Below are 56,232 nucleotides of genomic sequence, written 5' to 3'. Positions count from 1 at the left end.
GCTCGATCGACCGGCCCACCATGAGCCGTACCAGCTCCTCCTCGGGCGTGGACGCCGGGACCTGCCCGACACTCTTCCCGTCCCGGATCACCGTCACCCGGTCGCCCAGCGCGGCGATCTCCTCCAGGTGGTGCGTGATGAAGACGATCCCGACCCCGTCCTCGCGCAGCCTGCGCACGATCGCGAAGAGCTTCTCGACCTCCTCGGTCGTCAGCACGGCCGTCGGCTCGTCCATGATCAGCACGCGCGCGTCCAGGCTCAGCGCCTTCGCGATCTCCACCATCTGGAGCCGCGCGATACCGAGTTCACGGACCCGCGCGCGGGGCGACACGTCCACACCCACCCGCTCCAGCAGGACGGCGGCGTCCGCCTCCATCCGCTTGCGGTCGATCATCCCGAAGCGGCGCGGCTGCCGCCCCAGGAAGATGTTCTCGGCGACCGTCAGATCGGGTACGAGGTTGAACTCCTGGTAGATGGTGGCGATGCCCAGCCGCTCGGCGTCCTGCGCCCCGCGGATGTGCACCTCCTCGCCGTCCACCAGGACCCGGCCCCCGTCGGGGTGGTAGGCGCCCGACAGCATCTTGATCAGCGTGCTCTTGCCGGCGCCGTTCTCGCCGAGCAGCACGTGCACCTCGCCCCGGCGCAGGTCGAAGTCGACGCCGTCGAGCGCGACCACGCCGGGAAAGGTCTTGCGGATGCCCTCGATGCGCAGCAACTCGTCCTCGTTGCTCACGACGTGCTCCTTTGCACAGGGTTGGGGTTCTCGCCGCACGAGCGGCGCACGACGAGACGGGCGGGGAGGGTGACGGACTGCGGGGGCCGTCCCTCGATGCGGTCGACCAGCGCGCGCACGGCGGCGCGCCCCAGCTCGCCCGTGGGCTGGGCGATCGCCGTGATCGGCGGATCGGTGTGCACGAACCAGGGGATGTCGTCGAAGGCGGCCAGCGCGATGTCGTCGGGAACCCGCATCCCCCGCGCGCGCACCGCGTCCAGCGCGCCGAGCGCCATCAGGTTGTCGGCCGCGAACACGACCTCGGGCGGCGCGGCCAGGTCGAGGAAGCCCTCGGTGACCCGGCGCCCGCTCTCGGCCTGGAAGTCGCCCTGCCCTATGTACTCCTCGGGCAGGTCGAGCCCGTACGCGTGCAGCGCCGCACGGAAGGCCGCCACCCGCTCCTGGCCGGTCGTGGTCGCCGCCGGGCCCGCGATGATGGCCAGCCGCCGGTGCCCGAGCCCGTGCAGATGCGCCACCAGATCCCGCACGGCGCCCTGCCCGTCGGCCCGCACCACCGGCACGTCGACACCCGGGATCCACCGGTCGACGAACACCATCGGAGTCCCCGCCCGCACGGCGTCCAGCATCAGCGGGGAGCCGCCGTCGGTGGGGGAGACGAGCAGGCCGTCGATGCGCCGGTCGAGCAGGTTCCGTACGTGGTGGTCCTGGAGGTCCGGCCGCTCGTCGGCGTTCCCGATGATCACGCTGTAGCCGAGCGCGCGGGCCTCCTCCTCCACGGAGCGGGCCAGCTCCGTGAAGTACGGGTTCATCACGTCGCTGATGACCAGGCCGAGGGTGTGGGTCTGGTCGGTGCGCAGGGAGCGGGCGACGGCGTTCGGGCGGTAGCCCAGCGTCCCGACGGCGGCCAGCACCCGCGCGCGGGCGTCGGCACTGACCGACGGATGGTCGTTCAGGACCCGCGACACCGTGGCGACGGAGACCCCCGCCTCGGCAGCGACGTCCTTGATGCTCGCCATCGCCGCTCCACCTCCTCGTGGAATCGATTACACGACTTCGTGTACGGAGGATTGGAATCGATTACACGGACGGAATCAAGGGGGTGGGGGTGGCCGAAATTCAATCGTGACCGAGGGGTGGGCCGGGATGAGTGCGGCGCTAGGGGCCGGCCCGGCGGCGGCCCCTAGCGCCCGCTCGGAACCAGGCCCGCTTCGACTACGCGGCCTCACGCGTGAACATCGTCACGCCCACCGAATCGATCGCCCGCCACGCCGGCAAGCTGCTCGCCGCCGCCGGACTTCACGGCCACCAGTACGCCCTGGGCGCCATCGTCGCCGCCACCGCGCTGGCCTCGCCCGCCCCCGTGACCGTCCTGACCTCGGACCCGGAGGACCTCGGCGTGTTGTGCGGCCCGGGTGTCCGCGTGATCAGGGTCTGACGCCGCGGAGGGAATTGAGTTGCCCCGCTCGCGCCGCGGGCCGAACGATGGCGCCTGTGACGACTACGGAGGAGCAGCCGCCAGGTGATGCCGTCAGGCCGGTCGCGTTGGTGACCGGGGTCGGCCGGACCGCCGGCATCGGCGCGGCCATCGCCCACCGGCTGGCCGAGGCGGGTTGGAACGTCGCCTTCACGTACTGGACGCCGTACGACGCCCGCATGGCCTGGGGCGCCGAGGCCGCTGCCGCGGACACCGTCGCCAAGGCGCTGGCCGAACGAGGCGCCGACTCGGTGGCGGTGGAGGCGGACCTCGCCGACCCGGAGGCGGCGGAGCGGGTCTTCGATGCGGCCGAGCGCCGCCTCGGCGGCATCACCGCCTTGGTGATGTGCCACTGCGAGTCGGTCGACTCCGGTCTGCTCGACACCACGCTGGAGAGCTTCGACCGTCACTTCGCGGTCAACGCCCGTGCCACCTGGCTGCTGATCCGCGCGTACGGCCGTCGCTTCCACGGAACCCCGGGAACCGGGCGCGTCATCAGCCTCACCAGCGACCACACCGTCGGCAACCTGCCCTACGGGGCGAGCAAGGGCGCCCTCGACCGCATCACCCTGGCAGCCGCCCACGAACTCTCCCACCTCGGGATCACCGCCAACGTGATCAACCCGGGGCCGGTGGACACGGGTTGGATGTCCGAGGACGTCCGGGAACACGTACTGTGGGCGACACCGCTGGGGCGTCTGGGCAGCCCGCAGGACACCGCCCACCTCGTGGAGTTCCTGTGCTCACCGCAGGGTCAGTGGGTCAACGGACAGCTCCTGAAGAGCAACGGCGGTCTCGCCGGCTGACCGGCCGGCCGACCGGTCGACCGGTCGACGATGCGGCGTCGTCGCGTTCGACCAGGAAGCCGTTGCTGATCAAGCGGACCGGGAGAGCTGTTCGCGCACCCAGCCAGGGTCGGGGTTGGTGTGCGGCCGACCCGCCACGACGACGGTCGGCACGGTCTCGTTGCCGCCGTTGGCCGCCCGCACCGCCGCGGCTCCGTCCGGGTCACGCCGGATGTTGACCCAGTACGCCTGGCGGGCGCCGCGGCCCAGTCGTAGCCGCAGGCGCATGCAGTACGTGCAGCCCGGCCGCCAGAAGACGACGGGCCGACCGTCGACGGCGCTGCGGCGTTGAGCCTCTTCCGCACCGACGGACCTCGGGAAGATCAACGGCGAGTTCATGCCCGCGAGGGCCAGGAACGCAAACAGGAGTGCCGCTGCTGTGCCGGGGTTCCCGTTGACGACCTGCGCGGTCGCGACGGCTGAGCCGCAGAGCACGAGCAGTACCGGCAGGATCCAGGCGCGCATCATGAAGCCGCAGCCTATCGATGAGCCGAACAGCTTCTCGCTTCCCGGAACGCCCTACGCCGCCACCGGCTCGCACCACACGTACTTGCCCGGGCTGCCGAACCTGGCGGACGCCATCCATCCCCGCCCGTGCGGTCTTCTCCTCCCGCGTGCCTGAACTCACGCAGGAGGAGCTCGACCTGCGCGTACGCCATCGAATGGCCCGGCAGGGGAAGGTCGCCTTGCCGCACGAGATCGTGATCCACGAGGCCGCGCTCCGCATCAGGGTCGGCGACCGCGCAGCTGCCAGGGCCCAACTCGCCCGGCTCGTCGAGCTTTCCGGAGTGGACCGGATCACCGTGCGTGTCATCCCCTTCGACCTCGACGGCTTCGCCGGGGCGTCAAGCGTGATGACGTACGTCGGTGGCCCTGTCCCCAAGCTGGACACCGTGGTCCGCGACGCCCCTCACGGCTCGCTGCTCATCGACTCAGAGGCCCAACTCCCCAGCTATCGAACGCGTTTCCGTAAGGTGGAGGCGGTGTCACTCGCACCGGACAGGTCGCGTGACTTCATCAACCGGCTGGCGAGAGAGGTGTGAGGACCCGATGAGCGACTGGCGCAAGTCGTCCCACTCCGGCGAAGGCGACGGCAACAACAGCGTGGAGATGGCCACCACCCCCACCCACATATCCGTCCGCGACTCCAAGACCCCCAACACCCGTCCCCTCACCTTCCCCGTCGCCGCCTTCGCCCCCTTCCTCGAAGCCCTGAAGGCGCCCCCCGCCGCTGACCCTGGCCGCCGCCCCCGCTCCTGTCGGACCCTCGCTGTACCGTCGGATCATGTCCAATCAGACGGCCGCCCAGCAGGGGACCGGGGAGCGTCGGCTCGCCGTGCTCGAAGGCGTGCTGGAGCGCATCACGTACGCCAACGAGGAGAACGGCTACACGGTCGCCCGCGTGGACACCGGCCGCGGCGCCGGTGACCTGCTCACCGTCGTCGGCGCGCTCCTCGGCGCCCAGGTCGGCGAGTCGCTGCGGATGGAGGGCCGCTGGGGCTCCCACCCGCAGTACGGCAAGCAGTTCACCGTGGAGAACTACACCACCGTGCTGCCGGCCACTGTCCAGGGCATCCGCAGATACCTCGGGTCCGGCCTGGTCAAGGGCATCGGACCCGTCTTCGCCGACCGCATCACCCAGCACTTCGGCCTGGACACGCTCCAGATCATCGAGGAGGAGCCCAAGCGCCTCATCGAGGTCCCCGGTCTCGGGCCCAAGCGCACGAAGAAGATCGCCGACGCCTGGGAGGAGCAGAAGGCGATCAAGGAGGTCATGCTGTTCCTCCAGACCGTCGAGGTGTCCACGTCCATCGCCGTGCGGATCTACAAGAAGTACGGCGACGCCTCGATCGGAGTCGTGAAGAACCAGCCCTACCGCCTCGCCGCCGACGTCTGGGGCATCGGTTTCCTCACCGCCGACAAGATCGCCCAGTCCGTCGGCATACCGCACGACAGCCCCGAGCGCGTCAAGGCGGGCCTCCAGTACGCCCTGTCGCAGTCCACCGACCAGGGCCACTGCTTCCTCCCCGAGGAGCGGCTGATCGCGGACGCGGTCAAGCTGCTCCAGGTCGACACGGGCCTGGTCATCGAGTGCCTCGCCGAACTCGCCGCTCCCGACGAGGAGTCGGGCGAGCCCGGCGTCGTACGGGAGAAGGTGCCCGGCCCCGACCCCGGCGCGGACCCGCTCACCGCCATCTACCTGGTGCCCTTCCACCGCGCCGAACTCTCCCTGTCCGCCCAGCTGTCGCGGCTGCTGCGCACGGACGAGGACCGCATGCCCGGCTTCCGCGACGTGGCCTGGGACAAGGCGCTGTCCTGGCTCAAGGGCCGTACGGGCGCGGAGCTGGCCCCGGAGCAGGAGGCCGCCGTACGGCTCGCGCTCACCGAGAAGGTGGCCGTGCTGACCGGCGGCCCCGGCTGCGGCAAGTCCTTCACGGTCCGCTCGATCGTGGAGCTGGCCCGCGCCAAGAAGGCCAAGGTCGTCCTCGCCGCGCCCACCGGCCGCGCCGCCAAGCGCCTCGCCGAGCTGACGGGTGCCGAGGCGTCCACGGTCCACCGGCTGCTGGAGCTGAAGCCCGGCGGCGACGCGGCGTACGACAAGGACCGTCCCCTCGACGCCGACCTGGTCGTGGTCGACGAGGCGTCCATGCTGGACCTGCTCCTCGCCAACAAGCTCGTCAAGGCCGTGCCCCCGGGCGCCCATCTGCTGTTCGTCGGGGACGTCGACCAGCTGCCCAGTGTCGGCGCCGGCGAGGTTCTGCGGGACCTGCTGGCCGACGGCAGCCCGGTGCCCGCCGTCCGTCTCACCAAGGTGTTCCGGCAGGCCCAGCAGTCCGGTGTGGTGACCAACGCGCACCGCATCAACTCCGGGCACCACCCGGTCACCGACGGCATGAAGGACTTCTTCCTCTTCGTCGAGGAGGACACGGAGGCCGCCGGACGGCTCACCGTGGACGTGGCGGCCCGTCGGATTCCGGCCAAGTTCGGTCTGGACCCCCGGCGGGACGTCCAGGTGCTCGCGCCGATGCACCGGGGTCCGGCCGGCGCCGGCACCCTCAACGGCCTGTTGCAGCAGGCCGTCACACCGGCCCGCCCCGACCTGCCCGAGAAGCGGTTCGGCGGCCGGGTCTTCCGCGTCGGCGACAAGGTCACCCAGATCCGCAACAACTACGACAAGGGCGCCAACGGCGTGTTCAACGGCACCGTCGGCGTGGTCACCGCGCTCGACCCGGTCGACCAGCGCCTGACGGTCCTCACCGACGAGGACGAGGAGGTGCCGTACGAGTTCGACGAGCTGGACGAACTGGCGCACGCCTACGCGGTGACCATCCACCGCTCCCAGGGCAGCGAGTACCCGGCGGTGGTCGTCCCGGTCACCACCGGCGCCTGGATGATGCTCCAGCGCAATCTGCTCTACACGGCGGTGACCCGGGCGAAGAAACTGGTCGTCCTCGTCGGCTCCCGCAAGGCCCTCGGTCAGGCGGTGCGCACGGTGTCCGCGGGCCGGCGGTATACGGCCCTCGACTTCCGGCTCGCGCCCCGGGCCCTGTAGCCCCCAGGATCTAAGGAGGGGACCGGTCGAGGGCCCCTCTCGCGACTCCCCGGCGACACGTGAGTGAAATTTGATCGATCAAATGAGTCGCAAAGGTCACACAGCCCTTCCAGATGCCGGACGGAGCGGGCAGGATGAGCAAGTTGGCGGCACTCAGTGCCGCCGATAGGCCCGATGGTCGACCCCGAGTGCACTCTCCTGAGCCAATTGGGGGATGGTAGAGACAGTCAGGGCACCTCGAAGATGAGGCACTACGTCGGTGAGGGAAGACGTGAGCGACAACTCTGTAGTACTGCGGTACGGCGACGGCGAGTACACCTACCCGGTGATCGACAGCACCGTCGGCGACAAGGGCTTCGACATCGGGAAGCTCCGGGCCCATACCGGTCTGGTCACCCTGGACAGCGGTTACGGGAACACCGCCGCCTATAAATCCGCCATCACGTATCTGGACGGCGAGGCGGGCATCCTCCGCTACCGCGGCTACCCGATCGAGCAGCTGGCCGAGCGCTCCACCTTCCTGGAGGTCGCCTACCTGCTGATCAACGGCGAGCTGCCGACGGTCGACGAGCTCTCCACCTTCAAGAACGAGATCACCCAGCACACGCTGCTGCACGAGGACGTCAAGAACTTCTACCGGGGCTTCCCCCGGGACGCCCACCCGATGGCGATGCTGTCCTCCGTGGTCAGCGCCCTGTCGACGTTCTACCAGGACAGCCACAACCCGTTCGACGAGCGGCAGCGCAACCTCTCCACGATCCGTCTGCTCGCCAAGCTCCCGACGATCGCGGCCTACGCGTACAAGAAGTCGATCGGTCACCCGTTCGTCTACCCGCGCAACGACCTGGGCTACGTCGAGAACTTCCTGCGCATGACCTTCTCGGTCCCCGCCCAGGAGTACGAGCTCGACCCGGTCGTGGTCTCGGCCCTCGACAAGTTGCTCATCCTCCACGCGGACCACGAGCAGAACTGTTCGACCTCCACGGTCCGCCTCGTCGGCTCCTCGCAGGCGAACATGTTCGCCTCGATCTCCGCCGGCATCTCCGCGCTCTGGGGCCCGCTGCACGGCGGCGCCAACCAGTCCGTGCTGGAGATGCTGGAGGGCATCCGCGACGCCGGCGGCGACGTCGACTCCTTCATCCGCAAGGTGAAGAACAAGGAGGACGGCGTCCGTCTGATGGGCTTCGGCCACCGGGTCTACAAGAACTTCGACCCCCGCGCCAAGATCATCAAGGCTGCCGCGCACGACGTCCTCTCCGCGCTCGGCAAGTCCGACGAGCTGCTGGACATCGCGCTGAAGCTGGAGGAGCACGCGCTCTCCGACGACTACTTCGTCTCGCGCAGCCTCTACCCGAACGTGGACTTCTACACGGGTCTGATCTACCGCGCGATGGGCTTCCCGACCGAGATGTTCACGGTCCTGTTCGCCCTCGGCCGGCTGCCGGGCTGGATCGCCCAGTGGCACGAGATGATCAAGGAGCCGGGCTCCCGGATCGGTCGTCCGCGCCAGATCTACACGGGCGTCGTCGAGCGCGATTTCGTCCCGGTCGAGGCCCGCTAGGGCTTCTCCGGAGGCCGTTCTCCGTCGTGGGGTGTGTGGGAGCCGTTCACCCGGTTCCCCGCGCCCCATTCGGCTTTCCGGGCGCGCACGGGCACAGAACGCCGTGCGGGCAGGAAACGATGGGAACGGTGGGACGCACCTGCGTGACCGATCCGCGCGGCGGAGCCGCGCGACGGACGGGAAAGCGCCTTCCGGGCGCAGAAAGAAGGCGCCCTGCGCCGCTGGTCCCCCCACGGGCCGGCGAGCAGGGCGCCTTCCCATGTCCCGGTGCGGATTCCCCCCACGGGATCCGGCCGGGCGTCTGGTGGACCAGCGCCTGAATCGCTGAGCAGGACGGTGCCGTCCTGCGTATATGAAGTTGTCGTGCGGTGAGGTGCGGTCTGCCGGGACGCGTACGTACGGGAGGGCCGCTCAAAGCTCCCCGGGTACGTGCCCCGGCAACGCAATTCCGGGAACGTCCCCCAAGACATCCCCAGATGCCAGTCGCGCCCCCCAAGACGCTTCTGACATCGCCAACTTAGACTCACGAACCCCTTCGTTGGTTACGTTCACATCACTGTGATCTGCGTCTCTTGCCTTATGTCCTGAAGATGCGCAAGAGACCCGAAACGGTGACCGCGGTCCCAGCGTAAGGAAGATGCGCGAGCCTTGTGAAGAGCTTATGTGAGGCTGCTTCCGGACTCTAGGGGGACTTTTGCCCGGTCGTCACGTGAATGCCCGCAGTCGCAAGCTGTTCGTGACCACGAAAACGGACGAAAAGGCCATGGCCGCCCCCGCGATCATCGGGTTCAGCAGTCCGGCGGCGGCCAGCGGCAGCGCGGCCACGTTGTAGCCGAACGCCCAGACCAGGTTTCCCTTGATGGTGGACAGGGTGCGGCGGGACAGCCGGATGGCGTCGGCGGCCACCCGCAGGTCGCCGCGGACCAGCGTCAGGTCGCTCGCCTCGATCGCCGCGTCGGTGCCTGTGCCCATGGCGAGCCCGAGGTCGGCGGTGGCGAGCGCGGCGGCGTCGTTGACCCCGTCCCCGACCATCGCGACCGTGCGGCCCTCGCCCTGGAGCCGCCGGACGACGTCGACCTTGTCCTGCGGCAGGACCTCCGCGATCACCTGGTCGGGGGAGATCCCTACGGCGGCGGCCACGGACCGGGCCACCCGCGTGTGGTCCCCGGTCAGCAGCACCGGGGTGAGGCCGAGCGCCCGCAGCCGCCGGACGGCCTCGGCGCTGGTGTCCTTGACGGCGTCGGCGACGGTGAGGACACCGATCGCCGCTCCGTCGCGGGCCACCACGACCGCCGTGTGCCCCTCGCTCTCCGCGGCCTCCTTCGCGGCCCTGAGCGCCTCGGGGAGGGGGCCGTCGTGGATCCGGCCCACCTGCACGTCGTGGCCCGCCACACGGCCGTGTACGCCCTTCCCGGGCTCGTTCCGGAAGTCCTCGGCGGGCGGCAGCGGACCGAGGCGCTCCTCGGCGCCCGCGGCGACGGCCCGCGCGACGGGGTGTTCGGAGGCGTGCTCGACGGCGCCCGCGAGGCGCAGGACGTCCTCGTCGGCGACGCCCTCGGCCGCGTACACCCCGCGCAGGGTCATCCGGCCGGTGGTGACCGTGCCGGTCTTGTCCAGGACGACCGTGTCGACACGGCGGGTGGACTCCAGCACCTCGGGGCCCCGGATGAGGATGCCGAGCTGGGCGCCGCGGCCCGTGCCGACCATGAGGGCGGTCGGGGTGGCCAGGCCCAGCGCGCAGGGGCAGGCGATGATCAGCACCGCGACGGCCGCCGTGAAGCCCGCGGTCGGGTCGGCGGTCACGCCGAGCCAGGCACCGAACGTGGCCACCGCGATCAGCAGGACGACGGGCACGAACACGGCGGAGATCCGGTCGGCCAGCCGCTGCACCTCCGCCTTGCCGTTCTGCGCGTCCTCCACCAGCCGCGCCATCCGCGCCAGCTGCGTGTCCGCCCCCACGCGGGTCGCCTCCACGACGAGCCGGCCGCCGGCGTTCACCGTCGCGCCCGTGACGGCGTCGCCGACGGTCACGTCCACCGGCACGGACTCCCCGGTCAGCATGGACGCGTCGACGGCGGAGGCACCCTCGACGACGGTGCCGTCGGTGGCGAACTTCTCGCCGGGCCGTACGACGAACCGGTCGCCGACCACGAGCCGCCCGACCGGTATCCGGGTCTCCCGGCCCTCGCGCAGTACCGCGACGTCCTTGGCGCCCAGACGCAGCAGCGCCCTGAGGGCGGCGCCCGCCCGGCGCTTGGAGCGGGCCTCCAGATAGCGGCCCAGCAGGATGAACGCCACGACCCCGGCCGCGACCTCCAGGTAGATGGCCGAGGAGGCCGCCGTGCGGGACACGCCGAACTCGAAGCCGTGCCGCATGCCCGGCATGCCCGCGTCCCCCAGGAACAGCGCCCACAGCGACCAGCCGAAGGCCGCGAGCGTGCCGAGCGAGACCAGGGTGTCCATGGTGGCCGCCCCGTGCCGGAGGTTGGTGAACGCGGCCCGGTGGAAGGGCAGCCCGCCCCACACCACGACCGGCGCGGCCAGCGTCAGCGACAGCCACTGCCAGTTGTCGAACTGCAGGGCCGGGATCATGGACATGAGGATCACGGGGACGGCCAGCAGCACCGAGACGGTGAGCCGCTGCCGCAGGGCGGCCGACTCGGGATCCTCCGCCGCGACGTCCGTGTCCGGCTCCCGGTCCGCGCCGGGGACCGCCGCCGAGGGCGCCGGCTCCTCGGCCGTGTAGCCCGTCTTCACCACGGTGGCGATCAGATCGGTGACCTCGACCCCCGGGGGGTAGGCGATCTTCGCCTTCTCCGTCGCGTAGTTCACCGTGGCGGTCACGCCGTCCATGCGGTTGAGCTTCTTCTCGACGCGGGCCGCGCAGGAGGCGCAGGTCATCCCGCCGATCATCAGTTCGACCTCGTGGGCCGGCTCGCCCGCGGGGGTGACTTCGGTGGTGCTGGTCATGTCCGTGTCCGTGCTCCGGGGAACGTGCGCGGGTGCGGCCCGGGGCGGGGCGGGGCCCCGCCTGGGCGGGCGGTTCTCAGACGGTGCCGACCAGCTCGAAGCCGGCCTCGTCGACGGCGGCGCGCACGGCCTCCTCGTCGAGCGGGGCGGCCGAGACCACGGTCACCTCGCCGCTGGAGGCGACGGCCTTCACCGAGGAGACGCCGGCGATCTCGGAGATCTCGCCGGAGACGGCGCCTTCGCAGTGGCCGCAGCTCATGCCGCTCACCTTGTAGACGGTGGTGACGGAACCGGGAGTGTCGGTCTGGGCGGTCATGTCGTTGCTCCTCATCGGGGTGTGTGGGGTACGTGTAACCCTTCAGGCCTCCTACTCTATACCCCTGGGGGGTATGAATCAAAGACAGAGATCGCTCGGGGCGGGGCGGGCGGACTCAGGGGGCCGGCGTGGACGCCGCGGTCGGGCCCGCGGTGCCGGTGCCCGAAGCTGCGGGGTCCGGGGTGCCGGTGTCCGGGGCGGCGGCCGCCTGGGCCTCGCGGAGGCGGTCGCCGACCAGGGGGTCGAGGTAGCGGAACAGTACGTCCTTCAGCTCCTGGACGTACGCCTCGCGGTCGTCGCCCTCGCTGGCCAGGACCAGTTCGAGGCCCGCCATGTAGAGCGCCATGCAGACGTGCGCGACGCGCGTGACGGCGGCGGCCGGCCGGTCGGGAAGGAGCGGGGAGAGCAGGTCCTCGACCCGGGTGATCAGGGTGGTGTGGAGCGCGTCGTGCTCCTCCGCCATCCGGCCGGGGACGTCCGGACCGTGCATGAGGGTGAAGAACACCGGGTTGTGGCAGTTGAAGTCGATGAACCGGTCGACGGCGGCGGCCACGGCCTGCTCCAGCGGGGTCGCGGGGTCGATCGGCGCGAGCGCCTGGCCGTACGCCGCCCGCATGTCGGCCATCAGGCGCTGACCCAGCTCGATCGCGATCGCTTCCTTGTTCGGGAAGAACTGGTACAGCGTGCCCGGCGAGACACCGGCCTCGCGGGCGATCGCGTTGGTGCTCGCGGCCGCGTACCCGGTCGAGGCGAACACCGAGGCCGCGGCTTCGAGGAGTTGGGTGATGCGGCGCTCGCCGCGGGCCTGGCGGCGGCGCGGCTGCTCCTGCTCCCGGTGGGTGGGCATGCGGTTGTCCCCAGCTTCTCGGACCTGATTGACAAACACGAGTCGCCGCTCGCATTCTGATGAAACGCGAGCGAGTTCTCGTGTTTGCCAGTTTATGGCGTGGCGTATCCGTCCGCCCGGCTGCGCACGGCACGGATCAGACTGAAGGGGACACCGCACCATGACCGAAGTCAACAGGCCACCCCGGGCAGGGGGCTGGACCCGACTGGTGACCGCCCGTCCCCGGCTCTCCCTGCTCGTGGCCCTGCTGATCACCGCCCTCGCGGTCGTCGCGGGCAGCGATGTCGCCGACCGTCTGACCAGCGGCGGCTGGGAGGACCCCAAGGCCGAGTCCACCTATGCGACCAAGGCGCTGCAGCGCGAGTTCCCGAACTCCCAGCCGAACCTGCTGCTGATGGTCGACGCGGGCGACGCCTCGGTCGACGATCCGGAGGTCGCCGCCGAGGCGAAGCGGCTGACCGAGCGGCTGGCCGCCGAGAAGGGCGTCACGGGCGTCGGCTCCTACTGGCAGACCGGCGCCCCCGGCCTCCGTGCCGAGGACGGCGGTCAGGCGCTGATAGCGGCCCGCCTGACCGGCGACGAGACCACGATGAACGCGACGCTGGACCGCATCACTCCCGAGTTCCGCGGCCAGCACGGCCCGGTCGAGGTGAAGGTCGGCGGCGTCGTCGCCGTGCGCCACGAGATGCAGACGATCATCCAGGAGGACCTCCTGCGGGCCGAGCTGATCGCCCTGCCGGTGACCCTGGTCCTGCTGGTGATGGCCTTCGGCAGCGCGGTCGCCGCCCTGCTGCCGCTCGTCGTGGGCGTCGTCGCCATCCTCGGCACCAACGCGATCCTGCGCGGCCTCACGGAACTGACCGACGTCTCGATCTTCGCGCTGAACCTCACCACGGCCATGGGCCTCGGCCTCGCGATCGACTACGCGCTGTTCATCGTGCGCCGCTTCCGCGAGGAACTGGCCGCCGGCGCCGATCCCCGGACCGCGGTGGCCACCACCCTGCGCACCGCCGGACGCACGGTCCTGTTCTCGGCGCTCACGGTCGCCGTCTCGCTGGCCGCGATGGCGGTCTTCCCCCAGTCCTTCCTGAAGTCCATCGCCTACGCCGGAATCGCGGTCGTCCTGCTCGCCGCGGCGGCGGCCCTGATCGTGCTCCCGGCGGCCCTGGTGCTGCTGGGCGAGCGGGTCAACTCCCTCGACCTGCGCAAGCTGTTCAGGCGCCGCAGGGCCGAGGGGGCTCCCGCGCGGGAGGAGGGCGCCGCCTGGGGCCGCACGGCCGACGTCGTCATGCGCCGCGCCCCCGTCTTCGCCCTCGCCACCACCGCCGGCCTGGTCCTCCTCGGCCTGCCCTTCCTCGGCGTGAAGTTCGGCGCGGCCGACGACCGTCAGCTCCCCGCGTCCGCCGAGTCCCGTGTCGTCCAGCAGCACATCCGGGAGGACTTCCCGGGCACCCCCGGCGGCGGTCTGGAGATCCTCGCCGAGGGTGGGGCGAGCCAGGCCGAGTACGCCGCGTACAAGGACGAGATCGCCGCCCTGCCCGACGTGCTCCGGGTGGACGGCCCCGTGGTGAACGGCGACGCGGCCTACTTCGCCGTGCAGCCCGAGGGCGACGTGGTCGACGAGGCCGTGCAGGACCTGGTCCATGACATACGGGACCGGGCGGCGGACGCCCCGTTCAAGACGTCGGTGACGGGTGCGGGCGCGGTCCTGGTCGACACCAAGGAGGCGATAGGCGGCGGCCTGCCGCTGGCCCTCTCCTTCATCGCCGTGGTGACCCTCCTGCTGGTCTTCCTGCTCACCGGCAGCGTGCTGGTCCCCCTCCAGGCGGTCCTGCTCAACGCGCTCAGCCTCACCGCGATGTTCGGCGCGATGATCTGGGTCTTCCAGGACGGCCACCTCTCCGGCCTGCTGGGCTTCACCAGCTCCGGCTCCATCGAGACGACCCTGCCGGTGCTGATGTTCTGCGTGGCCTTCGGCCTCTCCATGGACTACGGCGTCTTCCTGCTCTCCCGCATCAAGGAGGAGTACGACCACAGCGGCGACCACACCGCCGCCGTCCGCCACGGTCTCCAGCGCACCGGCGGCCTGATCACCGCCGCCGCCGTCATCCTGGCCGTCGTGATGATCGCCATAGGCACCTCACGGGTGACGAACACCAAGATGCTCGGCCTGGGCCTCGCCCTCGCCGTGCTCATGGACGCGATGATCGTGCGCAGCCTGCTGGTCCCGGCCTTCATGCGGCTCACGGGCCGCGCCACCTGGTGGGCCCCGGCCCCGCTGCGCAGGTTCCACGAGCGGTTCGGCCTGAGCGAGGGGGAGTCGGCCCCGCGCGCCACCGGGACCCCGGCCGCCACCGCGACGGAGACGGCGACCGCGAGCACCTCGCCCACCCCGGCGACCGCGTCCGGTAAGCCCGAGGAGGACGAGCGCGACGAGGAGAGCGGCGCCGACAGGCGGAGCGACCACGACAAGGTGGATGTCTCTGGTTAGCGTTCACCGCAAAGGATCTCCGACAGGCCGGTGGGCCGGCGGGTCGGTGGGCCGGCGGACATACGGGCCCCCGGCCTGCCGGCCCGCCGACCCGCCGGGCGGTGAGGGCGAGGGTGAGGGCGTATGCGCGCGGTGGTGTTCGAGCGGTTCGGTGAACCGGCCGAGGTACGGGACGTCCCGGACCCTGCCCCGGCGGTCCACGGCGTGGTCGTCCGCGTCGAGGCCACGGGCCTGTGCCGCAGCGACTGGCACGCCTGGATGGGCCACGACCCGGACATCACCCCGCCGCACGTCCCCGGCCACGAGCTCGCCGGGGTGGTGGAGGAGGCCGGCGCCGGGGTGACCCGCTGGCAGCCCGGCGACCGGGTCACCGTCCCGTTCGTGTGCGCCTGCGGCAGCTGCGCCGCCTGCGCGGCCGGGGACCAGCAGGTGTGCGAGCGGCAGACCCAGCCGGGGTTCACGCACTGGGGCTCGTTCGCCCAGTACGTCGCCCTGGACCACGCCGACGTGAACCTGGTGGCGCTGCCGGAGGGCCTGTCGTACGGCACGGCGGCCTCCCTGGGCTGCCGGTTCGCCACGGCGTTCCGGGCGGTGGTGGCGCAGGGCAGGGTCGCGGCGGGCGAGTGGGTGGCCGTGCACGGCTGCGGGGGAGTGGGCCTGTCGGCGGTGATGATCGCGGCGGCCTCCGGCGCCCGGGTCGTCGCCGTCGACGTCTCGCCCCGGGCCCTGGACCTGGCGCGTACGTTCGGCGCGGCGGCCTGCGTGGACGCCTCGGCGGTCCAGGACACGGCCGAGGCCGTGCGGGAACTCACCGGCGGCGGCGCCCATCTCTCGCTGGACGCGCTCGGCTCCCCGGTGACCTGCGCCGCCTCGGTCGGCAGCCTCCGCCGCCGGGGCCGCCACGTCCAGGTGGGCCTGCTCCCGTCACCGACCGGCACGACCCCCGTCCCCATGGCCCGCGCGATCGCCCTGGAGCTGGAACTCCTCGGCAGCCACGGCATGGCGGCCCACGCCTACCCGCCCATGCTGGAACTGGTCGGCTCGGGAGTTCTGCGCCCCGACCTCCTGGTGACGTCCACGATCGGGCTGGACGCCGTCCCCGAGGCACTCGCCGCGCTGGGCACGGCACCGGGCAGCGGCGTGACGGTCATCGAGCCCTGGACGAACCGCCCATGACGGCCTACGGACACCGAGAGCGGACCGCCTGCCGCCGCCCCTGACGTCGCCCGAGCCCGGGCGGCGTCAGGGGCGCCCTCGAAGCCGGACGGACCCCGACGGCCGGCCGACCCCTGAGCCCCGACGATCATCGGGGCCCCGACATGGAGCGGGGCCATGGCGGTGTGGGCGGCCTTGGCTCCGGACGGGCCGCGACGCGGGCCGGGCCGTGCGGCCGGAGGGCCTGTGCCGATCAGCCGTGCGCTCACGGTCTGCCGGGCCGTGACGTCCTGCTGGCCCCCGGGCCCCGACGGTCTGCCGGGCCGTGACGGCGAGCCGACCCCCGGGCCCCGACGGTCTGCCGGGCCGTGACGGCCAGCCGACCCCCGAGCCCCGACGATCAGCAACGCCCCGACGGTCTGCCGGGCCCCGACGGTCAGTGGCCCCCGATATTCAGCGGCCCTCGACCGTCACCGGCCCCCGAGCGTCACCGTGCCCCGGGACCGGCGTGGCCCCGCTCCGGGCGGCCGCGGTGCGTGGCCCACTCGGGGGCGAGGATCGACATCCGTACCGCGTCGATCCACTCCCCGTCCTGCCACAGCGTCTGCCGCTCCACGCCCTCGGCCACGAACCCCGCCTTCTCGTAGGCGCGCCGGGCCCGCGGGTTGTGGGTGAAGACGTACAGCGAGACGCGGTGCATACCGAGCCGCTCGAAGGCGTGGCCCACCGTCAGCCGCACGGCCTCCGTGCCCAGCCCGCGGTCCCGCCCGGCTGGGCCGATCAGGATCCGGAGGCAGCAACTGCGGTTGGGTTCGTCCCACTCGTTGAGGACGACCTCGCCGACCAGTTCACCGCTCGCCCGGTCCACGATGCCGAGATCGAGGCGGTCGGTCTGCTCGCCGCGGTTGCCGTACCAGGTGCGCAGCCTCTCCCTGTCGTACGGCCCGTCCTGGCTCCCGGTGAGCCGGACAACCTCCGGGTCGGCCAGGATGCGGGCCATCACGGGGGTGTCGTCCGCGGTGAAGGGCCGCAGGACGGCCCGCTCACCGGTGAGTACGGGTTTCTCGGAGAAGCTCATCCCGGAATCCTCGGCAGTGCGAGGATTCCGGGGCAAACGAATAAGCGCTGTCGTCAGTCGCCCGCCCTGCGCCCCCGGTTGCCCGGTCTGGAGGCGACCCAGGCGCGGACCGTGTCCGCGTACCAGTACGGTTTGCCGCCCTCCACGTGGTCGGGCGGCGGCAGCAACCCGTGTTTGCGGTACGAGCGGACGGTGTCGGGCTGCACACGGATGTGCGCCGCGATGTCCTTGTACGACCAGAGGCGTCGGTCGGTCATCTGTGGCACCTCCCCGCGCGCGCCGCGGCGGCGGCCGGGACGACCGTCGGGGGAGCCGGGCGCTGCGCTGGCGATCACAAGACTCTGCTCGCTCAACGACGCACAGTGATCACCGGGGGCCCCTCGTGGACCACCCGTGACCAAAGGCCCGCGTACACGTGACACGTGTGACAGAAAGGTGACTTTTGTGACGCGAGTGATGAATGGGGTGCCTCGTGGTCGGGGGGGGGGGCGCCGCGCCCCAAGGGGCGCGGGGAGCCGCGCGACCGGCCGCGGAGCAACCGCGGCCCCGAACGTCCCGCAGCTCCCGCGCCCTCCCCCCGGCTCGGGAGACCTACGCGCCGCAGGACCGCAGGAACGCCCGCGTCCGCTTGGCGATCGGCAGCGGAGCGTCCGGCTCGCACGGGTACATGTCCTGCTCGACGATCGCGAACAGGTCCACGTCCAGCTTCTGCGCGGCCTCCAGCACGGGCCCCAGCTCGGGCACGCCCTTCGGCGGCTCGCACATCACGCCCTGCGCCACGGCGGGCCCGAACGGCGTGCCCTTGGCCCGGACGTCGGCCAGGATCTCGGGGTCGACCTGCTTGAGGTGCAGATAGCCGATGCGCTCGCCGTACGTCTCGATCAGCTTGACGCTGTCGCCGCCGCAGTACGCGTAGTGCCCGGTGTCGAGGCACAGGGAGACCACCGAGGAGTCGGTGCCGTCCAGGAAGCGGACGACGTTCTCCTCGCTGTCGATGTGGGTGTCGGCGTGCGGATGGACGACGATCTGCAGGCCGTACCGTTCCCGCACCTCCCGCCCGAGCCGCTCGGTGAGGTGGGTGAGGTGCCGCCACTGCTCGACGGTCAGCTCGCTGGGCTCCAGCACCTGGCCCGTCTTGTCGTCCCGCCAGAAGGAGGGGATGACGACGAGGTGCTTGGCGCCCATGGCCTGGGCGAGGACCGCGTTGTCGGCGACGTGCGCCCAGGTCTTCTCCCACACGTCGGGGCCGTGGTGCAGCCCGGTGAAGACCGTGCCGGCCGACACTTTCAGGCCACGTTTTGCCGTCTCCTCGGCGAGAACGGCGGGGTCCTTCGGCAGGTAGCCGTAGGGGCCCAGCTCGATCCACTCGTAGCCGGCGGCGGCCACCTCGTCGAGGAAGCGCTGCCAGGGGACCTGCTGGGGGTCGTCGGGGAACCACACGCCCCAGGAGTCGGGCGCCGAGCCGATCCGGATGCGCGAGAGTGAGGACTGAGGTGACAACGACGTCATGGCGGCCAGCTTCAGGCCGGAACCGAAGGGTGTCAATAGGTAGTCCGAATGTCTGGACAAAACATTGACAGGGTCGCTCCCGCGGAGCTAGACCTTGACGGAACCGGAGCACGAAGGGAACTCGATGGCGTACGACCTGATCACCATGGGGCGGATCGGTGTGGACCTGTATCCGCTGCAGACGGGGGTCCCACTGCCGCAGGTGACGTCCTTCGGGAAGTTCCTCGGCGGATCGGCGACGAACGTCGCGGTGGCCGCCGCCCGGCTCGGCCGGGACACCGCCGTCATCACCCGCACGGGCGAGGACCCCTTCGGCGAGTACCTCCACCAGGCGCTGCGGGACTTCGGCGTCGACGACCGCTGGGTGACGGCGGTCCCCGGCCTCGCCACTCCCGTCACGTTCTGCGAGGTCTTCCCGCCGGACGACTTCCCGCTGTACTTCTACCGCCGCCCCAAGGCGCCGGACCTGGAGATCGACGCCCATGAGCTGGACCTGGAGGCCATCCGCGAGGCCCGCGTCTTCTGGGTCACCGGCACCGGTCTGAGCGAGGAGCCCAGCCGCACGGCGACGCTCGCGGCCCTCGCCCACCGGGCCAAGGCGGGCACGACCGTCTTCGACCTCGACTGGCGGCCCATGTTCTGGACCGATCCCGACGCGGCCCGCCCGTTCTACGCGGAGGCCCTGCGGCACACCACCGTCGCCGTCGGCAACCTGGACGAGGTCGAGGTCGCCACCGGCGTCCGCGAGCCGCACGCCGCCGCCGAGGCACTGCTGGCCGCCGGGGTCGAACTCGCGGTGGTGAAGCAGGGCCCCAAGGGCGTGCTCGCGGTGCACCGCGACGGCACGACCGCGGAGGTGCCGCCGCTGCCGGTGAACGTCCTCAACGGACTGGGCGCCGGCGACGCCTTCGGCGGGTCCCTCTGCCACGGCCTGCTCGCAGGCTGGGACCTGGAGCGGATCATGCGGCACGCCAACGCCGCCGGCGCCATCGTCGCCTCCCGTCTGGAGTGCTCCTCCGCGATGCCCACCGCGCAGGAGATCGAGGCCGCGGTCACGGCGGGGGAAGTGCGGTGAGCATCGACGTCTCCGCCCTGGTCCGCACCCGGGTCCACCACCCCGAGGCGATCGCCGAGGCCGCCGCCCGCCGGGTCCGCCGCCCCCTGATCGGTGACTCCGGACGGCTGATGATCGTCGCCGCCGACCACCCCGCCCGCGGCGCCCTCTCCGTCGGCGACCGCAGGCTCGCCATGGCGAACCGCGCCGACCTCCTCGAACGGCTGTGCCTGGCGCTCGGCCGGCCCGGCGTCGACGGGGTGCTCGCGACCGCCGACATCCTCGACGACCTGCTCCTCCTCGGTGCCCTCGACGGCAAGGTCGTCATGGGCTCGATGAACCGCGGCGGACTCGCGGGCGCCTCCTTCGAACTGGACGACCGTTTCACCGGCCACCGCCCCGAGGACATCGAGCGCCTCCGCTTCGACGCCGGCAAACTGCTGCTGCGCGTCGACTACGACGACCCCGGCTCCCTCGACACCCTGGAGTCCACCGCGCACGCCGTGGACGCCATGGCCGAGCGGCGGCTCCCCGTCTTCGTCGAGCCGTTCATCAGCCGCCGCGACCCCGTCACCGGCAAGGTCAGGAACGACCTCTCCGCCGACGCGGTCACCCGGTCGATCGCCATAGCCGCCGGTCTCGGCGGCACCTCCGCGTACACCTGGCTGAAGGTGCCCGTCACCGAGAACCCCGACGACATGGCCCGCGTCATGGAGACCTCGACCCTGCCCGCCGTCCTCCTCGGCGGCGACGTCGGCGAGGACCAGGAGGGCGCGTACGAGAAGTGGCGGGGCGCCCTGCAACTGCCCACCGTCCAGGGCCTGGTGGTCGGCCGTTCGTTGCTCTACCCGGCGGACGACGACGTGACCGCCGCCGTGGACACCGCCGTAGGACTGCTGTGAGGGCCGCATGACACACAAGACCGAGCTGTACGTCCCCAAGGGGACGACCGCCCACGGGGGGTACACCCTCGACATCGGCCCCGAGCGGGCCGGCTGGACCCACAGCAGCCTGCGCGTCGTGGAGTTGGAGCCGGGCGGCGAGCACACCTTCACCACCGGGGACAGCGAATGGATCGTGCTGTCCCTCAACGGCGCCTGTACGGTTCGCGTGTCGGAGGAACCGGGTGAACCGGACGAACCGACCGGCGACGGCACCGCAGAGTTCGACATCCTGGGCCGCGAGGACGTGTTCGCCGGAGTCTCCGACTTCGTCTACGCGCCCCGCGACGCCCGGGTACAGATCGCCTCCGGCGCGGGAGGCCGCTTCGCTTTGGCAGGAGCGAGGTGCGAGCGACGACTCCCCGCCCGCTACGGCCCCGCGCCGGAGGTTCCCGTCGAAGACCGCGGCAGCGGCACCTGCGCCCGCCAGGTGCGCAACTTCGCCTCCGCCGACGCCTTCGAGTGCGACAAGCTCATCACCGTCGAGGTCATCACCCCGGGCGGCAACTGGTCCTCGTACCCGCCGCACAAGCACGACGAGAACCGGCCCGGGGAGGAGACCGAGCTGGAGGAGATCTACTACTTCGAGATCGACGGCCCGAACGGCTTCGGCTACCAGCGGGTGTTCCCCTCCCGCGAGGGCGGCGCCGACGTCCTCGCCGAGGTCCGCTCGGGTGACGCCGTCCTCGTCCCCGACGGCTGGCACGGCCCGTCCATCGCGCAGCCCGGCCACAGCATGTACTACCTGAACGTGATGGCCGGTCCGGGCACCGAGCGGCAGTGGCGGATCTGCTTCCATCCCGACCACACGGAGGGGTACCGATGACCACCGGGACCACGCGGCTCACCGTGGCGCAGGCGCTGGTGCGGTTCCTCGCCGCCCAGTACACCGAGCGCGACGGCGAGCGGCAGCGGCTGATCGGCGCCACCTGGGGCATCTTCGGCCACGGCAACGTCGCGGGCCTCGGCCAGGCCCTCGTCGAGTACGCGGACGTGATGCCGTACCACCAGGGCCGCAACGAACAGGCCATGGTGCACGCCGCCGTCGGCTACGCCCGCCAGTCGGGCCGGCTGTCCACGCACGCGGTGACGACGTCGATCGGCCCCGGCGCCACCAACCTCGTCACCGGCGCCGCCCTCGCCACCATCAACCACCTGCCGGTGCTGCTCCTGCCCGGCGACATCTTCGCGACCCGGCCCGCGGACCCGGTCCTCCAGCAGCTCGAAGTGCCGTACGCCGGCGACATCAGCGTCAACGACACGCTGCGCCCGGTGTCGCGGTACTTCGACCGGGTCAACCGTCCCGAGGCGCTGATCCCGGCCGCCCTCCAGGCGATGCGGGTGCTCACGGACCCCGTGGAGACGGGCGCCGTGACCCTCGCCCTGCCGCAGGACGTGCAGGCGGAGGCGTACGACTGGCCGGAGGAGTTCTTCGCCGAACGGACCTGGCACGTACGGCGGCCCGCCCCGGACCAGGCCGAACTGGCCGACGCGGTACGGGTGATCCGCGAGGCCCGCCGTCCGCTCATCGTGGCCGGCGGCGGTGTCCACCACGCCCGCGCCGAGGAGGCGCTCGCCGAACTCGCCGACGCCACCGGCATCCCCGTCGCCTCCACCCAGGCCGGCAAGGGCTCCCTGCGGTACGACCACCCGCAGGACGTCGGCGCGATCGGCCACACCGGCACCGCGACCGCCAACGAACTCGCCCGCACCGCCGACCTGGTGATCGGCGTCGGCACCCGGTACACGGACTTCACCACCGCCTCCGGCACCCTCTTCGCCGCCGACGGCGTCCGCTTCCTCAACCTCAACATCGCGCCCTACGACGGCCACAAGCTCTCCGGGATGCCGCTGATCGCGGACGCGCGGGCCGGTCTGGAGGAGTTGACGGAGGCGCTGGAACTGCACGGGCACCGGGTCGCGGACGCGTACGTCGCCGAGTACGGCGAGGACAAGCAGCGCTGGGAGCACCGCGTCGACGCCTGCTACGAGGCGGAGGAGCCGGACACCCGGCCCACCCAGGCACAGGTCCTCGGCCTCCTCGACGAGATCGTCGACGAGTCCGACATCCTCATCAACGCCGCCGGCTCCCTCCCCGGCGACCTGCACAAACTGTGGCGGACGCGGTCGCGTGACCAGTACCACCTGGAGTATGGCTACTCCTGCATGGGCTACGAGATCCCGGCCGCGATCGGTGTCCGCATGGCCGCTCCCGGGCGCCCGGTGTGGGCGCTGGTCGGCGACGGCACGTATCTGATGATGCCGACGGAGATCGTCACGGCCGTCCAGGAGAACGTGCCGATCAAGATGCTCCTGGTGCAGAACCACGGGTACGCCTCCATCGGCGGCCTGTCGGAGTCGGTGGGCGGGGAGCGGTTCGGCACCGCCTACCGGCACCGGAACCCGGACGACGGCACGTTCACGGGCGCCCCGCTGCCCGTGGACCTCGCCGCCAACGCGGCCAGCCTCGGCATGCGCGTCCTGCGCGCGAAGACCGTCCGCGAGCTGCGCGCGGCCCTCGTCGAGGCGCGGGCCGCCGACACTCCCACTTGTGTCTACGTGGAGACCGAAACCGCAGACACAGTGTCGGGCCCGCCCCCGGCACAGGCCTGGTGGGATGTACCTGTGGCCGAGACCGCGACCCGAGTGTCGGCGGTCAGGGCACGCGAGGAGTACGACCGGCACGTCTCAACCCGACGCCGCCATCTGTAAGAAGGAGTCTTTCGGCATGACGAAGATCGTCAACCACTGGATCGGCGGCAAGACCGTCGAAGGCGCGTCGGGTACGTTCGGTCCGGTCACGGACCCGGCGACCGGCGCTGTCACCACCCAGGTCGCCTTCGCGACCGTCGACGAGGTCGACGCGGCGGTACGCACCGCCAAGGAGGCCTTCGTGACCTGGGGCCAGTCCTCGCTGGCCCAGCGCACCTCCATTCTGTTCAAGTTCCGGGCGCTGCTCGACGCCAACCGCGACGCGATCGCGGAGCTGATCACCGCCGAGCACGGCAAGGTGCACTCGGACGCGCTCGGCGAGGTCGCGCGCGGCCTGGAGATCGTCGACCTGGCGTGCGGCATCACCGTGCAGCTGAAGGGCGAGCTGTCGACGCAGGTCGCCAGCCGCGTGGACGTCTCCTCGATCCGCCAGCCGCTGGGTGTCGTCGCGGGCATCACGCCGTTCAACTTCCCGGCGATGGTCCCGATGTGGATGTTCCCCCTCGCCATCGCGTGCGGCAACACCTTCGTGCTGAAGCCGTCCGAGAAGGACCCCTCGGCCTCCATGAAGATCGCCGAGCTGCTGGCCGAGGCCGGGCTGCCCGACGGTGTCTTCAACGTCGTCCACGGCGACAAGGTGGCCGTCGACCGCCTCCTGGAGCACCCGGACGTCAAGGCGGTCTCCTTCGTCGGCTCCACCCCGATCGCCCGCTACATCCACACCACGGCCTCCGCGAACGGCAAGCGCGTCCAGGCCCTGGGCGGCGCCAAGAACCACATGCTGGTCCTCCCGGACGCCGACCTGGACGCCGCGGCCGACGCCGCCGTCTCCGCCGCGTACGGCTCGGCCGGTGAGCGCTGCATGGCGATCTCCGCGGTCGTCGCGGTCGGCGCGATCGGCGACGAGCTGGTGGAGAAGATCCGCGAGCGCGCCGAGAAGATCAAGATCGGCCCCGGCAACGACCCGACCTCCGAGATGGGCCCGCTGATCACCAAGGTCCACCGCGACAAGGTGGCCTCGTACGTGACGGGCGCGGCGGCCGAGGGCGCCGAGGTGGTCCTCGACGGCACCGGCTTCACCGTCGACGGCTTCGAGGACGGCCACTGGATCGGCATCTCGCTCCTCGACAAGGTCCCGACCTCCGCCAAGGCGTACCAGGACGAGATCTTCGGCCCCGTCCTGTGCGTGCTCCGCGTGGACACCTACGAGGAGGGCATGGCCCTCATCAACGCCTCGCCGTTCGGCAACGGCACCGCGATCTTCACGCGGGACGGCGGCGCCGCCCGCCGCTTCCAGCTGGAGGTCGAGGCCGGCATGGTCGGCGTGAACGTCCCGATCCCGGTCCCCGTCGGCTACCACTCCTTCGGCGGCTGGAAGGACTCCCTCTTCGGGGACCACCACATCTACGGCAACGACGGCACCCACTTCTACACCCGCGGCAAGGTCGTCACGACCCGCTGGCCCGACCCGGCCGACGGCCCCACCGGCGTCGACCTGGGCTTCCCGCGCAACCACTGAGCACCCGCCCCGTCCTCCCCGCACCCCCTCGGGGTGCGGGGAGGACGCGCGTCGGGGGTGGAGAACCGTGCGGCGACCACCGGTCCGCCCCCACTTGTCAGGTTGCTGTCGAGTCCGTCCCGCGCCTTCGGCATACCGCACCCGCTGTATGCCGAATTCCCCCCGTACGACCCTGGGAGGGCCCGCTCCTCCGCCCGGAGGGTGCCGTGGGGTACCGCCGGAGCCCCGTACCGTTGACGCATGGATCTTCGACTGACCGGGCTGCGACTGCGCGGGGCGCTGCGGCACAGGCCGCGGCGGACCCTCGCCGCCGTGGCCGCCGTCATCGTGCTCGCCGGTGCGGGCACCTGGACGGCCACCGCCTCGGACGAAGCGGCGCCGGTGAAGCGCACGGACCAGGCCATGGCCATGGGCGAGGGCGTCCGCATCGACACCTCGTACTTCACCTCCGGCGCCACCGGCCGCCGTCCCGCCGTCCTGCTCGGGCACGGCTTCGGCGGCAGCAAGAACGACGTACGACGCCAGGCCGAGGACCTCGCCCGCGACGGCTACGCGGTGCTCACCTGGTCGGCGCGCGGCTTCGGCGACTCGACCGGCAAGATCGGGCTGAACGACCCGAAGGCCGAGGTCGCCGACGTCTCCCGGCTGATCGACTGGCTCGCCGAGCGCCCCGAGGTCCAGCTGGACGCGAAGGGCGACCCGCGGGTGGGCGCCGCCGGCGCCTCCTACGGCGGCGCGATCGCCCTGCTGGCCGCCGGGTACGACGACCGGGTCGACGCCATCGCCCCGGCCATCACGTACTGGAACCTCGCGGACGCCCTCTTCCCGAACGGCGTGTTCAAGAAGCTCTGGGCCGGCCTCTTCTTCAACACCGGCGGCGGCTGCGCCAAGTTCGAGGCCGACCTGTGCGCGATGTACGACCGGGTCGCCGAGTCCGGGGAACCGGACGCGCAGGCGATCAAGCTCCTGGAGGAGCGCAGCCCCGAGGCCGTCGGCGACCGCATCAAGGTCCCCACGCTGCTGCTCCAGGGCCAGACCGACTCCCTCTTCCCGCTCGGCCAGGCCGACGCCGCCGCCAAGGCGATCAAGGCGGGCGGCGCGCCCGTCGACGTCGACTGGATCTCCGGCGGCCACGACGGCGGCGACATGGAGACCGGACGCGTCCAGTCCCGCGTCGAGGCGTGGTTCGACCGCTATCTGAAGGACGACAAGAGCGCCGACACCGGCTCCGCGTTCCGCGTCACCCGCACCCTCGGCGCCGGCTCCGGCGACGGCGAGTCCCGCCTGAGCGGCACCACCGCCGACACCTATCCCGGCCTGGACAGCGACCTCACGTCCATCGCCCTCACCGGACGCGAGCAGAGCTTCGTGAACCCGGCCGGCGCCAGCCCGCCCGCCCTCTCCGCCCTGCCCGGCATCGGCGGCGCCGCCGGCGGCCTCTCCCAGCTGTCCTCGCTCGGCGTGAGCCTGTCGCTGGACTTCCCCGGCCAGTTCGCCGCGTTCCAGTCGAAGCCCGTCACCGACGACCTCCAGATCACCGGCTCACCCACGGCCACCGTGCACGTGAAGTCCACCAGCGACGACGCCGTCCTCTTCGCCAAGGTGTACGACGTCGGCCCCGGCGGCGCCTCCCAGGTGCTGCCCTCCCAGCTCGTCCAGCCCGTCCGGGTGGAGGGCGCGAAGTCCGGCAAGGACGTGAAGCTCACCCTCCCGGCCATCGACCACGCACTCGACGACGGCCACAGCCTGCGCCTGGTCCTCGCCTCCACCGACCTCGGCTACGCCTCCCCGGCCGCCCCGGCGACGTACACCGTCTCCCTGAAGGGCGACCTGGAGGTGCCGACCCCGCTCGGCGGTGCCGACCGCTCGGACGTCCTGCCCGCCTGGGTCTGGTACCTGCCGATCGGCGGCGCGGCCGTCGCGGCCGCCCTGCTCGTCACCGGCCGCCGCCGCGTCGCGACGCCCGCCCCCGACCCGGCGCTCGCCGAGGTCCCGCTCCAGATCACCGACCTGAGCAAGAAGTACAAGAACGGCGACCGGTACAGCGTCCGCGACCTGTCCTTCCGCGTCGACAAGGGCCAGGTGCTCGGTCTCCTCGGCCCGAACGGCGCCGGCAAGACCACGACCCTGCGCATGCTGATGGGCCTGATCCAGCCGGACGGCGGCGAGATCCGCGTCTTCGGCCACGCGATCGTGCCGGGCGCGCCCGTCCTGTCCCGCGTCGGCGCCTTCGTCGAGGGCGCCGGCTTCCTCCCGCACCTGTCCGGCCGGGAGAACCTGGAGCTGTACTGGCGGGCCACCGGCCGCCCCGCCGAGGACGCCCACCTGGAGGAGGCGCTGGAGATCGCCGGTCTCGGCGACGCCCTCGCCCGCGCGGTGCGCACCTACTCCCAGGGCATGCGCCAGCGCCTGGCCATCGCCCAGGCCATGCTCGGCCTGCCCGACCTGCTGATCCTCGACGAGCCGACGAACGGACTCGACCCGCCGCAGATCCGCGAGATGCGCGAGGTGATGATCCGCTACGCCGCCGCCGGCCGTACCGTCATCGTCTCCAGCCATCTGCTGGCCGAGGTGGAGCAGACCTGCACCCATCTGGTCGTCATGGACCGCGGCAAGCTGGTCCAGGCGGGCCCGGTCGGTGAGATCGTCGGCTCCGGCGACACCCTGCTGGTCGGCACCTCCACCCCCGTGGAGGAACCCGTCGTCGACAAGATCGCCGCACTGCCGGGCATCGAGTCGGCCGTGCGCACCGACGACGGACTGGTCGTCCGCCTCGACGCGGACGGCAGCGCCCAGCGCCTGATCGCCGAGCTGGTCCGGCTGGAGGTCCCCGTCGACGCGGTCGGCCCCCACCGCCGCCTCGAAGACGCCTTCCTCACCCTGATCGGAGAGTCCGCATGAGCACGCTGGCCGAGCGTGCCGAGCACGCAGAGCCCGGCCGCACGGAACCCGGGCACCCGACCCCCGTCGAGGTCGCCGACGGCTACCGCGCGGGCCGCACCCTGCCCCTGCGGGTGGAGCTGGTCCGGCAGCTGAAGCGCAGGCGCACCCTGGTCATGGGCGGCATCCTGTTCGCCCTGCCGATCATCCTGGTCGTCGCCTTCCAGATCGGCGGCACCCCCGGCGAGGGCAACAACCGGATCAACCTGATGGACACGGCGACGGCGTCCGGGGCGAACTTCGCCGCGGTGAACCTCTTCGCCGCCGCCGGGTTCCTGCTGGTCATCCCGGTCGCGCTGTTCTGCGGCGACACGGTCGCCTCGGAGGCCAGCTGGTCCTCCCTGCGCTACCTCCTCGCCGCGCCCGTCCCCCGCGCCCGGCTGCTGTGGTCCAAGCTCGTCGTGGGCCTCACCCTCAGCCTCGCGGCGCTGGTGCTGCTCCCGGTCGTCGCCCTCGCCATCGGCACCGTCGCCTACGGCTGGGGCCCCCTGGTACTCCCCACGGGCGGCGAGCTGTCCTCCGGCGCCGCCGCCCAGGCCCTGGTGATCACCGTCGGGTACGTCTTCGTGTCCCAACTGGTCACCGCGGGCATGGCGTTCTGGCTCTCCACCCGCACCGACGCCCCGCTCGGCGCGGTCGGTGGCGCCGTCGGCCTCACCATCGTCGGCAATGTCCTCGACTCGGTGACCGCCCTCGGCGACTGGCGCCACTTCCTGCCGGCGCACTGGCAGTACGCCTGGCTGGACGTCGTCCGCCCGCAGCCCGAGTACACCGACATGATCCAGGGCGTCTCGGTCTCGGTGACCTACGCGCTGGTCCTGTTCGCCCTGGCCTTCCGCGGTTTCGGCCGCAAGGACGTGGTCTCGTAGGTCGACGGAGGATCACCCACCGGTCTCGGCGCCCCCCGCCGTGGCCGCTTCGACACCCGTCCACACCGCCCCGTACCGCACCTTCGGACCCCCTCGGCCGTCACGGTCACCACAGCCGCCCCACGACAGGGCGACGACGACGTGCCGAGGGGGCCCGATGCGCACACAGCCCGGCCCAGGGACGACGGACGACCGACCACCCGGCTCCTCGCCCTGGGCGCGGCCGGGGCGCTGCTCCTCACCGGCTGCGGCGCCGAAGCGGCGAGCGCGACTCCTCGTACGACGGCTCCGAGGGCCGGCGGCCGCACCGCCGGCGGCTTCCCGGCCCCCGCGCCCGACGCCCCCGCCGGACCGGCCTCCCGGCCGGCCCACCCTGCGCGAACTGTCCGTCCACGTCCGCGACCTGAACAGGGGCCGCGAGGACGGCCAACTGACCGACCCGGCGGACGCATTCAGGCGACTCGCACCCTGATGACATAGGACGCCGGGACGCCAGGACGTCAGGACGGCTCCCCGCACACCGAGGGCAGCGCCCGGACCAGCCCCTCCGCATGGAGCAGGTCCAGGCGGTGGGTGTACGCCGAGCGGATCGCCGCACGCCGCAGCCGGGGCGCGCAGGAGGCCCCGGCCCGGAGGGGTTCCGTCTCCGCCAGCGCGGTCAGCACCCCCGTCGTGATCCGGTCGAGCACGGGCCGCACCTCCTTCACGAGGTCCGGCCGCTCGGTCGGCCGCTCCCGCGGGTGCGCGTCCCAGCGGGCGTACAGGCCCCGCTGCACCAGCTTGTTCGCCTCGATCTGGTCCCGGAACACCGCGGTCACCGCCGCCGGGTCGAGCCCGAGCCCGGCCGCCCGCGCGGCCACGTCGTCGAGGATCGCCTTCTCCCGCACCGGATCGTCGATCGGCGTGCTCGTGCCGTACTTGGCCGCCGCGACCTTGTCGGCGACGAGCAGCCGCTGGGCGAGAAGGTCGGTCAGCACGGTGAGCGTCCGTGCCTCCGCGACCGTACGGGGAGGGGGAGCGGCGGGGGACTGGGCGACGGCCGGTACGGCACCGGAGAGCGCCACGGCGGACGTGACGCAGACGGATACCAGGACGGACCCGAGGCGGTGGGGGCGCATGATCCACACCTACCACGCGAACCCGACGGTTCGCCGGAGTCGGTCCCCACCATTGAAAAATCCTTACTTACCGGTAAGTTGACCCGTCGGTAATGAAATCGGTGGCCGGCCTCGGGGAGCCGTGATGGGTGTACGCAAGGACTTGAACCAGGCGAAGCGGCGCGCGGACCTCGCCGACCGCGTCACGGTCGAGGTGATCAGGGACGCACAGGGCGTGGTCCGTGAGGCGCGCACCGCGGCCCTCGCGCCCCGCCGGAGCGTCGGCAGCACCGCCGACCTCCCCTTCCGCAACGCGACCGAGGCCCCGGACGCCGTGGTCCTGCGCCGAGCCGACGCCCACGGCACGTTCCACCCCGTCACCGCCGCGTCCTTCGCCCGCGAGGTCACCGCCACCGCCAGGGGCCTGGTGGCGGCCGGCCTGGAACCGGGCGGCCGGGTCGCGCTCATGTCGCGCACCCGCTACGAGTGGACCGTCCTCGACTTCGCCGTCTGGGCGGCCGGCGGCCAGTCCGTCCCGATCTACGCCACGTCCTCACCGGACCAGATCGAGTGGATCGTCCGCGACTCCGGCGCCCGCTTCGTGATCGTCGAGACCCCCGAGAACGCGGCCGCCGTCGCCACCGCCACCGCCGCGCACTCCCGGCCCCCGCACGTCTGGCAGCTCGACGCAGGCGCCCTCGACGTGCTGGCCGACCTCGGCCGGAGCGTCCCGGAGGACGAGGTCGCCAAGCGACGCGCCGCCCTGACCCCGGACACGGCCGCGACCCTCTGCTACACCTCCGGCACCACCGGCCGTCCCAAGGGCTGCGTCCTCACCCACGCCAACCTGTACGCGGAGGCCGCCAACACGGTCGAACTCCTCCACCCGATCTTCAAGGAGATCACCGGCCAGGTCGCCTCCACCCTCCTCTTCCTGCCCCTCGCCCACATCCTCGGCCGCACCATCCAGATCGCCTGCCTGCTCGCCCGGATCGAGCTGGGCCACTGCCCGAGCATCAGGCCCGACGAACTGCGGCCCGCGCTCAAGAGGTTCCGCCCCACCTTCGTCGTCGGCGTCCCGTACCTCTTCGAGCGGATCCACGCCACCGGCCGCGCCACCGCCGAACGCATCGGCCGCGGCGCCTCCTTCGACCGCGCCCACCGCGTCGCCGTCCGCTTCGCCAAGGCGTACCTGGACAAGTTCCTCGACCGGGGCCCCGGCCCCACCCCCGGCCTGTTCGCCGCCTGGGCCCTGTACGACGCGCTGGTCTACCGCCGTATCCGGAGCGAGCTGGGCGGCCGTATGCGCTACGCCATCAGCGGCGGCTCCCCGCTCGACCGCGACCTCAACCACTTCTTCTACGCCGCGGGCATCATCGTCTACGAGGGCTACGGCCTCACCGAGACCACCGCGGCCGCCACGATCGTCCCGCCGCTCAAGCCCCGCCCCGGCACGGTCGGCCGGCCCGTCCCCGGCACCGCGATCCGCATCGCCGACGACGGCGAGGTCCTCATCAAGGGCGACATCGTCTTCGGCACCTACTGGAACGACCCGGTCGCCACCGACGCCGCCCTCACCGACGACTGGTTCGCCACCGGCGACCTGGGCGCCCTCGACGACGACGGCTACCTCACGATCACCGGCCGCAAGAAGGACATCCTCGTCACCTCCGGCGGCAAGAACGTCTCCCCGGCGGTCCTGGAGGACCGTCTCCGCAGCCGCCCACCGGTCGGCCAGTGCATCGTCGTCGGCGACAACCGGCCCTTCGTCGCCGCCCTGATCACCCTCGACCCGGAGGACGTCGGCCACTGGCTGCACGTGCGCGGGATGTCCCCGGACACCCCGCTCTCCGAGATCGTCGCCGACCCCCGGATGCGCGCGGAGGTCCAGAAAGCCGTCGACTACGCCAACCAGGCCGTCTCCCGCGCCGAGTCGATCCGTGAGTTCAAGCTGGTCGAGGGCGAGTTCAGCGAGGAGAACGGGCTGCTCACCCCGTCCATGAAGGTCAGGCGCCACCCCGTCACGGCGGCCTACGCGGCGGCCATCGAGTCGCTCTACGCGAAGAAGTGAGCCGAGGGGCCGTCACAGGCCCCGGAAACGGGACGGACCACCGACCGGACGCCGGCCGGGCAGGGCCGGACACGGAGAAGCGGGCCGCCGAGAAACTCGGCGACCCGCTCGCGCGGTTCCGCGGTCAGCCGCGCCGCGGTGTCAGCTCCGGTTGGCGCCGTTGCCCGACAGGACCGGGATGTTGTCCAGGATGTGCGAGAGCGGCTCGTCACCCTTGGCCTGGGTGGAGTTCTCGACGCACTGCTGGTTCTGCGGCGCGGACAGGATCGGCACGTCCTGCACGGCGGTGATCGGGATGAGGCCGGCGACCGAGCCGACGTTCACCTTGGCCGGCAGGCCGATGCAGGGCTTGTTCAGCGTGCCCTGGACCAGCGACAGCTGAGGGCTCATGTCCCCGTGCGTCTTCTGGTTGCCGTACTTCTGGACCGAGCCGTTGCCGTTGGCGGTGTTGACGCCCTCGTCGTTGCCGATCGCCAGCGCCGGAGCGGCGGCGGCGGCCGAGAGGCCGGCGACGGAGGCGGCGACGGCCGCGGTCGCCCACAGCTTCTTCATGTTCGTATGCCCTTTCGAGGAGCGGACTCCGATGCGGAGCCGCGTGAGGATCAACACCGCGCTGGACGGCGTGGTTGCGGGGTGTGCCCCGTTCGGCCCAGAGGCGACCGGGGCGCCACGTCAGCTCCGGTTGGCGCCGTTGCCCGACAGGACCGGGATGTTCGACAGGATGTGCGAGAGCGGCTCGTCACCCTTGGCCTGGGTGGAGTTCTCGACGCACTGCTGGTTCTGCGGCGCGGACAGGATCGGCACGTCCTGCACGGCCGTGATCGGGATGGCACCGATGACCGAGCCGACGTTGGCCTTGGCCGGGAGACCGATGCAGGGCTTGTTGAGCGAGCCCTGGATGAGCGCCATCTGCGGGCTCATGTTCCCGTAGGTGGCCTGGTTGCCGTAGATCTGCGCGGAGCCGTTGCCGTTGGCGGTGCTGACCCCGCCGTCGTTGCCGATCGCCAGCGCCTGGGGTGCGGCGGCGGCCGAGGCTCCGACGACGGAAGCGGCGATCGTCGCGGCGGCGAAAACCTTCTTGATCACTTGCTGGTCCCTTCTGAAGTAACCCCGTCCACCGGAGCGCACTGGACAACTGGCCGCGACCGGCTTGGTTCCTCCGAATCACCCTGATGGACCACGTGAATCACATTGTCATCAAGTCCACGAGCGGGTCTTTTCCCGTGATTTCCGGGGTGGTGAGGGCCATCCGGGTGAACGCCCGCAACCAATGCATCCGACTCGGGTTGAGGTGGACGCAAGATTGTGTGGCGCTGCCATGAAAGGACCGGATAAATGCTCAAGAAGGCAATGGTCGCGACCGTGCTCGCGGCTTCCGCCGTCGGTGTCTCGGCGGCGGCCGCGCCCCAGGCGCTCGCCATCGGCAATGACGAGGGCGTCAGCACCGCCAACGGGAACGGTGCCGAGCAGTCGTACGGGAACGCCTCCACGAAGGGCGACATGAGCCCTCAGGCCTCGCTGGTCCAGGGCTCCCTCAACAAGCTCTGTGTCGGCCTGCCGGTCAAGGCCAACGTCGGCTCGGTCATCGGTGCCATCCCGATCACCGCCGTCCAGGACGTTCCGGTCCTCTCGGCCCCGCAGAACCAGCAGTGCGCGGAGAACTCCACGCAGGCCAAGGGTGACGAGCCGCTCTCGCACATCCTGTCGAACATCCCGGTGCTCTCCGGCAACGGCGCCAACCGGAGCTGACCGAAGGAATCCGAACGCGGCTCGGGCCGCCCGTGCGAAAGACGCGCGGGCGGCCCGAGCCCTTCGCGTGCGTACGGTTCCTGAGCCGTTCGAGCGACGGCCGACACGCCGTTCGTTCTCATCTGTGAGTCGTTCGGGTGAATTACCCGACGCCTCGCGTTCCTCAGTTTCTTCCGGTGTCTATTCCTCGTTTCACAGGCTGCAGGTCATGATGCGGGCCGTCCATGCTGTGTCCGCTCGGTTTCGACCGTCAAACGAGGCATGACCGCAGAGAAGGGAAATGACGTGAAGCTCAAGAAGAGCGCTGCTGTCGTCGCCGGCGCGATCATGGCCGTGGGTGCCGCGAGCCCGGCCATGGCCGACTCCGAGGCCCAGGGTGCCGCCATCGGTTCGCCGGGTGTCCTGTCGGGCAACGTGGTCCAGGTTCCGGTCCACATCCCGGTCAACGTCTGCGGGAACACCATCAGCGTCATCGGGCTGCTGAACCCCGCGTTCGGGAACGTCTGCGTCAACGACTGACGTCGTAGCGCATCGGGCCAGCCGCTCGGCTGTGCCACAGCCGGTCTCGGGATGCCTTCATCGGCTCCGGGGCCGGCTTTTCCCACTTCTTCGAGCAGGAAGAACACGAGATTGCGACAGACCCTGAGCAAGGGAATGGTCGTGGCCGCCGCGACGACGGGTCTTCTGACCCTCTACGCCACTCCGGTGCTCGCGGATTCGAGCGCGCACGGGGCCACTTCGAGCTCGTCCGGCGTCGTGTCGGGCAACACGGCGCAGGCGCCGGTGACCCTCCCGGTGAACGCCTGCGGCAATTCCGTCGACGTCGTCGGCATCGTCAACCCGGCGACGGGCAACGGCTGCGCCACCAAGGACGCCACGAAGGCCGCCGAACCCTCCGCGCCTGCCCACCGCGACGATCAGGGACACGAGGACGCCGGCGGCTACGGCGACCGCGAGGACGCCGGCGGGCACGGAGACGAGGGTGGCTACGGGGAGGAGGGTGGCTACGGCGACGACGGTGGCTACGGCGACGAGGGCGAGCACGGCGGCGGTTACGGTGACACGCCGGGCGGCTACGGCGACAGCCCCGGCTACGGCGACACCCCACCGGACAAGCCTCCGGTCGACAAGCCTCCGGTGGACAAACCGCCCACGGACAAGCCTCCGGTCGACAAGCCCCCCGTGGACAAGCCTCCGGTCGACAAGCCGCCGACCGACAAGCCCCCCGTGGACAAGCCGCCGGTGGACAAGCCCCCCACCGACACGCCCCCGACGCACCGGCCTCCGAGCCTGGCGGACACCGGCAGTGACACGGAGACCCTGGTCGGGATGTCGGCCGCGAGTCTGGGGCTGATCCTGGGCGGCGGCATCCTGTACCGCCGGGGCAGGGCGGCCTCGGATCGCTGAGCCGGGGCCGGGTGCCGGACGCGCCGCATGCGCCCGGCACCCGTGCCCGTCACAGCCCGGCGGTCGAGGCCAGGCCTGTCCTCGCCCCCGGCACCGGGGCCGGCCCGCCGGGCACCCCCGAGCGCAGCCGCCGCCGGACGCCCCGCACGAGGGTGTCCGCCGTGAACGTCGCGCCGTGCACGAAGCGCATCGCGGGGCCGAAACCGGACGCGGTGGTCAGGCCCGCGAAGAACAGGCCGGGCACGGAGGACTCGAAGTCCCGTCCGACCGCGGGGGAGCCGTCGGGCAGGGGCGCCAGAGCGGCCCGTACGTCGTCCGCGAGCAGGCCGATCCGCGCGCAGGTCGCCCGGAAGCCCGTGGCGGCGATCACGTGGTCGGTGTCCAGCGACGTCAGCTCGCCGCCGCGGCCCACCGTCTCCAGCCGTACGGCACCGCCCGTCTCGTACGCGACCGCGACCTCCTGACCGAGCCGTACCTCGACGGCCGGTTCGACCCGGTCGCGCACCCACCAGGCGCCCGCCGGGCCCAGCGCCTCGCTCGCGATCCGCATGCGCCGTGCCTCGGGCAGCCGCCGGTACCAGCCGGGCCGTTCCGCGTAGAACCAGTTGCGCCAGCCGCAGCCGAGACCGCTGTGCGGGGCGCGCAGCGCGTCGCGCCGGGCACGCGCCAGGGGCGGCGGCACCTCGTTCCAGCGCAGCGCGGCGGCCCGCGCCAGCACCCGGACCCGGGTGCCCTGCTCGGCCAGGAGCGCCGCCGTCTCAAGGGCGGCCTGCCCGGCGCCGATCACCGTGACGTCCTGGCCGCGGAAACGGCCCAGGTCGTGGTGGTGGCTGCTGTGGGAGACACGCTCGGGGCCCAGCCCGCGGAAGGCGGAGGGGATGTCGATGAACGGGACGACACCGATCGCCAGGGCCACCGTGCGGGCGCGGACCGTCTCGCCGTCGTCCAGCAGCGCCTCGAAACCGCCGCAGCGCCGCTGAAGGCGGGTCACCGTCCGCTCGTCCACGGGCGGTACGGCGTTGCGGGCGAACCACAGGCCGTACGAGGCGAAGACGCCGACCGGCACGGGGCGGCCGTGGCCCCCCTCGACGCCCTGCTCGGCGCAGTACACGTCCAGCCGCCAACGGCCCTCGGGGTCCGACAGGTTGGAGGCCCAGGGCTCGGACTTCAGGAACATGCCGGGCGGCATGTGGTCCCGCCAGGACGCCATGGGGCGGCCGAGCACACGCAGGCTCAGCCCGGCTGCCGCGGCATGGGACGCGATGGACAGGCCGTACGGGCCGGCGCCCACCACCAGCAGGTCGTACATCAGTGGCTGCTCGCTCTCTCGGTCGCGTCGTGGGTCGGGTCGTGCGGGGCGGGGACGGGCAGGGGCGGGCGGGCCGTGCGGGGCGCCAGCAGACGACCGAGGCTGTGGCGGGTCCACAGCGGCCAGAGCGCCGCGCCCGGCCCCAGGTCGTCCCTGGCGTGCCAGGCCAGCTCGCGGGGTTGGGGGAGGAGGACGGCCAGCGGGGCGTAGTTCTCCACCACGAACGTCCGCCCCGGCACCGGCGCCCCCTGCGGGACCGGCCGGCCGGTGAGGTCGAGGTGCAGCGCGCGGACCACGTCGACACCGGCCGTGTCGGCGAACAGCCGGAACTGGGCGCCGGGGCGCGGGTTGAAGTCGAGCAGGTGGTACGCGCCGGTCGCGCCGTCACGGCGGAAGTCCAGGTCGAACACGCCCCGGTAGCCGAGCGCGTCGACCAGCCGCTCGGCGAGGTCCCGGACCTGCGGGTTCGGCGTCCAGCGGCCGACGGTGGTCAGACCGGCGCCGGGCGGCCACGCGCGCAGCTTGCGTCCCGGGCCGCCGCCCCGCACCGCCCCGCCGCGGTCGGCGTACCCGTGGAAGAACCAGTCGCGGTCCGGGCCCGGCGGCAGGAACGCCTGGAGCAGCAGACGGCTGCCCGCCCGTGCCGTACGCCGGTACAGCGCGGCGGCCTCCCCGGCCGTGCGCACCACCACGGTGCTGCGCAGCCCCTCCCCGGCGGGCAGCAGCCACGGCCGGGACCACTTGGCCACCACCGGCAGACCCAGTTCGCGGGCGGCCGCGGCCGCCTCGGGGGCGCTGCCGGGCAGTGCGGTCGCCGGGTGCGGGATGCCGAGGCGGGCGCACAGACCGGCCAGTTCGGCCTTGTCGGCGACCTGTTCGGCGAGGCCGGCGGGGGCGGCAGGCAGGAGATAGCCGTACGACAGCTGCTCGCGGAGTAGTGCGGCGGCGACGGCGCTCGCGTCGTCCAGCGGCACCAACAGGGCCGGACGGGACAGGCGTTCGGCGACGCGGCGCAGGACGGCGGCGAACTCGTCGAGGGCCGCGCCCGGCGGTGGCGGGGCGTGGATCCCGGCGAGGAAGCGCGTGCCGCCCACGGGACTTCCCGCGCAGTCGGCGACCAGATGCACCTCCACACCGGCCCGGCCGAGGGAACGCACGGCCCCGAGGGTTCCGTGGTGAAACGGATTGGGGTCGGTCCGCAGCAGAACGGCCGGGACACGGGTGTCGAGCGGTGGCACGGACATCTCCTTGGGGCTTCGCACATGTCATTCGGATCGGGTCACCCGTGCGGGCGATCCGCCCACCCGAAGGCACGAGCCCCGGTTGGCGGAATTCACATTCGTATGACTGATTGTCAATAGGTGGAAATCGGCGGCGGAAAGCAGCGAAGTGAGAAAAGCGAAGAGAGGAGCGCACATGGCTCCACATCAGGGGCGCGCCCGGCACGGGCGGCCCCGCAAGAGGTGGCTGGCGCTGATCGCGGCCGGTGCGGTGACGTCGATGGCCCTCGCGTCGGTCCCGGTGTACGCCGTGGGCGCCGTCGTGCGGGTGACCGACCCTCCGGTGCCGGTGGCGCCGGCCGCCGTGACACCGGCCGCCGTGACACCGTCACCGGTCCCCGGCGTGGTCGTGCCCCCGGCGCCCGCCCCGTCCGTCACTCCGTCCCCGACCTCACCCGGGCAGGCCACGCCGTCACGGACACCGTCGTCCGCCGAGGAACCACCCGCGTTCGGCGCCTATCTGCACTACGGCCCCCGCGGTGTCGCCCGGATCGCCGAGCTGAGCCGCTGGCTGGGCGGCTCGGAGCTGCGGGTGGCGCACACGTACCTGCCGGGTGACCGCTGGTCCAACATCGAGGGCCTGCCCGGCTTCCTCGACTCCTGGGCCGAGTGGCGGCGGGCCCAGGAGGACCGCCTGTTCGTCCTCAACGTCCCCATGATGGAGCGCAACGAGGAGGGCGTCCCCGACGAGGAGGTCCGCCAGCTGCTGCGCCGCGCCGCCTCCGGCGCGTTCGACCACCACTTCCGCAGGCTCGCGGAGCGGCTGGTCCAACTGAAGGTGCCGGACACGGTGATCGTGCTCGGCTGGGAGATGAACGGCATCACGTACACCCATCGCTGCGGGCCGGACCCGGAGAGCTGGAAGAAGTACTGGAACAGGATCGTCACCACGATGCGCGCGGTGCCGGGCCAGAGATTCAAGTTCGACTGGACGCCGAACCGCGGCCGGGACGCCATTCCCTGGACCCAGTGCTATCCGGGGGACGACACGGTCGACATCATCGGCATGGACTCCTACGACCAGCCCCGCGGAATGGCCTTCGACGAGCAGGTGACGGAGCCGTACGGCCTTCAGGCGCACGTCGATTTCGCGAAGGAGCACAAGAAGCCCATCTCATATGCGGAATGGGGACTCTTCCGCAACGGCGACAACCCGGAGTACATGCGGCGCATGCTCGCCTGGATGGACCAGCACAAGCCGTACTACAACACGGTGACGGACTACTGCCCGCACGGTGTGTGGCAGTGCGGCACCAACCCGAGGGCGTCCGAGGTCTACCGTTCGATCCTCTCCGGACGCGGCGCACCGAAGCCGCCGGTGACCCCGACGCCGACCCCGACCCCGACACCGGCCGAGCCCGTCCCGACGACCCCGGTACGGCCGCCGAACTGCTCGCCGCTGGAACTGGGCGACTGGGTGGAGTACTGGATCGGCGGCAAGCTCTGCGTCCGCACGGACTGGTGGGAGCGCTACCGGTGACCCGGCGGTGGCGGCGGGCCGTTCACCGCCCGTCGCCACCGCGTTCCCTCCGCTCCGCGTCCCGTCGGCCTCCGCGGGGCCGGTCCTGCTCCGGGGCCGGCCGCTCGCCCCGTTCCCCGCGCTCCCGCTCCGCGGCGCGCTCCCGCCGGTCGCGGACGAATTCCCTGCCGCGTTCACGGGCCGCCGCGTCGCAGGCGACCGCCGACAGGATCGGGGCGGTGCGCCGGCGGGCGAGCAGCAGCCGCTGGTTGACGACGGTGTCGGGACGCCAGCGCAACTTGTACGGTTCGGCGCCGCGCAGCAGGCTCAGCACCTGCCGGGAGCCGGTGGCGGCCTGCGTGGCGCTGGAGTCCAGCAGCATCGTGGCGACGTCCGCCTTGCGTTCCCGCAGCCCCGGGTGGGCGCCGTAGAGGTAGCCGCCCGCCAGCCGCCGGGACAGCAGGGTGACGTCGACGGCCATGACGTCGCCACCCAGCCGGAACTCGGTGACCACGGCGTCCCCGGAGCGCACCATCGGCCCCACCGAGCGGGCCAGGTGCTCGGAGAACCGGGGCCGCATGTGCTCGGTGGTCACCTTGCGGTCCTGCCACTGCAGCCGGTGCAGGTCCAGCATGGTCCGCAGGGCGGGGCCCACCTCGTCGTGGCCCACGGCGCGCGGCACGATGCCGAGATCGCCCAGCTTGCGGATCTTGGCCCGGACGCGCTGGGCGCGGGAGCCCGGCAGCCGCTTGAGCAGCTCGTCCATGGGCTGCGCGGGCAGCTCCAGACAGACCGAGTCGGCGATCCTCCGCCGGGGCCCCTGCCAGTGCTCGTAGATCCGTTCGACGGCGGCGCCGGGCCGGACCTCGCGGAAGTCGATCAGCGCGGTCCGCGCGGCGGCCGACAGTCCCTCGGTGAGCGCGGCCGACGCCCGGTCGGTGTCCTCGTCGTCGACCAGCACGTCGGCGAAGTCGGAGATCGGGTGCCCGAGCGGGAGCAGACACGGCAGGGGCCTCCGGACCAGCATGAGCGGCGCGGCGGCCCGCAACTCGGCGCCGTCGCGGACCAGGACGAGCCGCAGCCGCCCCGGTCTGCCGTACGACAGCCACCAGGAGTGCAGCCAAGCGTGGGTCTGGAACGGGGTGGCCGTGCAGCACCGCCGGTACAGACGGTCCCAGGCGTCGGCCAGCTCGCCGAACTCGTGCTCGTCGGTGCAGAGTTCGGCACGCAGGGCGCGGCGGTCCGCCACCATGAGCGGCGCGGTGGTCACAGCTGTCCATGGGCGTCGACGGCGACCGCGGGGCCCGGCACGGAGGCCGCGGGCGCGGTCCGCGGCGTGCGGCGGGGGCGGACCAGCAGCGCGAGCCCGCCGAGCAGCCCGCCCGCGGCGGCGCCCACCAGGCCGGTCACCGCCGCCGACGCCGAGGACGCCTCGGTCGGCCGGGTGGCGCGGGCGAACTGCTGCAGCTCGACGCGCGTTGACTTGCCGGCGTCGTTCGCGTGCCGGGTCAGCGCCCGCGACACCGCGTTGGCCATGTCGGCGGCGACGTCCGGTCGTGCGGAGGTCGCGGACACGGCGACCATCGGCGCGTCCGGCGAGGTCGCCGTCCGCACGTTCTCCCTCAGCGTGGACACCGGCACCCCCGCCCACACCTGGGCGTCCCCGAGCACCGCGAGCTGGGTGGCCACCCGCCCGTAGGCCTGCGCGAAACCGAGCGCGCTCTGCGGGTCCGACCCCTCGGTGGGCACGGCGACGACATAGCTGGTGGCGGTGTACACGGGCGGCGTCAGCACGCCGTACGCGCCACCGGCCACGCCGCCGATGAGGGCGCCGGCGGCGAGCAGGGACCAGGGGGGCAGGGTCCGCAGGCGCGGCAGGGGGGCCGCACCACGGCCGGCGCTGTCGGTCATGGTCGTACGGTCGGGGGTACGGTCGGTCATTCGGACTTCACTCCCAGGGACGGGGTCGGCGAGGGCGTGGGGGAGACGGCGGCCGCGTACACCTTCATGAGCTGGGCGGCGCTGCGGGTGATGCAGTAGTGCTGGGCGGCGGCGGGCGCGGCACGGTCGCGCGGGCCCCGCGCGCGGACGTCCAGCAGGGCGCGTACGAACGACTCGGCGCCCCCTTGGACGCGGCGGGCGCCGACGGTCGCCTCCGGCGGCAGGTCCTCGATCGCCGGGCAGGAGACGTAGAGCACGGGCAGCCCGGACGCCATGGCCTCCACCACCGCCAGCCCGAAGGCCTCCTCGGCGCTGGGCGAGGCGAGCACGTCCATGGCGTTCATCAGGGAGGGCAGATCGGCGCCGGGGGAGCCCGCGGCCGGGCGCTCCCCGGTCAGCAGCACCCGGTCGGCGACCCCGGTCCGCTGGGCGGCCCGCCGCAGCGTGCTCTCCTCGGGGCCGCCGCCGACGAGCAGTAGCCAGCAGTCGTCCGGCAACTGGGCCGCCGCCCGGACCAGCACGTCGAACCGCTTGCCCGCCGCGAGCCGTCCGACGCCGCCGACGACGTAAGCGCCCTGCGGCAGCCCGAGCCGCCGCCGGGTCCGCTCGCGCAGGGCCGCGTCGAAGCGGAACCCGGCGAGGTCGACGCCGTTGGGGACGACGACGGTCCGCGGGCCCGGTACGCCCCAGCGCTCCAGCCGCTCCGCGACCGTGGGCGAGACGGCGACCGTCGCCCGGCCCAGCCGCTCGCTGGCCAGATACAGCGCGCGGACCCCGCCGGACAGCTTGCGCCCCTCCATCTGCGAGTCGCCGAGCGAGTGCTCGGTGGCGACCACGGCCCGCACCCCGGCCAGCCGGGCGGCGACCCGGCCGTAGACGCAGGCCCGGTAGAGATGGGTGTGGACGAGGTCGTAGCCGCCCCTGCGGATCTCCCGCACCAGCCGGGGCAGGGCCGCGAGGTCCCGGTTGCCGCTCATGCCGAGGTGGGTGACGCGGACGCCGTCCGCCCTCAGGCCGTCGGCGACCGGGCCCGGATTGGTGAGCGTCACCACGTCGCACTCGACCGGCAGATGACGCAGCAGCAGCCGCAGTTGCTGCTCCGCGCCCCCGACGCCGAGCCCGGTGATGATGTGCAGCGCCTTCACGACGGACTCAGACCCCCTCGACCGGCCGGCGCCGCCACCGGTGCAGCTTCCGCTTCAGCAGCAGCCGTACGGCGGTGTCCTCCTCGCCGATGTGCACCCGCGGCAGGGCGAACGGGCCGTTCAGCGGGCCGGGGTCGATCGCGCAGGCGTACGCGTAACCGGCGTCCCGCACGGCGTCGGCGGCCCGCTGGTCGAGGGTGCCGTACGGATAGCAGAAGCCCTGGACGGGAGCACCGGTCAGCTCCGAGAGCAGCGCTCTGCTCTCGGCGGTCTCGGCCCGCAGGGTCGCGTCGTCCGCCTTCGTGAGGTCGACGTGGGTCAGCCCGTGCGAACCGATCTCCACGCCCTCGGTGGCGGCGGCCTCCCTGATGCCCTCCGCGTCCAGCAGCGGCTTGCGGGGGCCCAGCGGGTCCCAGGCGTTCTCCCCGCCCAGCCGTCCCGGCAGCACGAAGAGGGTCGCCCCGAAGCCGTGCGCCCGCAGCCGCGGCAGCGCCGCCTCCACGAAGTCGGTGTACCCGTCGTCGAAGGTCAGCCCCACCAGGTCCGCTCCCTCGCCGCGGGCGCGCGCGGCGAGCAACTCGGCCACGCCGACCCCGCGCAGCCCGCGGCGGCGCAGCCACCCGAGCTGCGCGTCGAGCCGTTCGGGCGAGACGGTGATGCGGTACGGGTCGTCGGAGCAGTCGCCGACGGAGTGGTACATGGCCACCCAGAGAGCGGCCGGGGCGGCCGGCTCTGGGGCGGCGGTGAGCGGTGTGCGCTCAGCGGAGACGGGCATGAGAGAGCCTTCGTGTGACGGAACGGAGTGCGGGGGCGACGCCTGAGGCGCCCATGGCCGAGGCCAGCAGGACGAAGACGAGGAGGACGACCGAGCCGCCGACGGCCAGGCCGAGGACCGGGGAATCGATCCGCCCGGCGCAGTACATGCCGACCGCGCCCGCGGCCAGGGCAGCCCGCACCGGCCTGCTCATCTCCGCCACGACCTGCCGGGTGCGGATCGGCACCGCCCGTCCGCGCATGCCGTGCAGCAGGAGCAGCGCGCTGACGGTGATGCCGGCGGCGTTGGCGGCGGCGATCCCGAGGACCCCCCACGAGCCGACGGTCGCCGTGCCGATCCACGAGGTGGTGACGAGACCGGCGGCCATCGCGGCCAGCGGGTACCAGGTGGGCCGTCCGGCGGAGAAGTAGGAGCGGACCAGCGCGCTCACCAGGGCGTGTCCGAGCAGCCCGAGCGCGTACACCCGCATCACGGCGGCGGTCGCGGCGGTGTCCTCGCCGGTGAAGGCGCCCCGCTGGAAGAGCAGTTCGATGATCTGGGGGGCGCACGCGACGATCGCCGCCGCGCCCAGCAGCACGACGCACGACACAAGCGCCAGGTCCTTCTCCACCCGGTTGCGGGCCCGCTCGGTGTCGCCCTCGGCCATCGCCTGCGCCACCACCGGGAGGGTGACGGTGCACAGCATCAGCGAGAACGTCATCGGGATCTGCGCGACCTTCTGGGCGTAGTTGAGGTGCGAGATGGCCCCGGCGGGCAGCGTCGAGGCGAGGAACCGTTCGATGAGCACCTGGGACTGCCGGCACAGCGCGAAGAGCAGCACGGTGGCGATGAGCGTGAACTCCACGGGGCGGGCCGCGTGGGAACCGGAACCGGGCTCGGATCCGGCCCCGGAACCGGATTTGGTGCCGGCCTCTGCCTCGATCCCGGCCTCGGCCCTGGACCCGGTTCCGGGCCCGGCCCCGGAACCGGAGCCGGAAACGGGTTCGGAGGCAGGTTCGGAGGCGGGGGCGGCGTCGGCGTCGGTCCCGGAGGAGGGTGGAGCCCCGGGGGCGGGGGCGGGCGTGGAGTGGGGCACGAGGGCGGGTGCGGCGTCGGTGCCGAGGGCCGCGGGCGCGCCCGTGGTGGCCCGTTCCTCCGTGGCGGTCCGCGTCTTCCGGCGCAGTTGCCGCAGGAGCGACGGCAGCTGGGTGAGGATCATCAACCCGCCGCCCACGGCGACCCCGACGGCCGCGGCCCGCACGCCCCAGCGCCCGCCGAGCACGAACATCGCCGTGATGATCGCGGTGTTGTACGCCACGTAGATCGCCGCGGGCGCCACGAACCGGCGGTGCGCGCGCAGGGCCGCGCTGCAGTAGCCGGCCAGGCCGAAGGTGAGCACACAGGTGCCGGTCAGCCGGGTGCAGTCGACGGCGAGCCGGTGGTTGGGCAGACCGGGGGCGAGCACCTCGACCAGATAGGGCGCGCCGAGGATCAGCAGCGTGGCCGCCGCCGCGAAGGCCAGCGTCAGCCGGGGGAGCGTCGTCGCGACCAGGGAGCGCACCGGGTCGCCCGTGCCGCCCCGCGCCCGCCGGGCCACGGCCACACTGAACGCCGGCACCAGCACGAACGCCATGCCGTCCTCGATCAGCAGGGTCGCAGCGAACTCCGGCACGGTCCAGGCCACCAGGAAGGCGTCCGTCTCGCTGCCGGCCCCGAACAGATACGACAGGGCCTGGTCCCGGCCGAGCCCCAGCAGCGCCGCCGCGGCCGTGAGCGCCGCCGTGACGAGGGTGGCCTTGGCGAGGAACCGGCCGGTGGGCGGCGCGACCTCCGGGGGCATGGGCGACCGGGCGCCCGGGACCACCGCTCTGGTGGCCTTGTCGCCGACCGCGTCGCCCGCGGCGGAGACCGGAGGGACCGGGGGTGGCGAGGGGACCGGGGGAGGTGTCGGCGTCATCGCGCTCCGGCCCCTTCCGGGACGCGGGCCGGCACGGCCCCGGCCGGGGGCACGGCGCCCGCGGCGGTCCTGTCCGCCAGCGCCCACCAGGCCACCAGCCCGAAGCACACGGCCGTCAGCACGGTCGTGGGCCCGCCGATGTCGGCGTACCCGAAGTCGACCAGCACCCAGGCGATCAGCCCGCAGGCGACGAGCCCGCAGTCGAGCCCGCCCCGCCGGCCGCCGGGCGACCGCCGCACCCGCACCAGTCCGCGCAGCCCGCACACGGCGAGCGCCAGCCAGCTCCCGGCCAGTGTCACCAGCCCGACGAGCCCCTGCTCGCTCAGCACCAGCAGGTACATGTTGTGCGGCGACAGCAGCGGCTGCTTCTGGTACGCCGTACCGGCGCCCGCGATGTCGCTGCCGGACGACAGAGCCAGCGAGGCGTGGCCGTCCCGGTGCTCGGGGAAGCCCTTCAACCCGACACCCGTCAGGGGCTGTTCGCGCCACATGCCGACGGCGGCGGCCCACATCGTGTACCGGTCGGTGACCGACTGGTCCGGCGCGTCGGCGACCCGCGTGATGCTGCTGATGCGCTCCTGCAGCATCTGCGACCCGATCCCGAGCCCGCCGACGAGGACGACACCCACGGCGGCGACGACGGCGAAGACCCCGACGGCCCGCCGCAGCCCGGCCAGCACCACCTGGAGTCCGCACGCCACCGCCGTGGCGATCCACGCGCCCCGGCTGAACGACACCGCGAGCGGCAGCACCAGCAGCACCGAGCAGACCAGCGCCCAGACCCGCTGCCGCGCCGAGGCGGGCGCCAGCGCCAGCCCCACCGAGCAGACCAGCCCCAGCGACACCACGGTCGCCATCCCCATGACGTCCCCTGCACCGAAGGTCCCCACGGCGCGGATGTCCTCACCGGCGTAACTGGCCCCGGTCCCGGTGGCGTACTGGTGCGCGCCGACGGCGCCCTCCCACAGCGCCAGCCCCACGAACGACCACGCCACCGTCCGGAAACCGTCCCGGCCGCGGACGCTCATCAGCACCGCCGCCGGGACCAGCACGAAGATCTGGAGGTACCGGCCGAGCCCGGCCGTCCCGGCCCCCGGGTCGGCCGCCCCGGCCGCCGCCAGCGCCAGCCCCGCCACGGGCAGCCCGAGCACCACCGCCGCGGTACGCGACAGGGTGCGCCGCCGGTCGCGCAGCAGCCGTACGGCGCACCACAGCACCAGCAGCCCGGAGACGGCGTCGGCCGGGGTCGCGCCGCCCTCGGCGCCGGGAGTGACCGGCAGGGCGAGCGCGGCCACGACGGCGACCACGGGCAGGACGGGCGCGGCAGCGCGCAGAGACGTCACGGTCAGCTCCCCGTGGGACGGACGAGCGCGGCCGCCGTGCGCAGCAGGATGCAGAAGTCCTGCCACAGCGACCAGTTGTCGATGTACGCGTTGTCGAAGCGGGCCCTGTCCTCGATGGAGGTGTCACCGCGCAACCCGGTGACCTGGGCGAGCCCGGTGATCCCGGTCCGCATCCGGTGGCGGGCCGCGTAGCCCGGATACATCTGGCCGAACTTCCCGACGAAATAGGGCCGTTCCGGCCGTGGCCCGACCAGGCTCATGTCGCCGCGCAGCACGTTCCACAGCTGGAGCAGCTCGTCCAGCGAACTCCGCCGCAGGAAACGGCAGAACCAGCCCATCTCCCGGTCGTTCGCCACGCTCCACCGGGTCGCCGCCTCGTGCGCGTCGACCGGGCGGTGGGTGCGGAACTTCAGCAGCGTGAACGGCATGCCGTCCCGTCCGATCCGCTCCTGCCGGAACACCACACCGGGCCCCTCGCTCAGCCTCAGCACCACCGCGCACACCAGCAGCAGCGGACTCACCATCAGCAGCAGCGCACCCGACACGGCGACGTCCAACGCCCTTTTCCCGAATGGCTCCCGACGCGACGTCAGCTCCAGTCGCCGGCAGGCGAACCCGGCGAGCAGCTCCGTCGAGCCGTCCCTGCCGTACGCGGGGACCTGGGCGTCCACCTCCCACAGCGCGCACCCGTCGGCCTCCAGCGAGCGCAGCAGCGGGGCGCGTTCGGTGCGGGAGCCGACGACGAGCACGGCCCGCACACTGTTCTGCACGACCGCCCGCCGCACCTCCTCGGCCGTCGTCAGCACCGGCAGCCCTTCGCCCCCGCCCGGCTGGTCGGCGACGACACCCACCGGGCGCAGTCCGCACGACGGGTGCCGCTGGAACGCGGCGGCCACCCGCTGCGCGGTCGCGGCCGGGCCCACCACCAGGGCCGTGCCGGGCCGCCGGACCAGGGTCCGGCGCCGCAGCCAGTGGACCGCGCCCCGGCCCGCGCACGCGGCCGCCGACTGCAGCGTGCAGCCGAGCGCCAGCTCCTGCGCGGACAGCGCGTGGTCGGGTGAGTACGCGGCGACGCCGGCGCCGAGGGCGCACCAGCCGAGCACGATCCGGGCGCACACGACGGGCAGTTCGTCGAGCACGGCGGGCACGGCGGGCGGCCGGTACAGGCCCGCCCGCGAGTTCAGCCACGCCACGACCAGTATCAGGGCGGCGACCATCAACGGCCGCCCGGGCGTCCGGTCGCCGGTGAGCGCCAGGACCGCGATGAGCGCGGCCGTGCCGTCGACGGCGAGCAGCGGCAGCCCCGTGGGGCGCCGGGCGGGCCGCCGGCCCACAGGGAGGGCGAGACCGCCGACGGCCTCGCGCGGCGGCACGACGGACACGGTCGTGCCCGCGAACTCGCGTTGCTGTCCACCGGTGGAGGGGACGGTGCTTTCGGTGCTTTCCGCAGTCACGTCTGAATCGACTCCCTGCACTCGGTGGCTTCCACGCACCCGTCGTCCGCACCGCCGAGCAGTTCGCGGTACACGCCCGCGACGGCTCCGGTCATGTGCCGCACGTCGTGCGTGGTCAGTACGTGATGGCGCCCCTGCCGGCCGAGTGACTCGCGCAGCGGCGGATCGAGCAGCAGCCCGGTGATCGCCCCGGCGAGCGCGGCCGGATCCTCTGCGGGCACCGGCTCCTGCCCCGGTGGCAGGCTCTCGCGGGCCCCGTCCACATCGGTGAGGACGACGGGCCGCCCGCACGCCATCGCCTCCAGCGGTGCCAGTGCCATGCCCTCCCACCGGGACGGCAGCACCACCACGTCGGCGGCCTGGCACCACGGCACGGTGTCCGCGACACCCCCGGCGAACAGCACACCCTCGGGCGCGAGGGCCCGCAGCCGTTCGCCGTCCGGCCCGTCCCCGACGAGCACGAGCCGCGCGCCCGGCACCCCGCGCCGCACGGTCTCCCATGCCGCCAGGAGCACGTCCTGCCCCTTCTGCCGGCACAGCCGCCCCACGCACACCACCAGCGGAGCGTCGGCCCCTGCCTCGGCGAGCAGCGGAATCCCGGCCCGTACGGCGGCCGCGTCGGCCGGCCGGAAACGCCCGGTGTCGACCCCGTTGGGGATCACCGACCACCGCGCGCGCACCCCGGACCGCTCCCCGGTCGCCCGTTCCGCCGCACTGACGCACACCACCCGCGAGGCCCAACGTGCCCCCGCCCGCTCCCATCCGAGCGCCAGCGCCCCCAGGGCGCCGCCGACCGCCTCGAACGACCAGGCGTGCGGCTGGAAGACCGTCGGGACGCGTCCCCGGACCGCGAGCCGGCCCGCCAGTCCCGCCTTCGCGCTGTGCGCGTGCACGAGCTGGGGCCGCACGTCGTCCACCACGCGCCGCAGTCGCCGCACCTCGGAGGCGAGACCCGGCCCCGGCGACCGGGTCGCCGCCCAGTGCCGTACGTCCGCGCCGAGCGCGCGCAGGGCCGGGGCGAGCGGACCGTCGGGGCAGGCCACCGAGACCCGCAGACCCTCGGCGAGCTGTGCCCGCACCAGGTCCGTCAAGACCCGGGCGACCCCGCCGTCGACCGGCTGGGTGAGGTGCAGGACCCGCGACGGAGGGTCGGATGGTGACAGGTGCATGCGCGTTCCTCGCTCATGGGCGGCGCCTGACGGCGCACGTCACTGCTTGGCGTCGACGGCGACGAAGAGCGCCCCGACCCAGGCCGCGTCCCGCTGCGAAACGATCCGGAAGGCCAACTGGTCACCGCCGCGCCGGATTCCGTCGCCCAGTTCGAGAACGTCCGAGTCGTAGCCGAGCGTGTTGGAGTACGCGGGCGTACGCCGCACACCGGCCGTTCCAGGCCCGCTGATCGTGGAGTTCAGTACGTCGTCCGCCGGGTTGGCCGCGTCGTGCAGCGCGACGGCCGCGCCCTGACCGGTCGAAACGGTGAGCGAATCGCCCGTGCGGCCCCGGTCCCCGTTGTAGGCCACCAGACCCACCTGGCCGCGCGCCCGCTTCGGGAACGCCGGTCCGCGCATCCCGATCCGCTGCTCCCCGCCCTTCGCGAGCGCGTCGAAGCCGTCCCACATCGCCAGGTGCCGCAGCGGCTCGGCGGGGTTCTCGTACGCCACCATCAGCGTCCATCCGCCCCAGGCTCCGGCCGCCGAGCGGCCCATGGCCACGTTGACCTGCGCCACCGTGTAGAGCCCGGAACCGCTGGACCGCACCAGCCGGGTCACGTCCGCCGACGCCTGGTAGGCGTCCGCGCCGCGCGCCACCCGGTGCCCGACCACGTTGTCCGCCAGCACCTCCTTGTACTGGCCGCCCGGCTCCGCGATCAGCACCCGCCCGTTGTCCTTCGGCGGCTTCTGCTCACCGACCCGCAGGTTCCCGCCCCAGTACAGCCGCGCGTACGACACCCGCGCGCCCCGCGGCAGCCGGACCTCGCCGCGGCTGGAGTTGTAGGTGTTTGGGTCCCGGTCGACGTCGATGTAGAACATGTCGAAGTCGCCGTTCACCCCCGTACGGCCCGCACGCGCCGCGCTGCAGGACGAGTCCCCCGGCAGGGGCGCCGGCACGGACGGGACACGGCAGGTGATGGAGGAGTTGGCCGCGCGGACGATCCCGCCGTGCTGCACCGCCCGGTAGCGCTCCGTGAAGGCCAGCCGCTCGGCCTCCGGCGCGGGCGGCGCCTGCGGCGCGGCCGTCGCGGGGGCGCCGACGGCCCACAGGGCGGTCGCGGTCAGCGCGCAACAGCCCGCCATCGCACGGCGCAGCAGATGACCCGGGTGAATTCGCATGTCCGACGGTGCCCTTTCGGGAGCTCGTTCTCAGTGCATGGGGCAAGCCGCGGATCGTCGTGGAAACGGGCGGAACTCGGCGGATCACGGGGGGAAATCGACGCATCGTGCACGGGCCGCGGCGGCCTCGGGAGGTGCGCAACTCTATCCCGCTATTGGTATTTATCGGCGAAACGCACCAAGTGTGTCGGAATGGTGAAACACGGCTTTCGTGAGATCACTCCATCGGAGGCACAACCCCCCGTGGGCACCACGCGTTGTCTCTGCGCCGGGCAATCCCCGCCCGGATGTCTTTTGCGTCAATTCCAAGGAGCACCACTCCATGTCGCGTATCGCGAAGGGCCTGGCCCTCACCTCCGTTGCTGCCGCGGCCGTGGCGGGCACCGCCGGTGTCGCCGCCGCCGACAGCGGGGCGATGGGCGCTGCCGCTCACTCCCCGGGTGTGCTGTCCGGCAACGTCGTCCAGGTTCCGGTCCACGTCCCGGTCAACGTCTGCGGCAACACCGTCAACGTCGTCGGGCTGCTGAACCCCGCGTTCGGCAACCAGTGCTTCAACGACTGACGTTCGCACTGTTCCCTCGACCGGCCGTCCTCCCGTGGGGAGGACGGCCGGTTCGCGTTGCGCCGGATGGAGGCCGCTCGGTTGCGGGTGGACGGCGCCGATTCGACGGTGACACCAGCATCCGTCGCCAGATCGGGAGGAACGCCCATGCCAGCCCTGCCCGCGCGGTGCCTCGCCGCCTGCGCGCTCAGCGCCGCGCTCCTGCTCGGTGTGTCCGCCCCCGCCGCGACGGCGGACGACGCAGGGTCCGCGGGTGACCGGGCACGGTCGGCGGCGCCCGTCCCCGACACGGACGCACTGCTGGCGCAGGTCAAGGGGTTCGGTGACCTCGGCGGCGTACTGGATCCCGTCACCGATCTGCTGAACGCCGTGCTCAAGGCGGAGCGGGGCCGGCTCTCCGCCGCACGCTCCGCCGAACTGGGCAAGGCCGCGCGGGACGCCATCGCCAGGGCGAGGGGCGCCGCTTCGGTCACGCCGTCGGTCGCCTTCTCCGCTGTGCCGTCGGCTGCTGCCTCGGCCATGCCGCCGGTTGTCGTTCCGGTCGCGCCGGCTGCTCTGCCGCCGGTCGCCGCCTCGGTCGCGCCGCCGGTGGCCGTCCCCGTCGCTCCGGCGGTCGCCGTCCCCGCCCGGCGTACCCCGCCGGTCGCCGCACCGGTCGCCCCGTCTGTGGCCGCCGCACCCGCCGGTCTCGTGGACGCCGCGCTCGCTTCGCTGCGGGAGGGGGTGGACGCGCTGCTCGCGGCGGCCGTCTCCGGGGATGCCGCCACGGTGGGGGCCGCCGTCCACGGGGTCCTGAGCGGTGTCGTCGAGGTGGTCGCGGCCACCCTGCTCGGCAGTGGCCTGCCGGCACCCACCGGCCGCGTCCCGGCGCGGCCGCCCGCCGGTCTGGTTCCCGTGGCGCCGCCGGCCGGTCCGGTCCCCGTGAAGCCGCCGGTCGCACTGTCCGTCGAGTGAGACCGGGGTGCGGCGCGTGCGGCGGCCCCGTCCCCCCCCGCCCCGCGCCGGCGGCCGTCGCACCGGCCACCGTCCCCGGTCGGTGCGACGGCTGTTTCGTATGACGTGTCGCTCGGTGTCAGATATGACCTGTGTGGTTCGGGGTTTCCGCCGGCCCGGGAACTCGTTGGACACGGCGCAGTGCTTCCCGCACCCGAGGAGAGGAACAGGATGAAGTCCCTGAAGGCCGCCGCTGTCGTCGCCGGGTCCATCGCCATCGCGGGGGCCGCGACGCCGGCCTTTGCCTACGACGCCGCGGACGTCACTCCCAGCAGCCTCAACGGTGCCGTGGACACGGTCCTCAGCCATCCCCTCGAGGTCGAGCCGCCGCTCCAGCAGCAGTCGAACGCGCTGGACACGGAGAACAAGGACTCCGTGCTCAACACCGTCAACGGCCTGACCAAGACCCTCAACTCGCCCACGGGCCCCACCCAGCTCCTCGGCGGTCTCCCCCTCCAGGGCTGACGGTTCCCGTACGGTCGCGAAGGGCCGGTTCCGCGCAGCCGCGGAGCCGGCCCTTCGCGCGGGCGTCGCGCTGTTCGAGCCGTATCCCTCGTTCGTGTGGTCGGCTCCCGCCCATCGCCCGGGCGGGTGAAAAGACGACGAGGGTGTTTCGCGGGCGCGGATAGTGTTCCGCGGTGACCTCAACTTCCGCTGAAACCCGCCCTTTCCGCCCCGCCGAGATCGGCACGCTCGTCGTCATGGCGTGGAGCGGCGAAGCCCCCGACGGAGACATGCCGTACCTGCTCGCCTACACCCTCGGTGACGGTGCGAACGGCCCGGAGGGCTCCTCGGCCGCCGTCGCCGACCTGCTGGCGAGCCTCGGCCTGCCCCTCGGCGACCAGGTCGTCGACGGCGCCGCCCACCCCAGCCTCCCGGTCACCCTGCTCGTCGAGGCGGGCCAGGCCGTCGTGACCATGCCGCAGCTCAACGCCCAGTGCCCGGCCCCGCCGGAGTGGCTCGCCGCCGTCGGTGAACGCGGCTACGCCTACCTGGTGTTCGCGACCCGCCCGTGGCCGCAGGCCGAACCCGGCAAGCCCGTCGAGCCGGAGGCCCTCGCCGCCTTCGCCGGTGACAGCGAGACCCTCGGCAGCGCGGCACACGTCCTCCTGCCGGCCCGCACCCTGCGCCGCTGATGGCCGACCGGGCGCGGCGGCCGTCGCGCACGGCGGGCGGCGGCCGTGCCTTCGCGATCCTGCTGCTGCTCACCGGCGCGGCCGGCCTGCTCGCGTCCTGGGTGATCACTCTCGACAAGTTCAAGCTGCTGGAGGACCCGGGCTTCACCCCCGGATGCAGCCTCAACCCGGTCGTGTCCTGCGGCAGCATCATGAAGAGCGAGCAGGCGTCCGCCTTCGGCTTCCCCAACCCGATGCTCGGCCTGGTGGCCTACGGCATCGTCGTCTGCGTCGGCGTGAGTCTGCTCGCCGGAGCGGGGTTCCCGGGGTGGTACTGGCTCACGTTCGAGGCGGGCACCCTCTTCGGGGTCGGCTTCGTGACGTGGCTTCAGTTCCAGTCGCTGTACCGGATCAACGCGCTCTGCCTGTGGTGCTGTCTGGCGTGGATCGCCACCATCGTCCTCTTCTGGTACCTGACCTCGCACATCGTGCGCCATGGCTTCCTGCCCGCCCCGGCCCGGCTGCGCGCGTTCCTCGGCGAGTTCACCTGGGTGATCGTCGTGGCCCACCTCGGAGCGGTCGGCATGCTCATCCTGACCCGCTGGTGGGATTTCTGGACGAGCTGATCGAGTGATCCCCATACCCGTATTTCTTGCTGATCGGTATGTCTCTAGGACTAATGCGGCACTCGGGCGAATCTTCCGCTGGGGGAGATCCCCGGATCGTTGAGCCGGTACGGCGGCGAGCCCTCTCCACGCGGTGGGTGAACCGTCGATCCCAGCACATCCGTCCGTCGCATCCGTCCATGCCTGAAAGGGACCGTACCGAGAATGAAGCCGACCACCCGAGGAACCCTTGCCGCCGTCGTCACCGGTGTGGCGGCAGCCATGGGTGCCTCCGCCGCCCCCGCAGCCGCGGCCGAGACGGTCCCCGTCCCCGTACCGCTCGAAGGTGTCGAGCACTCCCTGAACGTGAAGATGCCGCGGCTGGGCGGCGAACTGCCGCTGCTCACGCCGGGTGCCCCGGAGGGCCCGCAGTACGTCGAGGGGCGGCTGCTGCCGGCCAGCGCCCTGCCACAGGTCCCGCTCGGCGCCGCCCTGCCCGGCGTCGTCGCCGACACCCCGCTGCCCCGGGTCGTCGGAGAGGGCTTCGAGCACGTGGGCGTCGACGCGCCCGCCGCCGACCTGCGGACCCTCACCCCCGGCCTGCACGCCGACACCCCCCTGACCTCGCCGAACCCCCAGATGTTCGGCCTCCCGCTGACCAAGGACGCCGAGGTGGGTCTGCTCGCCCCCGTGCTGCGGACGGAGCCGACCGCGAGCCTGGGCCTCGGCTGAGCCCGGCCGCGGACGGGGCGAGGCCCGGCGCCGCACGGCCCGGGCCCGGTCACCGGGAGGTCACCGCCACCGAACCGACCAGGAGAGAGTGTTGTTCGCCAGAAGAGTGACGGTGCCCCCGGACCCCGCCCGGACGAGAACCCGGCGCAACGCCCTGCGCGCCCTGGGCGTGTCGGCCCTCGCCCTGGCCGTCGCCCCCGTCGTCGCCGCGTGGCCCCGGCGCCCGGCACACCCCGACGGGACCTCCTTCGACGAGACGTACCGGGGCCGCCGTATCCGGGGCGAGAGGGTCGGCACCCGCGAGGTGGCCTACCTCGGCGCCACCGAGCGGACCCCGGGCGACTGGTACGTGACCGTCGACGGGCGTCCACTGCACCTCATGCGACGCGCCGACGGCACGTATCTGAGCATGATCGACCACTACCGTTCCTACCCGACGGCCCTCGCCGCGACCCGCGCCGCCGTCGACGAGCTGGGGGACACACAGCGACTGCGCACCACGGGCGCGGAGGGGGCGGCCGGTCATGGTGTACACGCGTAGGGACGTCAGCACCCTCACCCGAAGCGAGCGGCGGCGGTTCGTCGCCGCGCTGCTGGAGCTGAAGCAGCGCGGTGAGTACGACGAGTTCGTCCGGATGCACATCGACCACTACGTCGCCGACGGCGAGGGCGGCCTGCGCACCGCCCACATGGCGCCGTCCTTCCTGCCCTGGCACCGCAGGTTCCTGCTCGACCTGGAGACGGCGCTGCGCCGCGTCGACGACTCGGTGACCCTGCCGTACTGGGACTGGACCCGGAACCGTACGACGACGTCGGTGCCGTGGACGGAGGACCTCCTCGGCGGCAACGGGCGCCGGTCCGACCACCAGGTGATGACGGGGCCCTTCGCGTTCGTCCACGGCAGGTGGACGATCACCGAGGGACTCACCGACATCGAGTACCTCACCCGCGACTTCGGCTACCCCCGCAACCCGGTCGGCCTGCCCACCGCCCGCGATCTGGACGCCGTCCTGAGCGACCCCGTCTACGACAAGGCGCCCTGGAACTCGATGTCCAGCGGGGGCTTCCGCAACCGGCTCGAAGGGTGGGGCCGGGGGACCGGCAACACGTCGTGGCTCACCCACAACCGGGTGCACCGCTGGGTCGGCGGGCACATGGTGGGCGGCGCCTCCGTGAACGACCCCGTCTTCTGGCTCCACCACGCCTTCGTCGACCTCCTGTGGACACGCTGGCAGCGACGCCATCCGGACGCCCACTACCTGCCGGCCGCACCGCCGCCCCGCGGGAACGCCCAGCGCGGGCGGGTCGTCGCACGGCACGAGCGGATGCGGCCATGGCGGCTCACCCCGGCGCAACTGGAGGACGTGGGGCACATCTACCGCTACGCGTGAGCGGGCGAGGGCACCGGCACGAGCCATGGGCGCGAGCCATCAGCACGAGTGTGGGCAAGGCGAAGCCCCCGGCGGTCGGACACCGTCGGGGGCTTCGTGTCGCTGCTTCGGTGTCGCTCCGGTCAGTGGCCGTAGCCGGACGGGGCCTTGTGGCCCTTGTGGTCGTCCTTGTGCTTGTGGTGGTCGCCGCTGTCGTTGATGCAGACGTTGCCGAACGCCGGGTTCAGCACACCGATGACGTCGACGGTGTTCCCGCACAGGTTGACGGGCACGTGAACGGGGACCTGGATGAGGTTGCCGGACAGGACACCCGGCGAGCCGACGGCCTGGCCCTCGGCGCCCGCGTCCGCCGCGGCCAGACCGGCGCCGCTGATCACCACGGCCGAGGTGCCGAGGGCGACGACGGCTGCCTTCGCGATGCGAGACATCACGTTCTCCTTCTTGATCGGTGAGCACGGCCCCGTCGGATCGGGCCCGCACGCCCCTTCAACGCGTCCGCGTATCCGGGGTCACGGCGTGCCCCGGGGGATCACCCTTTTCGCACGGAAGAGGTGGGGGAGACCGCTTTCTGGCTGGGCCGAACGGGGCGGAAATTCGGTTCGCCCAAGGAAGAAGGACGGCTAGCCTCCGGCGGGCGAGCACGCCCGCGGTACCGGTGCGCGCGCGTGCCGACGACGACGGCGACAACGGCGCTGACGACGGCAACGACAACGGCAACGACAACGGCGGAGACGACGACGGGGGCGGGAGCGAGAGGCAGTGGACGGCGTGGATGGCGTGGAGCGGCAGACGGAGCGGAGCGGACGGGTGGGGGCGGACGAGGACGTGCTGCGGACCTTCGTGCGGGACGGGCGGCTCGTCCGGTTGCCCGCCAAGTGGCAGAAGAAGCTGGTCGTGCTGCGACATGTCGCCGAGCGGACGTTCGAGCCGGGGATCGACTACCCCGAGCGCGACGTCAACGACAGGCTGCG

The 56,232-nt window shown here is 72.6% G+C and carries 50 protein-coding genes and 3 pseudogenes (2 of these 53 running past the window's edge); 29 read left to right on the top strand and 24 right to left on the bottom strand.

What is annotated here, in order from left to right; translation table 11 throughout:
* Together GSY65_RS12970 and GSY65_RS12965 are read right to left on the bottom strand one after the other, a co-directional pair.
* On the bottom strand, positions 1-733 hold the 5' portion of the coding sequence (locus GSY65_RS12970) for a sugar ABC transporter ATP-binding protein (RefSeq protein ID WP_159767497.1). It extends 797 nt beyond the left edge of the window; 733 of the gene's 1,530 nt are visible here — the first part of the coding sequence; the start codon lies at positions 731-733; its stop codon lies off the left edge, out of view.
* Entirely contained in the window at positions 730-1,749 is a 1,020-nt protein-coding gene (locus GSY65_RS12965; protein WP_159767494.1) for a LacI family DNA-binding transcriptional regulator, read from the bottom strand. The genes GSY65_RS12970 and GSY65_RS12965 overlap by 4 nt, the downstream gene beginning before the upstream one ends.
* Before the next feature lie 170 nt (positions 1,750-1,919).
* Here GSY65_RS12965 and GSY65_RS12960 point away from each other — a divergent pair.
* Both GSY65_RS12960 and GSY65_RS12955 read left to right on the top strand, forming a co-directional pair.
* A pseudogene (locus GSY65_RS12960) lies at positions 1,920-2,168 on the top strand (type II toxin-antitoxin system VapC family toxin); the annotation flags it as partial.
* A 47-nt stretch (positions 2,169-2,215) separates the two neighbouring features.
* A complete protein-coding gene (locus tag GSY65_RS12955) occupies positions 2,216-3,013 on the top strand; it encodes an SDR family oxidoreductase (protein WP_159767491.1) in 798 nt (265 codons plus the stop codon).
* Between the two features lie 69 nt (positions 3,014-3,082).
* On the opposite strand, the gene GSY65_RS12950 is transcribed toward GSY65_RS12955, so the two are convergent.
* A complete protein-coding gene (locus GSY65_RS12950; RefSeq protein WP_159767488.1) occupies positions 3,083-3,520 on the bottom strand; it encodes a glutaredoxin family protein in 438 nt (145 codons plus the stop codon).
* A gap of 122 nt (positions 3,521-3,642) precedes the next feature.
* On the opposite strand from GSY65_RS12950, the pseudogene GSY65_RS12945 reads away from it, so the two are divergent.
* The 4 genes and pseudogenes from GSY65_RS12945 to GSY65_RS12930 form a co-directional block, all read left to right on the top strand.
* A pseudogene (locus GSY65_RS12945) lies at positions 3,643-4,095 on the top strand (Scr1 family TA system antitoxin-like transcriptional regulator); the annotation flags it as partial.
* A 7-nt stretch (positions 4,096-4,102) separates the two neighbouring features.
* A complete protein-coding gene (locus tag GSY65_RS34690; protein WP_443043215.1) occupies positions 4,103-4,480 on the top strand; it encodes a DUF397 domain-containing protein in 378 nt (125 codons plus the stop codon).
* Positions 4,389-6,605, top strand: coding sequence for an SF1B family DNA helicase RecD2 (recD2, locus tag GSY65_RS12935; RefSeq protein WP_443043289.1), 2,217 nt, complete (start codon positions 4,389-4,391; stop codon positions 6,603-6,605). The genes GSY65_RS34690 and recD2 overlap by 92 nt, the downstream gene beginning before the upstream one ends.
* Before the next feature lie 271 nt (positions 6,606-6,876).
* Complete coding sequence (locus GSY65_RS12930; RefSeq protein WP_055540764.1) at positions 6,877-8,166, top strand: citrate synthase; 1,290 nt, start codon at positions 6,877-6,879, stop codon at positions 8,164-8,166.
* 705 nt (positions 8,167-8,871) lie between these two features.
* Here GSY65_RS12930 and GSY65_RS12925 read toward each other — a convergent pair.
* The 3 genes from GSY65_RS12925 to GSY65_RS12915 all read right to left on the bottom strand — a co-directional run bounded on the left by GSY65_RS12925 (position 8,872) and on the right by GSY65_RS12915 (position 12,299).
* Positions 8,872-11,136: a heavy metal translocating P-type ATPase gene (locus tag GSY65_RS12925; protein WP_159767482.1), complete on the bottom strand. Its 2,265-nt coding sequence runs from the start codon at positions 11,134-11,136 to the stop codon at positions 8,872-8,874.
* 76 nt (positions 11,137-11,212) lie between these two features.
* Positions 11,213-11,452: a heavy-metal-associated domain-containing protein gene (locus GSY65_RS12920; RefSeq protein ID WP_055715010.1), complete on the bottom strand. Its 240-nt coding sequence runs from the start codon at positions 11,450-11,452 to the stop codon at positions 11,213-11,215.
* A gap of 115 nt (positions 11,453-11,567) precedes the next feature.
* A complete protein-coding gene (locus GSY65_RS12915; RefSeq protein WP_159767479.1) occupies positions 11,568-12,299 on the bottom strand; it encodes a TetR/AcrR family transcriptional regulator in 732 nt (243 codons plus the stop codon).
* Between the two features lie 160 nt (positions 12,300-12,459).
* On the opposite strand from GSY65_RS12915, the gene GSY65_RS12910 reads away from it, so the two are divergent.
* Both GSY65_RS12910 and GSY65_RS12905 read left to right on the top strand, forming a co-directional pair.
* Positions 12,460-14,790 carry an MMPL family transporter gene (locus GSY65_RS12910; protein ID WP_159767476.1) on the top strand — a complete coding sequence of 777 codons (2,331 nt, stop codon included), beginning with the start codon at positions 12,460-12,462 and terminating at the stop codon, positions 14,788-14,790.
* 123 nt (positions 14,791-14,913) lie between these two features.
* A complete protein-coding gene (locus tag GSY65_RS12905) occupies positions 14,914-15,966 on the top strand; it encodes a zinc-dependent alcohol dehydrogenase family protein (RefSeq protein WP_159767474.1) in 1,053 nt (350 codons plus the stop codon).
* Positions 15,967-16,432: 466 nt separating this feature from the next.
* Here GSY65_RS12905 and GSY65_RS12900 read toward each other — a convergent pair whose 3' ends face one another.
* The 3 genes from GSY65_RS12900 to GSY65_RS12890 form a co-directional block, all read right to left on the bottom strand.
* Positions 16,433-17,023, bottom strand: a complete 591-nt coding sequence (locus tag GSY65_RS12900) for a GNAT family N-acetyltransferase (RefSeq protein WP_159767472.1) — start codon at positions 17,021-17,023, stop codon at positions 16,433-16,435.
* A gap of 53 nt (positions 17,024-17,076) precedes the next feature.
* Complete coding sequence (locus GSY65_RS12895; RefSeq protein ID WP_159767470.1) at positions 17,077-17,280, bottom strand: helix-turn-helix transcriptional regulator; 204 nt, start codon at positions 17,278-17,280, stop codon at positions 17,077-17,079.
* 334 nt (positions 17,281-17,614) lie between these two features.
* On the bottom strand, positions 17,615-18,532 hold the full coding sequence (locus tag GSY65_RS12890; protein WP_159767468.1) for a sugar phosphate isomerase/epimerase family protein: 918 nt from the start codon (positions 18,530-18,532) through the stop codon (positions 17,615-17,617).
* 124 nt (positions 18,533-18,656) lie between these two features.
* On the opposite strand from GSY65_RS12890, the gene iolC reads away from it, so the two are divergent.
* From iolC to GSY65_RS12855, 7 genes are all read left to right on the top strand, one after another.
* Positions 18,657-19,607 (top strand): 5-dehydro-2-deoxygluconokinase, encoded by a 951-nt coding sequence (iolC, locus tag GSY65_RS12885; protein WP_159775877.1) that lies wholly within the window; start codon positions 18,657-18,659, stop codon positions 19,605-19,607.
* Complete coding sequence (locus GSY65_RS12880; protein WP_159767466.1) at positions 19,604-20,488, top strand: Cgl0159 family (beta/alpha)8-fold protein; 885 nt, start codon at positions 19,604-19,606, stop codon at positions 20,486-20,488. The genes iolC and GSY65_RS12880 overlap by 4 nt, the downstream gene beginning before the upstream one ends.
* Before the next feature lie 7 nt (positions 20,489-20,495).
* A complete protein-coding gene (gene iolB / locus GSY65_RS12875) occupies positions 20,496-21,353 on the top strand; it encodes a 5-deoxy-glucuronate isomerase (protein WP_159767464.1) in 858 nt (285 codons plus the stop codon).
* A complete protein-coding gene (gene iolD / locus GSY65_RS12870) occupies positions 21,350-23,239 on the top strand; it encodes a 3D-(3,5/4)-trihydroxycyclohexane-1,2-dione acylhydrolase (decyclizing) (protein WP_159767462.1) in 1,890 nt (629 codons plus the stop codon). The genes iolB and iolD overlap by 4 nt, the downstream gene beginning before the upstream one ends.
* A 16-nt stretch (positions 23,240-23,255) precedes the next feature.
* Positions 23,256-24,758: a CoA-acylating methylmalonate-semialdehyde dehydrogenase gene (gene mmsA / locus GSY65_RS12865; RefSeq protein WP_159767460.1), complete on the top strand. Its 1,503-nt coding sequence runs from the start codon at positions 23,256-23,258 to the stop codon at positions 24,756-24,758.
* A 240-nt stretch (positions 24,759-24,998) separates the two neighbouring features.
* The gene (locus GSY65_RS12860; RefSeq protein ID WP_159767458.1) at positions 24,999-27,659 is read left to right on the top strand and encodes an alpha/beta fold hydrolase; all 2,661 of its coding nucleotides are present in this window, start codon (positions 24,999-25,001) and stop codon (positions 27,657-27,659) included.
* Positions 27,656-28,567, top strand: a complete 912-nt coding sequence (locus GSY65_RS12855; RefSeq protein ID WP_201452526.1) for an ABC transporter permease — start codon at positions 27,656-27,658, stop codon at positions 28,565-28,567. The genes GSY65_RS12860 and GSY65_RS12855 overlap by 4 nt, the downstream gene beginning before the upstream one ends.
* A gap of 500 nt (positions 28,568-29,067) precedes the next feature.
* Here the strand turns inward: GSY65_RS12855 and GSY65_RS12850 are convergent, their stop codons facing one another.
* Positions 29,068-29,685, bottom strand: coding sequence for a chorismate mutase (locus tag GSY65_RS12850; RefSeq protein WP_159767455.1), 618 nt, complete (start codon positions 29,683-29,685; stop codon positions 29,068-29,070).
* Between the two features lie 124 nt (positions 29,686-29,809).
* On the opposite strand from GSY65_RS12850, the gene GSY65_RS12845 reads away from it, so the two are divergent.
* Positions 29,810-31,735 carry an AMP-dependent synthetase/ligase gene (locus GSY65_RS12845; RefSeq protein ID WP_159767454.1) on the top strand — a complete coding sequence of 642 codons (1,926 nt, stop codon included), beginning with the start codon at positions 29,810-29,812 and terminating at the stop codon, positions 31,733-31,735.
* A gap of 141 nt (positions 31,736-31,876) precedes the next feature.
* Here the strand turns inward: GSY65_RS12845 and GSY65_RS12840 are convergent, their stop codons facing one another.
* Together GSY65_RS12840 and GSY65_RS12835 are read right to left on the bottom strand one after the other, a co-directional pair.
* Positions 31,877-32,287, bottom strand: a complete 411-nt coding sequence (locus GSY65_RS12840; protein WP_159767452.1) for a rodlin — start codon at positions 32,285-32,287, stop codon at positions 31,877-31,879.
* Positions 32,288-32,407: 120 nt separating this feature from the next.
* A complete protein-coding gene (locus tag GSY65_RS12835; protein WP_159767450.1) occupies positions 32,408-32,821 on the bottom strand; it encodes a rodlin in 414 nt (137 codons plus the stop codon).
* A 249-nt stretch (positions 32,822-33,070) separates the two neighbouring features.
* On the opposite strand from GSY65_RS12835, the gene GSY65_RS12830 reads away from it, so the two are divergent.
* The 3 genes from GSY65_RS12830 to GSY65_RS34490 all read left to right on the top strand — a co-directional run bounded on the left by GSY65_RS12830 (position 33,071) and on the right by GSY65_RS34490 (position 34,891).
* Positions 33,071-33,484 carry a rodlin gene (locus GSY65_RS12830; RefSeq protein ID WP_159767449.1) on the top strand — a complete coding sequence of 138 codons (414 nt, stop codon included), beginning with the start codon at positions 33,071-33,073 and terminating at the stop codon, positions 33,482-33,484.
* Between the two features lie 261 nt (positions 33,485-33,745).
* Entirely contained in the window at positions 33,746-34,003 is a 258-nt protein-coding gene (locus GSY65_RS12825; RefSeq protein ID WP_159767448.1) for a chaplin, read from the top strand.
* A 111-nt stretch (positions 34,004-34,114) separates the two neighbouring features.
* Entirely contained in the window at positions 34,115-34,891 is a 777-nt protein-coding gene (locus GSY65_RS34490) for a chaplin (RefSeq protein WP_159767447.1), read from the top strand.
* Between the two features lie 49 nt (positions 34,892-34,940).
* Here the strand turns inward: GSY65_RS34490 and GSY65_RS12815 are convergent, their stop codons facing one another.
* Together GSY65_RS12815 and GSY65_RS12810 are read right to left on the bottom strand one after the other, a co-directional pair.
* A complete protein-coding gene (locus tag GSY65_RS12815) occupies positions 34,941-36,200 on the bottom strand; it encodes an NAD(P)-binding domain-containing protein (RefSeq protein WP_159767446.1) in 1,260 nt (419 codons plus the stop codon).
* The gene (locus tag GSY65_RS12810; protein WP_159767445.1) at positions 36,200-37,444 is read right to left on the bottom strand and encodes a carboxylate--amine ligase; all 1,245 of its coding nucleotides are present in this window, start codon (positions 37,442-37,444) and stop codon (positions 36,200-36,202) included. Before GSY65_RS12810 ends, GSY65_RS12815 begins: the two co-directional genes overlap by 1 nt.
* 172 nt (positions 37,445-37,616) lie before the next feature.
* Between GSY65_RS12810 and GSY65_RS12805 the strand changes: the two genes are divergently transcribed.
* Positions 37,617-38,960: a glycoside hydrolase family 26 protein gene (locus GSY65_RS12805; RefSeq protein WP_201452525.1), complete on the top strand. Its 1,344-nt coding sequence runs from the start codon at positions 37,617-37,619 to the stop codon at positions 38,958-38,960.
* Between the two features lie 22 nt (positions 38,961-38,982).
* On the opposite strand, the gene GSY65_RS12800 is transcribed toward GSY65_RS12805, so the two are convergent.
* From GSY65_RS12800 to GSY65_RS12760, 9 genes are read right to left on the bottom strand one after another with little or no spacing between them, the layout of a single operon-like run.
* Positions 38,983-40,191 carry a GNAT family N-acetyltransferase gene (locus tag GSY65_RS12800; protein ID WP_159775871.1) on the bottom strand — a complete coding sequence of 403 codons (1,209 nt, stop codon included), beginning with the start codon at positions 40,189-40,191 and terminating at the stop codon, positions 38,983-38,985.
* A gap of 14 nt (positions 40,192-40,205) precedes the next feature.
* Positions 40,206-40,880: a lipopolysaccharide biosynthesis protein gene (locus GSY65_RS12795; protein ID WP_159767444.1), complete on the bottom strand. Its 675-nt coding sequence runs from the start codon at positions 40,878-40,880 to the stop codon at positions 40,206-40,208.
* Complete coding sequence (locus tag GSY65_RS12790) at positions 40,877-42,025, bottom strand: glycosyltransferase (protein WP_159767443.1); 1,149 nt, start codon at positions 42,023-42,025, stop codon at positions 40,877-40,879. Before GSY65_RS12790 ends, GSY65_RS12795 begins: the two co-directional genes overlap by 4 nt.
* 7 nt (positions 42,026-42,032) lie before the next feature.
* Positions 42,033-42,725: a polysaccharide deacetylase family protein gene (locus GSY65_RS12785; RefSeq protein ID WP_159775869.1), complete on the bottom strand. Its 693-nt coding sequence runs from the start codon at positions 42,723-42,725 to the stop codon at positions 42,033-42,035.
* A 58-nt stretch (positions 42,726-42,783) separates the two neighbouring features.
* The gene (gene murJ / locus GSY65_RS12780; RefSeq protein WP_159767442.1) at positions 42,784-44,736 is read right to left on the bottom strand and encodes a murein biosynthesis integral membrane protein MurJ; all 1,953 of its coding nucleotides are present in this window, start codon (positions 44,734-44,736) and stop codon (positions 42,784-42,786) included.
* On the bottom strand, positions 44,733-46,070 hold the full coding sequence (locus tag GSY65_RS12775; RefSeq protein WP_159775867.1) for an O-antigen ligase family protein: 1,338 nt from the start codon (positions 46,068-46,070) through the stop codon (positions 44,733-44,735). Before GSY65_RS12775 ends, murJ begins: the two co-directional genes overlap by 4 nt.
* A gap of 11 nt (positions 46,071-46,081) precedes the next feature.
* Positions 46,082-47,533 carry an exopolysaccharide biosynthesis polyprenyl glycosylphosphotransferase gene (locus GSY65_RS12770; protein ID WP_236579765.1) on the bottom strand — a complete coding sequence of 484 codons (1,452 nt, stop codon included), beginning with the start codon at positions 47,531-47,533 and terminating at the stop codon, positions 46,082-46,084.
* Complete coding sequence (locus tag GSY65_RS12765) at positions 47,530-48,702, bottom strand: glycosyltransferase family 4 protein (RefSeq protein WP_159767440.1); 1,173 nt, start codon at positions 48,700-48,702, stop codon at positions 47,530-47,532. Before GSY65_RS12765 ends, GSY65_RS12770 begins: the two co-directional genes overlap by 4 nt.
* A 39-nt stretch (positions 48,703-48,741) precedes the next feature.
* On the bottom strand, positions 48,742-49,863 hold the full coding sequence (locus tag GSY65_RS12760) for a DUF3344 domain-containing protein (RefSeq protein ID WP_201452524.1): 1,122 nt from the start codon (positions 49,861-49,863) through the stop codon (positions 48,742-48,744).
* Positions 49,864-50,185: 322 nt separating this feature from the next.
* Between GSY65_RS12760 and chpG the strand changes: the two genes are divergently transcribed.
* The 8 genes from chpG to GSY65_RS12720 all read left to right on the top strand — a co-directional run bounded on the left by chpG (position 50,186) and on the right by GSY65_RS12720 (position 55,261).
* Positions 50,186-50,425: a chaplin ChpG gene (chpG, locus tag GSY65_RS12755; protein WP_159767439.1), complete on the top strand. Its 240-nt coding sequence runs from the start codon at positions 50,186-50,188 to the stop codon at positions 50,423-50,425.
* 147 nt (positions 50,426-50,572) lie between these two features.
* Positions 50,573-51,379, top strand: coding sequence for a hypothetical protein (locus tag GSY65_RS12750; protein WP_159767438.1), 807 nt, complete (start codon positions 50,573-50,575; stop codon positions 51,377-51,379).
* 210 nt (positions 51,380-51,589) lie between these two features.
* Positions 51,590-51,883, top strand: coding sequence for a hypothetical protein (locus GSY65_RS12745; RefSeq protein WP_159767437.1), 294 nt, complete (start codon positions 51,590-51,592; stop codon positions 51,881-51,883).
* Between the two features lie 173 nt (positions 51,884-52,056).
* On the top strand, positions 52,057-52,554 hold the full coding sequence (locus tag GSY65_RS12740) for a DUF5949 family protein (RefSeq protein WP_159767436.1): 498 nt from the start codon (positions 52,057-52,059) through the stop codon (positions 52,552-52,554).
* Positions 52,554-53,159, top strand: coding sequence for a vitamin K epoxide reductase family protein (locus tag GSY65_RS12735; RefSeq protein ID WP_159767435.1), 606 nt, complete (start codon positions 52,554-52,556; stop codon positions 53,157-53,159). The genes GSY65_RS12740 and GSY65_RS12735 overlap by 1 nt, the downstream gene beginning before the upstream one ends.
* 204 nt (positions 53,160-53,363) lie before the next feature.
* Positions 53,364-53,870 (top strand): hypothetical protein, encoded by a 507-nt coding sequence (locus GSY65_RS12730; RefSeq protein WP_159767434.1) that lies wholly within the window; start codon positions 53,364-53,366, stop codon positions 53,868-53,870.
* A gap of 88 nt (positions 53,871-53,958) precedes the next feature.
* Positions 53,959-54,411, top strand: a complete 453-nt coding sequence (locus tag GSY65_RS12725) for a tyrosinase family oxidase copper chaperone (RefSeq protein WP_443043214.1) — start codon at positions 53,959-53,961, stop codon at positions 54,409-54,411.
* Positions 54,395-55,261, top strand: coding sequence for a tyrosinase family protein (locus tag GSY65_RS12720; RefSeq protein ID WP_159767433.1), 867 nt, complete (start codon positions 54,395-54,397; stop codon positions 55,259-55,261). The genes GSY65_RS12725 and GSY65_RS12720 overlap by 17 nt, the downstream gene beginning before the upstream one ends.
* 122 nt (positions 55,262-55,383) lie before the next feature.
* Here GSY65_RS12720 and GSY65_RS12715 read toward each other — a convergent pair whose 3' ends face one another.
* Positions 55,384-55,689 carry a chaplin gene (locus GSY65_RS12715; RefSeq protein ID WP_159767432.1) on the bottom strand — a complete coding sequence of 102 codons (306 nt, stop codon included), beginning with the start codon at positions 55,687-55,689 and terminating at the stop codon, positions 55,384-55,386.
* Between the two features lie 370 nt (positions 55,690-56,059).
* Between GSY65_RS12715 and GSY65_RS12710 the strand changes: the two are divergent.
* Positions 56,060-56,232 (top strand): annotated as a pseudogene (locus tag GSY65_RS12710) (DUF2087 domain-containing protein); its annotated part runs 127 nt beyond the window's last position; the annotation flags it as partial.

Source organism: Streptomyces sp. HM190, assembly GCF_009857135.1.
GTDB lineage: Bacteria > Actinomycetota > Actinomycetes > Streptomycetales > Streptomycetaceae > Streptomyces > Streptomyces heilongjiangensis.
This window is presented reverse-complemented; position numbering and strand designations above follow the sequence as displayed.

Excerpts from the sequence above, each read along its gene's own strand:
- GSY65_RS12915 (WP_159767479.1), bottom strand. The coding sequence starts at position 12,299 with ATGCCCACCCACCGGGAGCAGGAGCAGCCGCGCCGCCGCCAGGCCCGC.
- iolD (WP_159767462.1), top strand. The coding sequence starts at position 21,350 with ATGACCACCGGGACCACGCGGCTCACCGTGGCGCAGGCGCTGGTGCGG.
- GSY65_RS12785 (WP_159775869.1), bottom strand. The coding sequence starts at position 42,725 with ATGTACCACTCCGTCGGCGACTGCTCCGACGACCCGTACCGCATCACC.
- GSY65_RS12920 (WP_055715010.1), bottom strand. The coding sequence starts at position 11,452 with ATGACCGCCCAGACCGACACTCCCGGTTCCGTCACCACCGTCTACAAG.
- GSY65_RS12735 (WP_159767435.1), top strand. The coding sequence starts at position 52,554 with ATGGCCGACCGGGCGCGGCGGCCGTCGCGCACGGCGGGCGGCGGCCGT.
- GSY65_RS12900 (WP_159767472.1), bottom strand. The coding sequence starts at position 17,023 with ATGAGCTTCTCCGAGAAACCCGTACTCACCGGTGAGCGGGCCGTCCTG.
- GSY65_RS12795 (WP_159767444.1), bottom strand. The coding sequence starts at position 40,880 with ATGACCGACCGTACCCCCGACCGTACGACCATGACCGACAGCGCCGGC.
- GSY65_RS12910 (WP_159767476.1), top strand. The coding sequence starts at position 12,460 with ATGACCGAAGTCAACAGGCCACCCCGGGCAGGGGGCTGGACCCGACTG.
- chpG (WP_159767439.1), top strand. The coding sequence starts at position 50,186 with ATGTCGCGTATCGCGAAGGGCCTGGCCCTCACCTCCGTTGCTGCCGCG.
- GSY65_RS12745 (WP_159767437.1), top strand. The coding sequence starts at position 51,590 with ATGAAGTCCCTGAAGGCCGCCGCTGTCGTCGCCGGGTCCATCGCCATC.
- iolC (WP_159775877.1), top strand. The coding sequence starts at position 18,657 with ATGGCGTACGACCTGATCACCATGGGGCGGATCGGTGTGGACCTGTAT.
- GSY65_RS12750 (WP_159767438.1), top strand. The coding sequence starts at position 50,573 with ATGCCAGCCCTGCCCGCGCGGTGCCTCGCCGCCTGCGCGCTCAGCGCC.
- GSY65_RS12800 (WP_159775871.1), bottom strand. The coding sequence starts at position 40,191 with ATGGTGGCGGACCGCCGCGCCCTGCGTGCCGAACTCTGCACCGACGAG.
- GSY65_RS12830 (WP_159767449.1), top strand. The coding sequence starts at position 33,071 with ATGCTCAAGAAGGCAATGGTCGCGACCGTGCTCGCGGCTTCCGCCGTC.
- iolB (WP_159767464.1), top strand. The coding sequence starts at position 20,496 with ATGACACACAAGACCGAGCTGTACGTCCCCAAGGGGACGACCGCCCAC.
- GSY65_RS12730 (WP_159767434.1), top strand. The coding sequence starts at position 53,364 with ATGAAGCCGACCACCCGAGGAACCCTTGCCGCCGTCGTCACCGGTGTG.
- GSY65_RS12825 (WP_159767448.1), top strand. The coding sequence starts at position 33,746 with ATGACCGCAGAGAAGGGAAATGACGTGAAGCTCAAGAAGAGCGCTGCT.
- GSY65_RS12855 (WP_201452526.1), top strand. The coding sequence starts at position 27,656 with ATGAGCACGCTGGCCGAGCGTGCCGAGCACGCAGAGCCCGGCCGCACG.
- GSY65_RS12720 (WP_159767433.1), top strand. The coding sequence starts at position 54,395 with ATGGTGTACACGCGTAGGGACGTCAGCACCCTCACCCGAAGCGAGCGG.
- GSY65_RS12905 (WP_159767474.1), top strand. The coding sequence starts at position 14,914 with ATGCGCGCGGTGGTGTTCGAGCGGTTCGGTGAACCGGCCGAGGTACGG.
- GSY65_RS12815 (WP_159767446.1), bottom strand. The coding sequence starts at position 36,200 with ATGTACGACCTGCTGGTGGTGGGCGCCGGCCCGTACGGCCTGTCCATC.
- GSY65_RS12890 (WP_159767468.1), bottom strand. The coding sequence starts at position 18,532 with ATGACGTCGTTGTCACCTCAGTCCTCACTCTCGCGCATCCGGATCGGC.
- GSY65_RS12965 (WP_159767494.1), bottom strand. The coding sequence starts at position 1,749 with ATGGCGAGCATCAAGGACGTCGCTGCCGAGGCGGGGGTCTCCGTCGCC.
- GSY65_RS12925 (WP_159767482.1), bottom strand. The coding sequence starts at position 11,136 with ATGACCAGCACCACCGAAGTCACCCCCGCGGGCGAGCCGGCCCACGAG.
- GSY65_RS12805 (WP_201452525.1), top strand. The coding sequence starts at position 37,617 with ATGGCTCCACATCAGGGGCGCGCCCGGCACGGGCGGCCCCGCAAGAGG.
- GSY65_RS34690 (WP_443043215.1), top strand. The coding sequence starts at position 4,103 with ATGAGCGACTGGCGCAAGTCGTCCCACTCCGGCGAAGGCGACGGCAAC.
- GSY65_RS12840 (WP_159767452.1), bottom strand. The coding sequence starts at position 32,287 with ATGAAGAAGCTGTGGGCGACCGCGGCCGTCGCCGCCTCCGTCGCCGGC.
- GSY65_RS12765 (WP_159767440.1), bottom strand. The coding sequence starts at position 48,702 with ATGCACCTGTCACCATCCGACCCTCCGTCGCGGGTCCTGCACCTCACC.
- GSY65_RS12950 (WP_159767488.1), bottom strand. The coding sequence starts at position 3,520 with ATGATGCGCGCCTGGATCCTGCCGGTACTGCTCGTGCTCTGCGGCTCA.
- GSY65_RS12715 (WP_159767432.1), bottom strand. The coding sequence starts at position 55,689 with ATGTCTCGCATCGCGAAGGCAGCCGTCGTCGCCCTCGGCACCTCGGCC.
- GSY65_RS12850 (WP_159767455.1), bottom strand. The coding sequence starts at position 29,685 with ATGCGCCCCCACCGCCTCGGGTCCGTCCTGGTATCCGTCTGCGTCACG.
- GSY65_RS12895 (WP_159767470.1), bottom strand. The coding sequence starts at position 17,280 with ATGACCGACCGACGCCTCTGGTCGTACAAGGACATCGCGGCGCACATC.
- GSY65_RS12955 (WP_159767491.1), top strand. The coding sequence starts at position 2,216 with ATGGCGCCTGTGACGACTACGGAGGAGCAGCCGCCAGGTGATGCCGTC.
- murJ (WP_159767442.1), bottom strand. The coding sequence starts at position 44,736 with ATGACGCCGACACCTCCCCCGGTCCCCTCGCCACCCCCGGTCCCTCCG.
- mmsA (WP_159767460.1), top strand. The coding sequence starts at position 23,256 with ATGACGAAGATCGTCAACCACTGGATCGGCGGCAAGACCGTCGAAGGC.
- GSY65_RS12810 (WP_159767445.1), bottom strand. The coding sequence starts at position 37,444 with ATGTCCGTGCCACCGCTCGACACCCGTGTCCCGGCCGTTCTGCTGCGG.
- GSY65_RS12860 (WP_159767458.1), top strand. The coding sequence starts at position 24,999 with ATGGATCTTCGACTGACCGGGCTGCGACTGCGCGGGGCGCTGCGGCAC.
- GSY65_RS12760 (WP_201452524.1), bottom strand. The coding sequence starts at position 49,863 with ATGCGAATTCACCCGGGTCATCTGCTGCGCCGTGCGATGGCGGGCTGT.
- GSY65_RS12845 (WP_159767454.1), top strand. The coding sequence starts at position 29,810 with ATGGGTGTACGCAAGGACTTGAACCAGGCGAAGCGGCGCGCGGACCTC.